This is a genomic window from Streptomyces capitiformicae, assembly GCF_002214185.1.
GTDB lineage: Bacteria > Actinomycetota > Actinomycetes > Streptomycetales > Streptomycetaceae > Streptomyces > Streptomyces capitiformicae.
The window spans coordinates 3,057,846-3,115,047 of record NZ_CP022161.1 but is presented as its reverse complement, the minus strand read 5'-3'; the positions used below and the strand labels follow the sequence as shown (position 1 = coordinate 3,115,047).

Sequence of the window (57,202 nt, the reverse complement as noted above, 5' to 3'; positions counted from 1 at the left end):
CGGCTTGTGCCGATCGAGGCGGCGAGGGTTTCTTGCGTCCACTTCCGTCCACTTCATTGACACGAGTCACCGTCGGCCCTAGTTTCCCGCCCGGCACACGCACACGCGGTCCACACAGACGCCTGCACGAAGGAGTGACGGCTTCATGTCAGACACCGTGTCCCGGCGGAGTTCCGCAACCGCCCGCTTACGGCGGCTCGGCGCGGCGGCCGCCGCCATCGCCGCGGCCCTCACCGCAGCCCTCCTGACCCCCGCGCCCGCACAGGCCGCCGGATCCGCACAAGCCGCCGGACCCGGGCAGCCGACCCTCGTCCGCACCGACGCGGGCTGGGTGCGCGGCGAAACCACCACCGAGGGGCGGCAGTTCCTCGGTATCCCCTACGCCCAGCCGCCCGTCGGAGACCTCCGCTGGACCGACCCCCGGCCGACGCGGCCCTGGCACGGGGTGCGCGAAGCGCGGGAGTTCGGGAACCGATGTGTGCAGACGGCGAGTTGGGATCCCGGCTATGAGCAGCCGAGCCACACCGAGGACTGCCTCGACCTCAATGTGTACGTGCCGGAAGGCCGTGGTGGCCGGGTCGCCCGCCCGGTCATGGTCTGGCTGCACGGCGGCGGGCTCACCGCGGGCGCCGGCGAGGACATCGTGCCGGACACCTTCGCACGGCGGACCGGCGCCGTCGTCGTAACCGTCAACTACCGCCTGGGCGCGATGGGTTTCCTCGCCACGACCGACCTCGATGCCGAGTCGCGCGACGGGGTCTCCGGCAACTTCGGCATGCTCGACCAACAGGCCGCGCTGCGCTGGGTGCGCGCCAACATCGGTCGTTTCGGCGGCGATAAGGGCCGGGTCACCATCGCGGGCGAGTCCGCGGGCGGCCACTCGGTCTGCAACCAGATGGCCTCACCGACGTCGAAGGGCCTGTTCCACGCCGGGATCGTGCAGAGCGGGGCGTACGGCGACTGCGCGGCCCGTACGCGGGAGACGGCGGTGGCGCAGGGCAGGGCCTTCATGGCGAAGCTGGACTGCGCGGACACGGCCTGCCTGCGCGCCAAGCCCGCCGCCGAGATCCTCGCCGCCCAGGCCGGTCTGAACTGGGGACCCGTGATCGGCGGCGACTTCCTGCCCGAGCAGCCCGCCGCGCTGTACGCGAAGGGGGCGGCGGCCCGCGTGCCCGTCCTCAACGGCGCCAACCAGGACGAGGGGCGGCTGTTTTCCTTCGCCCGGTTCGACGCGGCCGGCACCCCGCTCACGGCCGAGCAGTACCCGGGCGTCATGCGTACCGACTTCGGCGACCGCGTGCTGGACCGCTACCCGCTGTCGGCCTCCCCCTCACCCAGCATCGCGTACGGCACGGCTCAGGGCGACCAGCTCTTCGCCTGCTCCGCGCTGCGGCTGACCGGGCTCCTCGCGGATCGCGGACCGGTGTACGCGTACGAGTTCGCCGACCGCACCTCGCCGCCCTTCGCCTCGCTGCGCAACCTGGGCACGGACTTCGACTTCGGCGCGACCCATGTCAACGAGGTGCAGTACCTCTTCAAGCACTTCGGGCTGGAGACACCGCTGAACGCCGAGCAGCGGGCGCTGTCCCGGCAGATGATCGACTACTGGGGTTCCTTCATCCGCAACGGCGTCCCACGGGCCGCCGGCCAGCCCGCCGCACCGGCCGACGGCGGGAAGGTGCTCACCCTCCGGACCGCCGCACAGGGCGGTAACGGACTGAGCGCGACTGTGCACAGTGAGCACCGATGCGACCTGTGGGACAACCTGTAGAACTCCGCCGACGTCCGACTGAGCGGGTAGGCTGCCCCGGCGTGCGCTCGGTGAGCGCGCGCCGGGGGCCCGGGATCCGCGACATGGGAGGAATCGGCTTTGCACGTCCAGGAGTGGCTCGAAACAGTGCCCCCTCTCAGCATCTATCTGCTGGTGGGCGTGGTCATCGGCCTGGAGAGCCTGGGCATCCCGCTGCCGGGCGAGATCATCCTGGTCTCCTCCGCGCTGCTCGCCTCCCAGCACGGCGACATCGACCCGTTCGTCCTCGGGGCCTGCGCGACGGCCGGCGCGATCATCGGTGACTCCATCGGTTACGCCATCGGCCGCAAGGGCGGGCGTCCGCTCCTCGCCAAGCTCGGGCGCAGGTTCCCCAAACACTTCAGCGAGAGCAATATCGCGGTCGCCGAGCGGTCCTTCGACCGCTGGGGCATGTGGGCCGTCTTCTTCGGCCGCTTCATCGCCCTGCTGCGCATCTTCGCCGGCCCGCTCGCGGGCGTCCTCCAGATGCCCTACTGGCGCTTCCTCACCGCCAACGTCCTCGGCGGCATCCTCTGGGCCGGCGGCACCACCGCCGTCATCTACTACGTCGGTGTGGTCGCCGAGGCCTGGCTCAAACGGTTCTCCTGGCTGGGCCTGGTCCTGGCGGTGCTGATCGGTGTCACGTCGATGCTGGTGATCAAGCGGAAGGCCAAGAAGGCGGCGGAGAAGGTGGAGAGCACCAAAGACGAACTGGTCCCCGCCGCCGAGTAGAGCGCCCCTTCAGACGCCGTACCCCTCCTGCGCCTCCCGGTGCCCCTTCGCCAGTTCCGTGTAGACCGCCCCGTTCAGCGAGATCCCCTCACGCTCCTCATCGGTGAGAGGCCGCTTCACCTTCGCCGGCACCCCCGCGACCAGTGAACCGGGCGGCACCCGCATCCCCTGGGGCACCAGCGCCTGAGCGGCCACCAGGGACCCCGCACCGATCACCGCGCCGTTCAGCACGGTCACGCCCATGCCGATCAGACAGTCGTCCTCCACCGTCGCCCCGTGCACCACCGCGTTGTGCCCGATCGAGACGCGCTCGCCGATGGAGATGGGGAACCCGGGATCGACATGCAGCGTGCAGTTGTCCTGGATGTTGGCGTCGGCGCCGATGACGATCGGCTCGTACTCCGCGCGCAACACCGCCCCGTACCAGACGCTCGACCCGGCGTGCAGCGTCACGTCTCCGATCACCGCCGACGTGGGGGAGACGAACGCGGCCTCCTCCACGTCCGGCCTCTTGCCGCCGAATGCCGTGATCAGCGCCCGCTGCCGAGTCATTGCCGCCTCCTCGTCGTGGATCAGTCCCACGCGAACCGTAAGCCATGGGCGGGACCCTGTGTGGGGTGAAGATCACAGCCGTACGACACCGCGCGCGTGCCGCCCGGTGAGTACGGTGAGCGGGTGCCGAAGAGTGAGAACACGTTCTCGTCCTGGCGGCGTCGCCTCGTACAGCGCGCCGTCCATGCGGGCTGGGCGTGGTTGCAGCGCACGGGGTCGGTGACGGCCGAGCGGCCCGGACGCTTCCGCTTCGGCGCGATGGGAACAGGTACCAGGCTGGCCTTTCCGCTCGGCACGGTCTTCGGCGAGCCGTGGATCCATCTGGGCGCCCACTGCATCATCGGCGAACAGGTCACCCTGACCGCCGGGCTCATGCCCGACCTCGACCTCGGCGCGGAACCGATCCTGCGCATCGGTGACGGTGTCGTCCTCGGGCGCGGCAGCCATGTCATCGCCGATACGACCGTCACGATCGGCAGCGACTGCTACTTCGGGCCGTATGTGTATGTGACGTCCACGAACCACTCGTACGACGATCCCGACGAACCCATCGGCAAGCAGTGGCCGCGGATGGATCCGGTGTCGATCGGGCCCGGGTGCTGGATCGGCACGGGGGCGGTGATTCTGCCGGGGGCGCGGATCGGGCGGAATGTGGTGGTGGCCGCCGGGGCCGTGGTGCGTGGCGTGGTGCCGGATCGCTGTGTGGTGGCCGGGGCGCCGGCGAAGGTCGTACGGCGGTGGGATCCGGTGGAGGGGTGGCAGCCGCCTCTTCGGACGCCTGCGCCGGTGCCGATCCCTGACGGGGTGACGCCGGAGCAGTTGTTGGCGTTGGCCGAGTGGGAGGCGGAGGGGATGGGGGAGACCGCCTGAGAGAGCGGTGGGGATTTGCACCGACAACAGCCCCGCGCCCCTGAGGGCGCGGGGTGTGGTCCGGCCGGGAGACGCGGTCACCGTGCTCGCGGCGTCGCTGTCTCGCGGGCCGGTCTGCCTTACGCCTCGCAGAATCTCTTGGTGTCGCTGGTGTCAGCGGTGCAGGTGTCGGTCTGGTCACCCCCGTCGAGGCTGTCGTTGCCCCGGATGTTGTCCACGCCGTTGAGGGTGTCGTTCCCGGGTCCGCCGATGAGGGTGTCGCTGCCGACGAGGCCGCTGTTCGACGGCACCAGGTCCCCGGTGAGATTGTCGTTGCCCGCCCCGCCGACCAGTCGGTCGCTGCCCCCGAAGCCAAGCATGCTGTCGTTCGACGCGCTCCCGGTGATCGTGTCGTTGAACTCGCTGCCGTAGACGATTTCCACGTCGGTGCGGACGTCGTCGCCCTCGCCGCCGATGCCGTCGTCGGCGGTGTTGTCGATGTCGACGACCACGCCCGCGCCGCTTTCGAAGTAGCTGGCGATATCGTTGGTGCCGCCCCCGCCACTCAGCCTGTCGGGGCCGGCGCCGCCGATGAGGAGATCGAAGGTGGGGCCGCCGTTCAGGGTGTCCCTGTCCGCCCCGCCGTTGAGGATGTTGCTACCCGGGCTGGGGCCGCCGTTGATGGTGTCGTTGCCCGTTTGCCCCCGCAGGTCGCCCCGGACATTGCCGATCTTTGTGATGGTGTCGCCGAGGTCCCCGGCGTTGACCACGACTGTGGCGTCATTGGGGCTGATTCCGCAGGCCACCGAGCCGTTGGTCTGAAGAGCGCAGCCGGTGCCCGCTGTCAGGACGGCGCGGGTGTCCTGGATGATGATGCTGTTCCCCGACACGTTGATGGTGATGTTGTTCGCGACGCCCGCCCCGGCGTTCACGATCACATTACTCCCGCTCAGGAACACGCCTGTGGCCGCGTTCGCCGGCCCCGCGGTCAGGGTCACCGCTGAACCCACCGTCGCGACGACCACCATGACCCTGAGTAACGCTTTTCTGCCCATCGGCCCTCTCTCGGTGCTGTTGACTCTCACGACGGCTCTGTTGCTCCGTCGGCCTTCTGCTCACCGAGTCTGGTTCGGACACAGGATGCGTAGCATCCGGCAAACGCTCTATACGGATCGCCGAGGTGGGTGTGCCCGGTTCAGTTGTCGTCCGGCGCGGGCGGCAGCCGTCCAGCCAAGGCCGCTCGCCGGGACACCCCGAGCTTGGCGAAGACCCGACTCAGGTGGACGTTGACGGTCCTGGGGCTGATGTAGAGGGCCCTGCCGATCTCGCGGTTGGTCAGCCCCCGGGCGGCCAGCTCGGCCACTTGGCGTTCGCGTGGCGTGAGTTCGGTGTCGGTGGGGGTGCCGCCGTCCGCCGGTTCCCGCCGACTGCCGCTGCGGCGCGGCTGCCGGGCGTTCATCCGGCGCTGCTCACGCAGCGCGGTCTCCTTGTGCCGCTGCGCCCCGCACGCCTGGAGGAGCGCGGTCGATTCGGCGAACTGCTCACGGGCCGCGTCCGGCCTGGAGTCGGCCGCCAGTGCGACGGCGGCGACGGCATGGGCACGTGCGGCCATGAGCCGGTCCCCCGCGGCGAGCAGCAGTTCAGCCGAGCGCAGCGCCTCGGCGGCGGCCCGCGCCGGATCCCCGGGCAGCAGCGCATGGGCGCGGGCCAGATGCGCCACCCCGGTCCGGCGCGGCAGACCGGCGGCGTGCGCGAACGCGCGGTCCGCCCACGCGGTGGCCTTGTCGAGGTGACCCAGGGCGGCCTCGGCGGCGGCCAGAGCCTCGTGCCAGGCGGTGCGTTCGAGCGGGTCCACGGCCCGTAGCTCAGGGTCACCGCCCGCGGCGGTCATCATCAGGTCGACGCAGGTCGCCGGGTCGTCGGCGAACAGGTGGGCGATGCCGAGGAGTCCGGTGGCCAGCCGAACGTCCGGGGACCCCCCTCCCTCCGCACAGGCCAGAGCCTCCTTGGCCAGCCGTAACGCGTTCTCGGTGTCCCCGGCCGAGATGGCCAGCCAGCACTGGTTGCGCAGGGCGGGGCCGTGGAGTGCCTCACTGCCGGTGAGGAGCACCGCGTCCAACTCGTCGTCGAGGTGGCCGGCGGCCCGCTCCAGATCTCCCCGCAGGATGTGCACGATCCCCAGGTTGCCGTGGAGGAAGTTCACGAGGTGGCTCTGTCCGGCGGCGCGGGCTATGTCCAGCCCCCTGAGCATGTGGCGGACACCGTCGTCCAGCCGTTCCTGGCACACCTCGGCCCAGCCGAGCCAGACAAGTGTCTCGACGAGCCGGGCGAGTTCGCCGTCCGGCAGTGTGTCGGCGAGTGCGGCGGCCTCGTCCAGCAGGGCCACGGTCTCCTCGTCCACCAGGCCACGCGTATGCCTGGCCACCACAGCTATGGCGAGGGTGCAGGCCAGGGCCGCACGGTCGGCCAGCCGCCGGGCGGTGGTCAGTGCCTCGGCCGGCCAGTCGCGGTCGAGCACCGGGTCGAGCCGTCTGGCCACCCCGGTCGCCAGGCCGATCTTGAGCGCCAGTCCTGCGGGGCTCTCCTCGTCCGGCAGGGCGGCGAGCCCGGCCAGCAGTTGGGCACGTGCCTCGGCATGACGGCCCAGGCGATGTTCGACCATGGCGCAGAAGGCGATGATCCGGGCCTGCTGCTCGGTCAGTTCGGCGGGCAGCAGCCGGCGCAGTTCGTGCAGTGCGCCGCGGCTGTCCCGGAACTGGCCGATGAGCCCGTACGCCTGGGCCTGCAGGCCGAGCAGGTCCAGGCGGGCCGGCAGCCAGTCCGGGCCGTCCGGCACGAGGCGCAGGGCGGCCCGCAGCCAGTGGACCGCGGTGGCCGGGGACTGATGGAGGGTGGCCGCGGCGGCTTCCCGGAGCACCTCGACCCCTCTCGCGTCCCCCCGTTCGGCCGACCGCTCCACGTGGTGCGCCAGTTCGGCAGCGGGCGCGCCGGTTTCGTGCAGCGCGGCGGCGGCCCGTGTGTGGGCGGCGACTCGCCAGCCGGCGCCGGCCGTGTCGTAGGCGACCCGCCGGACCAGCGGGTGGCGGAACTCGAAACGTCCTCCGGTGGCGGCCGGCCGGACGACGTCGTGCCGGACCAGTTCGTCGAGCAGACCCACTACGGCGTCGACGTCCAGGCCGGCGGTACGCGCGACCAGGCCGACGCCGACCTGGTCACCGGCCACCGCGCAGGCCTGGGCGACCAGCAGAGTCCGTGGCGCGAGCGCGTCCAGTTCCGCGACCAGCGCCGCCCGTACCGGCTCCGGGACATGGCCCCGGGCGTCCACCGGCCGCGGGCCGGGGTCCTGCTCGTCCCCGCCGGCGGACGGCGCCGCCAACGCCTGGAGATAGAGGGGGTTTCCGCCGCTGGCCTCGTACAGCCGTCTCCGGCGGGTCGGGTCCGCGTCGGCCGGCAGCAGCTCATCCACGTCGGCCGGGGTCAACGGACCCAGCTCCATCCGTTCGACCATGCCGCTGTGCACGGCGCGTGCCAACGCATGGCGTAATCGGGCCGAGGTCTGCCGACGCCGGTGCGCCACGGCGAGCAGCAGCCGCCCGCGCGGCGGATGCCGCAGCAGGTACTCCACCAGCTCCGTCGAGGCGATGTCGGCCCAGTGCAGATCATCCAGGACCAGCAGCAGTCCGCTCTGCCTGGAGAGCACCTCCAGCAGTGTGCGCACCGCGCGGTGCAGTCGGTACCGCTCGGCTGTCACGGCCTGCACCGGCGCCTCGTCCGGCGGTGCGGGCAGCACCGGGAAGACCGACCGCAGCAGCCGCAGGTCGGACACGTCCAGTTCGGCGAGCCCGGTCGGGCCGTTCCCGCCGGTCAGTCCGGGATGGTCCTCCAGCGCCGCACCAAACACGCCGAACGGGACCTGCTGCTCGAACTCGGCGGCCCGCCCGGACAGCACCAGCCATCCGGAACGCGCCGCAAGGTCCGCCCACTCGGTCAGCAGTCGGGTCTTGCCGATGCCCGGGTCGCCCACGATCTCCACGACACCGGGTGCCTCCGGGCCGGCCGCACTGATCAGGTCGTGCAGTACGGCGAGCTCCGTGCGTCGGCCCACGAGGGGCCCCGGCCCTCCTGCCCGTCCCCTCGGGACCCGCTCGACCTCGTCGGATGCGCACTGCCCCGTCGGTGTCCCCGCCGCCGGACCCGTTCCCCCGGACAAGAGCTTCCTCCCGGCTCACGGCCTTCCGGCCCCCACCCCTGGTCGATGGAGCCGGGAGTCCGTGTAGAACATCTGTCGGATGCTACACAGGTTCCCCACAGTCACCGGACTCGGGCCGGGGAGGGAATCCCGCGGGGTGCAAGGGCGGTGAACCTCGGGGAGTGGAGCTGGGACGGCGGCGGCTGTGACGGGGCCGTGTCGGGTGGCCGGAGGTGCGGTCGGTGGGCGGCGACGAGACCTTCGGTGCGAACCGGTGGCCGGGGCGAGGAGTGCGGGCGTCGATCAGCCTCGCAGTACAGTGCGGTGAACGCGTGAAGCACCACGCCGTAGTGCTCTGTGTTGAACTCTGTCATCCGGAATATGGACGGAATGTGTCGGACCTCGATCTGCTGACCCAGTCCCTGGCGCGGAACGTCAAGCACTGGCGGGCGGTGCGTGGCTTCACCTTGGATGTGCTCGCCGCTCGTGCGGGAGTCAGCCGTGGCATGCTCATCCAGATCGAGCAGGCCCGCACCAACCCCAGCCTGGGTACGGTCGTCAAGATCGGGGACGCGCTCGGGGTCAGTATCACCACGCTGCTGGACTACGAGCAGGGGCCGAAGGTCCGGGTCGTTCCGGCCGAGCAGGTGGTGCGGTTGTGGCACACCGAGGCCGGCAGTTACAGCCGGTTGCTCGCTGGGACGGAGGCGCCCGGTCCGCTGGAGATGTGGAACTGGCGGCTGATGCCCGGCGAGGGCAGCCGCTCGGAGCCGCACCCCGTCGGCACGGTCGAGATCGCCCATGTCACCGAGGGCGAGCTGACGCTGACCGTCCAGGGCACTGAGTACCGCGTCCCGGCCGGCGCGAGCGTCACCTTCGAGGCCAACGCCCCTCACGAGTACGCCAATCGGGGCGACGTCCCGGCGGAGCTGATGCTCACGGTGTCCGTGCCGCCGGTGTCCTGACGCTCCGACTCGCCCGCCCGTACGCCCTGTTACCGTGCGCCCATGCGCGCACCCATCGGAGACTTCGACCACGCCACCCCCGCCCCCGACTGCCTCGACGAACTCGTCGGCCCGGTCGCCGATGCCGTGCGCCACTGGCGGGGCAGCGTGCCCGCCGACCAGATCCTGTACGTCGAGACGGACCCGGAGTGGGCCGACACCTCGGTGTTCGTCCAGCACTACGGGCAAGGGCTGCTCGAACAGTCCGCGAACTGTGTGGTCGTCGCGGGCAGGCGGGGCGGTGAGTCGAGCCTGGCCGCGTGTGTCGTGCTGTCCACCACCCGCGTCGACGTGAACGGCGTCGTGCGCCGCCAACTGGGCGCCCGGAAGGCCTCGTTCGCCCCGATGGACACCGCCACGGGGGAGACCGGGATGGAGTACGGCGGCATCACACCCGTCGGGCTGCCTCAGGCGTGGCCGGTCCTGGTGGACGCCGCGGTGGTCGACCTGCCGTACGTCCTGGTCGGCAGCGGACGGCGGCGGGGCAAGCTGCTGGTGCCGGGCAAGGCGTTCGCGGAGCTGCCGAACGCGGTGGTGCTGGAAGGGCTGGGGGTCGCCTGATCCACTTGGTCGAGGCGGGTCGATCGGCTCCCGCCGAAACGTCGGCGCCGGGCCCCGGGTGTGTGATCCGGAACCCGGCGCCGTACGGCACGGGCCCGACTCAGGCGGCCGCGGTGCCCGCCTGGGCGGTGAGCTGCGAGAGGACCTGGGTGAGGCCAGTGACGACCTCGGCGTCGTCGGCCGGGTGGGTCTCGGCGAAGCGGACCACGGAGCCCGGGATGGAGAGCTTGGCCTCCTCCAGGACCGTACCGCCGGCGATGCCCACGGCCTTGCGGGTCTCGTCCTGCGCCCACACGCCGCCGAACTGGCCGAACGCGGTGCCGACCACGGCGACCGGCTTGCCGGTGAACGCGCCGACGCCGTACGGACGGGACAGCCAGTCGATGGCGTTCTTCAGCACGGCGGGGATGGTGCCGTTGTACTCGGGGGAGAAGAGCAGGAAGCCGTCGGCCTGACCCGCGGCTTCACGCAGCTGCGCCGCGGTGGCCGGGAGGGCGGCCTCGGTGTCGATGTCCTCGTTGTAGAACGGGACGTCGGCCAGGCCCTCGAACAGCTCGATGTCGACGCCCTCGGGGGCGTGCTTCACGGCGGCCTCGGCGAGCTGGCGGTTGTGGGAACCGGCGCGAAGGCTGCCGACGAGCGCGAGGATGCGTACGGACATGAGCTGACTCCTAGCAGGGTGCCAAAGGGTGGTAGCAAGCGAAACGAGGTCTAAACGGACCGAGGTCCGTTGAAATTTGTAGCACCTATTCGGACCGGGGTCCACTTCTGGTGACGAGGCGTTACTCTCCTTTCATGAACGAGCCGCTGCCACCCTTCCCCGAGCCCCGGGACCCGTACCCGCTCGACGGACTCATCGACCTCACGCTCACCCCCGCCGACCAGCCCCGACTGCGGGCGGACGCGGCACGCAACCGCACCCGACTGCTGGAGGTGGCCGCCCGGCTCGCGGCGGAATGCGGAGCGGCCAACCTGACCATGGAGGCCGTGGCGAACGCCGCCCAGGTGGGCAAGGGAACCGTCTTCCGGCGGTTCGGCGATCGGTTCGGGCTCATGGTGGCGCTCCTCGACCACCATGAGCGGGAGCTCCAGGCCGCGTTCCTGACCGGCCCGCCGCCCCTCGGTCCCGACGCCCCGCCCGTGGAGCGACTCCGTGCCTTCGGCGCCGCCGTGATACGGCACGAACATGCTCACCGTGACCTGTACCTGGCCGCGCGTGCCGAGGTCTCCCGCCTCCACACCAACCCGGCGAGCCTGCTCCGGCTCAGCCATCTCTGCATGCTGCTGCGCCGCGCCGACGCCACGGGCGACATCGAACTCATAGCGCAGACCCTGCTGGGCTACCTGGACATCAACCTCGTCGACCACCTGATCGGCCGCCGGGGCATGTCGCTCGAACGGCTGGAGCGGGGATGGGGGGACCTGGTGGGGCGGCTCGTCGGCACGGCGTGAATACGGAGACAGCCAAAGCGACCGCTTGGTAACTTGGACTCGGGTGCCAGTGGGGGCACATCGCGCTCGGCATGAGGGGGAGTGGGCACATGGCCGACGAGAACGGCCGGGATGAGAACGGCCGACCCGAGGCCGCGGGAACAGGGTTCTTCGCCTCCGTGGACGACGTCTCCGCCCGGCTCGCCGAAGCGGGATACCTGGCCTCGACGGCCGTCGCGACGACCGTGTTCCTGGCCGACCGGCTCGGCAAGCCCCTGCTGGTGGAGGGCCCCGCGGGCGTCGGCAAGACCGAGCTGGCCAAGGCCGTCGCCCGGGTCGGCGCGGCCCGGCTCGTCCGGCTCCAGTGCTACGAGGGCATCGACGAGTCCCGCGCGTTGTACGAGTGGAACCACGCCAAGCAGCTGCTGCGCATCACCGCCGGGCGCGACGAGGCCTGGGACGAGACGCGTACCGACATCTTCAGCGACGAGTTCCTGCTCCCCCGGCCCCTGTTGACCGCCATCCGCGGCGACGAGCCCACCGTGCTCCTCATCGACGAGACGGACAAGGCGGACGTGGAGGTCGAGGGCCTGCTCCTTGAGGTGCTGAGCGACTTCCAGGTCACCGTCCCCGAGTTGGGCACGATCACCGCCACCCGGCGTCCGTTCACCGTGCTCACGTCCAACGCCACCCGCGAACTCTCCGAGGCTCTGCGCCGCCGCTGTCTCTTCCTCCATCTCGACTTCCCCGACGCCGAGTTGGAGCAGCGGATCGTGCGGCTGAAGGTCCCGGGCCTGGACGCCACGCTCGCCGACTCCCTGGTCCGGGTGGTCGGCGCGCTGCGTGAGATGGAGCTGCGCAAGGCGCCCTCGGTCGCCGAGACCATCGACTGGGCCCGCACCCTGTTGGCCCTCGGCGCCGACACCCTGGACGAGACCGTCGTACGGGACAGCCTCGGCGTGATCCTCAAGCACCAGGACGACATCGCGAAGGCCGCGCGGAAGCTGACGTTGGTATGAGCGCCCCGGCCGCCGCCGCGAGTTCTCCCCTGGCCGAGCGGCTCACCGGGTTCGTACGGGCGTTGCGTGGCCACGGGATACGGATCGGTCCCGGGGAGACCGTGGACGCGGCGGCCGTCCTGGAGGTGCTGGGCCTCACCGACCGGGAGCGGATCCGCGAGGGGCTGGCGGCGGCGCTGCTGCGCGCCGACCGTCAGCGAGCCGTGTTCGACGCGGCCTTCGAGCTGTACTTCCCGCTCGGCGTGGGCGAGTTGACGGGCACGTCGGGCGCGCCGGCCGCGGACCGGGACGAGTTGCGCGACCGGCTCGCCGAGGCGCTGGCCGCCGGCGACACGGCCGCCCTCAACCGACTCGCCGGTGAGGCAGTGGATCTGCTCGGCCGGTACAGGACGTCGCCCGGCTCGGACGGCTGGTCCGCCCACCAGACGCTGGACCGGCTCCGCCCGCAGACGCTGCTGGCCCGGATCCTGGCGGACCAGCGGGCAGGCGGGAGGGGCGGAGGAGGCGGGGCGGGGTCCGGCTTCGGCTCGGGTTCGGGCGTCGGCTCGGGCGTCGGGTCGGGTGTGGGTTCGGGTGTGGGCTCCTTCGGATCCGGCTTCGGATCGGGCTTCGGTGGTGGAATCGGTTCGGGCGGCTTCACCGAACGGCTGGACGCCGACGAAATCCGGCGCCGTATCGAGGACTTCCGGAACCGGGTCCGGACCGAGGCGCGGCGGCGGGTCGCCGAACGCCGTGGCGCGGAGTTCATCGCCGAACGGGGTATCGCGCCGAGCGCCGACCAGGTCGACTTCCTCATCGCGAACCGCGAGCAACTCGTCGAACTCCGCCGTACCGTCCAGCCGTTGGCTCGCAAACTCGCGACCCGGCTGGCCGCCCGGCGGCGCAGGGCCGCGCGGGGCCAGATCGACATCCGGCGTACATTGCGCCGCTCGCTGTCCACCGGAGGGGTGCCGCTGCGCCCGGCGTACCGGCGGCACCGGCCGGCCCGTCCGGAGATCGTGCTCCTCTGCGATGTGTCCGGGTCGGTCGCCGGTTTCGCCAACTTCACGATGCTCCTGGTGCAGGCGATGCGGGACCAGTTCAGCAAGGTGCGGGTCTACGCCTTCGTCAACCGCGTCGACGAGGTCACCCATCTCGTCACCACCGGCGAGGCCGACCCCGCCGAGCTCGGCCGCCGGATCGCCGCCGAGGCCACGATCAGCGGCTGGCACGGCAGCAGCGACTACGGGGCCGCGCTCGGTGAGTTCGCCGAGCGCCACCTCGACGCGGTGGGCCCGCGTACGTCGGTGATCGTCCTCGGTGACGCCCGTACCAACGGGTTCGATCCCAACGTGGCCGCCCTGCGACGTGTCGCGGCCCGCGCCCGCCGCGTCGACTGGCTGAACCCTGAGTCCCCCTCGCAGTGGGGCACGGGCGACTCCGCCGCCCCCGCATACGCCGAGGTCGTCGCCATGCACACCTGCCGCAACGCCCGGCGTCTCGGTGAACTGGTGACGCGATTGCTGCCGGTGTGAGTGGCTGAGCGCGTTCGGCCTGGCAGGCCTGACCGCGCCGATTCGGGTGACCCGGGGAGGGAGGACTAAACCTGGAGACACCGCCCGACCCGAGGAGGTGCGTCCCATGCCCCGCACCGTCGTCGTGGGCCTCGACGGCTCCCCCGAGAGCATGGCCGCCACCGAGTGGGCGGCCACGGAGGCGCGGCTGCGCGCACTGCCCTTGCGGCTGGTCAACGTCTGGGAACTGTTCCCCGAGCCGATGGGCGCGCCGATCCTGGACACCGAGACACGGCAGAAATGGACCGAGCCCGGTCCGACGGGGACCGGCCCCGGCCGGATCCTGCGCGAGAGGTCCGACGGCATCCGGCTGCGGCACCCCGGCGTGGAGGTCACCACCGAGCAGCTGACGGGCCGGGCGACCGAGGAACTGGTCAACGCGGCCGAGGACGCCGACGCCGAACTCGTCGTGCTCGGCTCCCGAGGCGTGAGCGGGATCGCCGGGTTCCTCCTTGGCTCCGTCGGACTGCATGTCGTCGCGCACACCGAGCGGCCGGTCGTCCTCGTCCGGGCCGGTGAGTGGGCCGCGGACGAACACGCGCCGGACCCCTCCGGCGCCCCGTCGGCCGCGGCACCGTTCCGGCCCGTCGTCCTCGGCCTGGACACGACGCACCCCAACGACCCACTGATCAGGTTCGCCTTCGAGGCCGCCGCCCTGCGGGAGACGGCCCTGCGGGTCGTCCACGACTGGAGTCCACCACGCCACTTCGCGCACGGCCTGCGTGAAGAACCCGAACCGGACGCCGGCCTGGGCCGCGAAGACGCCACGGCACTGGCCGAAGTGCTGAGCCCCTGGAGGCGCGAGTTCCCCGCCGTCGAGGTCGTCGCGGAGTCCCGCCTGGGCAAGGCGGCCGACCACCTGGTCGACGCCTCCCACGCATCCTCCCTGGTCGTCGTCGGCCGGCGTATCCGCCACTCTCCACTCGGCACCCACATCGGCCCCGTCACCCACGCCGTACTCCACCACGCGACCGCGCCGGTCGCGGTCGTCGCACACGACTGAGCCCTCCCTCGGCCGGGTTACCCCGCGGACGCCGCGATCAGGATGTCGTGCAGGTCTCGCAGGGCGGTTTCCCTTTCGTCCTGGGAAAGTTCGGCGAGTACGATCCGCTGCACGAGGCGGTGGACGCGCAGGGAGTTACTCGATGGATCGGCCTCGGCCAGGCACAGCCGGGTCAGCTCCGTGACGAGAGCGTCGAGTCCGGGTGCCTCGTCGAGCGAGGTGTCGTAGGGGCGGAGCGCGGCGAGGGTGGCGTCACCCCGTATCGCGGTCAGCGGCACCGACAGGGGAGCGGAGCAGCAGCACAGCTGCAGCAGGCGGTGCGCGGCCGGGGATCTCTTTCGCAAGGCGCCTTCCGCGAGCCGTGCGGGCCCCTCTGGTGAACCCGCTGGGGAGCCGCCGGGGCCCGCGCCGTTGCCGCCGTGCCCCAGCTGCGCCAAGTACTCCTCGACCGGGTCCGCCGCTCCCGTCTCGGCGAGCCAGGCTCCGGCCTGCTCCAGCGCGAGCGGGGGTACGTCCCCGAGCGCCGTCGCCAGGCTGTCCGCCAGAACCGGCCCCAGCGACGGCACCCAGCCCAGCAGTAGTTCCACACTTTCCCTTGGGAGCAAGTGTTCGAGTATCAGTTGGTGGCCCGGCTTCTCCCACTGTGTGTCACGCACGGTGAGCAGTATGCGGCCCGGGCCCGAGGGCAGGAACTCCGTGAGTGCGTCCGGGGTCGTGGCGTCGTCGTACACCAGCAGCCAACGGCCATACGACTTACCCGCCTCCAGCGCGGAGAGCGCGCGCCGGGCCGCCGCGTCGATGCCACCCGCCGTGGGGAGTTCGAGATGGCGGGCGAGGCGGGCCAGCGCCGTGGCGGCGAGGCTTCGTGTGGTGGCCGGGACCCACCACACGAGGTCGTAGTCCGCGCGGAACCGGTGGACGTACTCGACTGCCAGTTGCCGGCGGCCCATGCCCAGCCCAGCCGCACGCACCGTTACCTGCCGGTGGGCCGCCAACGCGTCGTGCAACTCGTCGAGTTGGCGGTCCCGGCCGACGAAGCGGGGATTACGGGGCGGGGCCTGCCAGACGGCCGGGCGGCTGTTCGGGAAGCCGGGCCCCGGGCCGGTCCGATGTTCCCGGCTGCGGCTTCCCACCGCCTCCAGGATCGCCGCCCGCGCCGACTCGGCGTCCAGGGCGGTCAGGTCCAGGGGAGTGTGGCGCGAGTACGGCTCCGGGAGGACAACCCGGTCGTCGATCCGCAGCAGCACCGGCGCCTGCCCGGTGTCGCCGGTCGGCCAGTCGGCCCGTGCCCGGGACGACTTCAGATACGCCGCCGACACCAGCATGACCGTACGAACCGCGGCTCCGCCCTGCCGGTCCGTGCCGAAGGACGACGGAACGACCTGGAAACCGGCGCGCGTCAGCACCCAGCGCACCCAGTCTGCCCACATCCGGTCGCGCGGCACAGAGGACAGGATCAGTGGTGTTACCTCCGGTGTCAGGGGCCGCACGAACGACCCGAGGTGGTACTGCCGCAGAGTCTCGTCGAGCGCGGGCAACCGTGTGACCCGGCCTCCGGTGATCGCCGAGGTCAGCCGCTCGTACGAGGCCAGCAGGCTGTCCGGATCACCCGGCGCGTCCTTGAAGGTGGCCAGTACCTCCTCGTGTTCGTAGCCCGTGCGGTGCGGGATGCGGTTCTCCGCCCAGTAGCGGCGCAGCGAGTCCGGGGACAGTCCGTGCGGCACGTCAGCGAACCGCGATCTGGCGAGTTCCCGCCCGGCGGTGAAGGCGTCCGCCTGCTGTTCGTTGACCCGCATCGGCAGCGGGAGGATGCGCACGCCGTGGGCCGGGGCGCTGCGGGCGACATGGAGGGCGGTGAGCGCCGCGCCGTCGATGCTCTGGTCGTTCAGGGTGAAGCAGCTGACCAGGATGTCGGGCAGTTCGCGTATACAAATGTCGACCGCGCTGCCCATGCCCGAGCGGCTGTCGATCAGCACGTAGTCGTACTCGCTCCGCCAGCGTTCCCTGAGGGCGCCCAGGAACCGCGCGTCGAGCTCCTCCCATCGGAACGAGGCGAGGGTGGCGTGGTAGTCACGGTCCTGCCGCCCGGCGGAGAGGCAGTTGAGCCGCCCCGACCCCGGGAACGTCCACTCCACGGACATGGCGTGCTCGACGCCGGCATGCCGCAGATAGAACTCCTCGTCCGGGTGTCCCCGGCGGCGCAGTGCGTCGGTGAAGTCCGTGAAGTGGTCGATCAGGCCCGTGGATCCCAGGGCGTCCCGGGGGAGGAAGGGTCTGTAGTACCGCGGCAGCCCACCCGGCGTCTCCAGGTCCCAGTCCGAAGCGAGCACACGGTGTCCGTTGGCGGCGAGGATCCAGGCGACGTTGGCCAGGGCCATGGTGCGGCCCACGCCGCCCTTGTAGGAGTAGAAGGTGATGATGCGCCCCTCGCGGTGACTGGTCATCGGCGGCCTACCGCAGAGAGTCCGGGTCGACGAGGCGAGGAGGCGGGAAAGAGGTGGCCTCCGGGGGGTAGGTGCGCGCGTTGGCCCAATACTCCGTGGTGGCATGGCGCACCACCAGAGGCAAGATCTCCTGTAGCGCCTCCAGCGTTCCGACTCCGCTGACCGATGTACGGGAGGCGGATCGGCCGAGCCTGAGGAGGCGTGGCATGACGGCCTCCAACTCGGCCGGTCCCGGCCCTCCGTCGGTGTGGCTCCCGGGGTCCTGCCGGTTCCACGGCACCACCACGGTCACTGCGGAAGGCGCCACCTGGTCCATCTTCGCCAGCAACTCACGATGTCTCGGATTGCGCAGTACCCAAGGGTCGACGAACAGAATTCCCGGTGCCCTTGGTGGCCCCGGCTCGAGCATGCGGGCGCTGTCGTCGAGCACCTCGAGGTTCACCCTGTAGTCCATGGTGCGCACGAGGTCGGCCGCGTAGTCGCCGAGCGGCAGGGCCGACTCCGGGTGGTACGGGTTCCAGTCGTGCGGACGGTCCCCGTAGTAGTCCGGCCGGCGGCCCGGCGGCAGTTCCGAACGGGTGCAGGCGAGCACCGATATGTCGAACTCCGGCGGATGCTCCTTGGAGCCGAACGCGGCGGGCTGCGACTCGTAGTCCTTGGAGATCTGGCCCTCGTCCAGATCGGTCTCCCTGGCCACCCGCACGATCTGTTTGGCCAGCCGGTACACGGCCCGCTCGTACTCGTCCTGGAGGTAGCGCAGTTTGGTCAGCCCGTAGAAGCCCTCGTCCGCGTAGTCCTGCCCGAAAGTGGCGTGGTTGAACTGCAGATCCCTCGCCACCTGCGGCATTTGAGCCGGTTCCACGGGAATCCACAGTGCCGGGATGATCGCGTTCTCCCGCGGGGCGCCGCCGCGCGCCCGCTGGTTGACCTGGCGCTGGGAGAAGGCCCACCACTCGCGGCCGCACTGCTCACTGACGAAGTACCGCGGCGAGTACAGCGGCACGAACACCTTGCAGCGCGCCAGATTGGCCGACAATTCGTCGGTCCACCCCATGCCCTGGCTCATGAAGCCCGCCCGTGCTCCCCACGGAAGGTCGGTCAGCTGCATGATGTGATCGCACAGACCCTCGTACAGCTTCCGCACCCAGGCGTTGGGGTCGGCGCCCCGCGCGTCGCGATTCGGCGTGTGGGCGTAGCTCAGGAAGAAGTACGGACTCGAAGGATTCGACCGTGTGTCATGCATCCGCTTCCGCTCCTTCCTTCACAACGACCGTAGAAAGACACCGAGTTCGAGCATGTCAATACGGTAGTGGTCCTGCGGGTGCACCACGATGGTCAGTGATCCGCACACGCCCCGCGCCCTCGAATGGGCCACGAACGACAACAGGACGAGCTTCAGCAGGCTCGAGTGGTCCATGTTGTTGATGCGGGCGAGGTCGGAGCCGGTGATCGGCATGGCGACCTTCTCGCGGTGACCGTGGCGCCGGACGGCGTCCCAGAGCTGGGCGAGGCTGCTCCAGAGCTGTTCCGTGCCGCAGCTGACGATCAGGTCGTTGTTCATGCGCCCGTAGGCCGTGCAGAAGATGTTCCGGCCGGAGCCCTTGACCACGGCTACCGTGCCCACCGGGTACCGCTCCAGTTTCCCGATCCGTTTCGAGGTACGGGACTCCGTGCGCACCGGGGTCATGTCCGCGAGGGCTTCGGCGAGGTGGGCGTCGAGGGCGGCGACGTCACCGTCGTACAGCCGGTGCAGGAGTTGCCCCTGGACGCTGCGGCGCGAGACGAGGGACTCGTCGGCGGTGTCGGTGTCGAACGTGTCGGTGAAGCCGACGACGAGATGGCACGCGTGGTCGAACAGGTCGCCGACCTCGACCGTGACCGTGACGTCGGGATGGGTGAAGTCGCGGCTGATGCGGTCCCGGGGGAGCGAGATCAGCGTCGCGATCAGCACGGCCAGGCATGCGATGCCGAGGAACGTGGGCCAGCGGGGCAGGTCGGCGTCCGGCCACAACGTGAAGAAGAGCTGGGCCCCACCGGCCAGCAGACCGAACTGCACCGCGCAGTTCCGCCCGAGCTGGGCGAGACCGTGCCTCGTGCCGACCAGCGTGCGCACACGCCGAACGGGACCGGCCACCGAAGCTAGTCCCTCTCGTCCGGTTGTCCGTCGGGATCCCGACGACCGACGTCGGGGAACATCCCGTCGAAGAGAATCCGGCTCTTGCGCAGGTCGCGCGCCCGTTCCGCGCTGGCCTCAGCCACGACCTGCTCGAAGGTGTTGATGCGGTCGATCTGCGCCACTACCTGTTCCAGGGCGCTGATGCGGTCGACCTGCTGTCGCAAGAGGGACAGCATCTCGTCCTGGACGTCCCCGGCGGACGGCCTGGGGACGATGGCCTCGTCGGCCTCCGCCGTCTCGGCGTCAGGGGCGATCCGCGCCAGCCCCTCCTCCAGCTTGGGCCAGTACATCTCGAAGAGGTCGTCGATGAGTTTCTCCTGCTGCGGTACCTCGCACAGACCGTTGATGGTCTTGATCAGATGCAGCACTTCCTTCGGCGCGTCCGCGGACGTGGCCTGGAACTGGATCAGCGGTGTGCCCACCAGGTCCGTCACCGTCGTGCCGAGCAGCAGGAACGGGGCGAGCCGCGGGCCGTCCAGCTCTCGGGAAAGCGCGCCCGCCTCGAAGTTGATCCACGGCGTGCGGCGGTTGTCGGGAGTGACGCAGACGATGCCGAACTGTGAACCGGCGAGCCGCGCCGCGATCGCGTCGTATCCCCGGTTGCCCTTGGTGATGTCCTCGGACGACACCCAGGGTTCGATGAGCGGGTTGAACAGGGGCAGTGCGTTGCGCAGCAGGATCGCGCACTGCATGGACGGCTTGCCGGACCAGCTCACGAAAACCTTGAGTTTCGACACCGCGTTCCCCCACAGCCGCCAACGTGCCTGTTCCCGCCCACGATCGTAGCCACTCCCCGGCCCGGCGGCTGGTGATCGGGAAGGTCCGGATCTCAGCCCAGGCGCGGTATTTCGATCGCCGGGCAGCGGTTCATGACCATGTCCGGACCGGCGGCGCGGGTGCGGTCGTACGCCTCCTCGTCGATCACGCCCAGCTGGAACCAGACGGCCTTGGCTCCGATGCGCACTGCCTCGTCGGCGACGGGGCCCGCGAGGTCGCTGTTGACGAAGACGTCGACGACGTCCACGGGGAAGGGGATGTCGGAGAGGGAGGCGTAGCCGGGCTCGCCGTGGACGGTTTCCGCCTTGGGGTGCACCGGGACGACGCGTTTGCCGTAGCGCTGGAGGACCTCGGCGACGCCGTAGGCCGCGCGGCTCCGACTGGTGGACAGGCCGACGACGGCCCAGGTGTCGCCGAGTTCCGTCAGGATCTTGCGGATCGTCGCGGGGTCGCCGTACATGCCGTCTCCTCTGTCGGTGCTCTCACGCTGCCTGTGGCAACAGCGCGGGGTGGCCGGCGATTCCCGGTGCCCGCTCGCGGCACTCGGTGCGGGGATCGGCCGTGATGGCGGCCGGTTGCCCGACATGTCGTCCTCCGTGCTGCGTTCCGTCGCCCCCGCGCCTACGCTCACTGCGTGCTGCGTATCACCGATGCCCGGACCGGCGAGCCCGTCGAGGTTCGCAGGGTGCTCACCCGCGTTCACGCCCATGTGCCGCGGGGTGACACCTCCGCGCTACGGGTACTGCTGGTCGCCGACGTCCTGGCGCGCGCCCTGGAGTTGGGCGGCGTCCCCGTTCTCCTCGTCAGCGACCCGTGTGCCGAACTGCGGGAGCGCGCCGACCGCCTCGGCATCCGGCCGACCGAGGCGCCTGCGACGGATGGAGGGCGCCAGGTGCTGCACGTGGGCGCCTCCGGAGAACTCATGGGCGGCGTCGAGGCCGTGGTCGAGGTCGCGCGGGTGACCGGGACGGACGAGTGTGACGCCTTGGACGGTGCCCTGCGGCTCGCCCTCCTCGCCCATCCCCGCCGGACCCCGGTGCATCTCGACGCCACCGCCCTCGCCGAGGCGGAGGCGTTGCTCGACCACTGGCGCAAGGCGGTGGCCGACTGGGCGACACGGCCGTCGAAGCCGATTCCAGAGCACGTACGACAGGCCCTGCGCGCCGCCTGGGAGGACGACCTCGACGTACCCGGCCTGCTCGACGTCCTGCGGGACGTGGAGGGGGCGGACGACATGCCGGGCGGCGCGCGGTTCGAGGCGTACGCCTATGCGGACCGGCTGCTCGGTCTTGAGCTCACCCGCGAGATCGGAGCATCGGCATGAGTGGGCGATCCGGCGGAGCCGGCCCGCTGCGCAGACTCGTCGTGCTGCGGCACGCCAAGTCCGCCTGGCCGGTGGGCGTGCCCGACCACGAGCGGCCCCTGGCGCCGCGCGGCCGCCGCGACGCCCCCGCCGCCGGCCGGGCCCTCGCCGAGGCGGACTGTCTGCCCGACCTCGCCCTGTGTTCCACGGCCGTACGGGCGCGGCAGACCTGGGAGCTGGCCTCCGCACAGTGGGGCACGCCGCCACCCGTACGGCACGATCCACGGGTGTACGCGGCGGATGTGCCGGAGTTGCTCGACGTGGTGCGCGAGGCGCCCGACCAGGTACGCACCCTGCTGCTCGTCGGGCACAACCCCGGCCTGGAGGAGCTGGTACTGGACCTCGCCGGGGACGCCCTCGACGACGCGCTCGACGACGTACGGACGAAGTTCCCCACCTCGGCGATCGCGATCCTCGCCTGGCACGGCGACTCCTGGGCCTCGCTCGCCCCGGGCACGGCGCTGCTGACGGACATGATCGTGGCCCGGGGGAAGAAGGGGAAGAAGGGGAAGAAGGAGACCTGACCGGACACCGGACCGCCCCGGACGACGCCCGGCGCGGAGGCGCCCCGGACTGCGCATAGGGTGGCCGGATGCAGGACGAGTACCGCACCGTCGCCCGCGCCGGCGTGCACGAGACCGAGGTCAACCGATCCCGGTTCCTGTGCGCGCTCGCCCCGGCCGCCACCGAGCAGGAGGCCCAGGACTTCATCGCCGCCGTCCGCAAGGAGCACGCCGACGCCACGCACAACTGCTACGCGTACGTCATCGGCGCCGACGCCGCCGTCCAGAAGGTGAGCGACGACGGCGAGCCCGGCGGCACCGCGGGCGTCCCCATGCTGCAGATGCTGATGCGCCGGGACATGCGGTACGTCGTCGCCGTCGTCACCCGCTACTACGGCGGCGTCAAGCTGGGCGCGGGCGGCCTCATCAGGGCGTACGGCGGTGCCGTGGGCGAGGCGCTGGACGCGCTCGGCAGCATCACGCGCCGCCGCTTCCGGCTGGCCACGGTGACCGTCGACCACCAGCGCGCCGGCAAGGTGCAGAACGACCTGCGCGCCACCGGCCGCGAGGTCCGCGACGTCCGCTACGGCGAGGCCGTCACCATCGAGATCGGGCTCCTCGACGCCGACGTGGACGCCTTCCGCGCCTGGCTCGCCGACGCCACCGTGGGCACGGCGGGGTTCGAACTCGGAGGAGAGGCGTACGGGGACGCGTGACCGGGGACAGCGCCGAGCTCGCGGGCAGTGACGAGTTCGCGCGCGGCAGTGGCGATTTCGCGGGGCACGCGCGCGTGGAGGGCCGTCCCGTGCGGTGCGCTCGGGCCGGTTCGGCGGTAGCCGCCCGTGATGTCCGACCCGCCTGTTAGTTTCGGGGATCATGAGGCTTCTGCACACTTCCGACTGGCATCTCGGCCGGGCGTTCCACCGGGTGAACATGCTCGGTGCCCAGGCCGAGTTCATCGGTCACCTCGTCACGACCGTGCGCGAGCGCGAGGTGGACGCGGTGGTCGTGTCGGGGGACGTGTACGACCGCGCGGTGCCCCCACTGGCGGCGGTCGCGCTCTACGACGACGCCCTGCACCGCCTGGCCGAGCTGGGCGTGCCCACAGTGATGATCTCCGGGAACCACGACTCGGCGCGCCGCCTCGGCGTCGGCGCGGGCCTCATCGGACGGGCCGGGATCCATCTGCGGACCGCGCCCTCGGCGGCCGGCACCCCCGTGATGCTCACCGACGCCCACGGAGACATCGCCTTCTACGGGCTGCCCTACCTCGAACCCGCCCTGGTGAAGGACGAGTTCGGGGTGGACAAGGGAGGGCACGAGGCGGTGCTCGCCGCCGCGATGGACCGGGTCCGCGCCGACCTCGCCACCCGTGCGGACGGCACCCGTTCCGTCGTCCTGGCCCATGCCTTCGTCACCGGCGGTGCCCCCAGCGACAGCGAGCGGGACATCTCCGTCGGCGGCGTCTCGGCCGTCCCCGCCGGTGTCTTCGACGGTGTCGACTATGTGGCACTGGGCCATCTGCACGGCAGCCAGACCATCACCGAGCGCGTGCGCTACTCGGGCTCCCCTCTGCCGTACTCCTTCTCGGAGGCCGACCACCGCAAGAGCATGTGGCTGGTCGACCTCGGCGCCGACGGCTCGATCGAGGCCGAGCGCGTCGACTGCCCCGTCCCGCGCCGACTCGCCCGCATCCGGGGGCGGTTGGCGGACCTGCTCGCCGACCCCGGGTCGGCGCGCCATGAGGACGCCTGGGTCGAGGCGACACTCACCGACCCGGTGCGCCCCGCGGAGCCCATGGCCCGGCTGTGCGAGCGCTTCCCGCACACGCTCAGCCTCGTCTTCGACCCGGAACGTATCCCCGGCGACCCGGACGTCTCCTACGCCAGGCGCCTGGCCGGCCGCGACGACCAGCAGATCGCCGAGGACTTCGTGGCCCATGTGCGCGGCACCGGACCCGACGAGCACGAACAGAGGGTGCTCCGGGACGCCTTCGACGCCGTACGCGCCGACGAGACCGTCCGGGAGACCGCGCGATGAGACTGCACCGGCTCGACATCACCGCCTTCGGGCCCTTCGGCGGTGCCCAGTCCGTCGACTTCGACGACCTCTCGGCCGCCGGACTCTTCCTGCTGCACGGTCCGACCGGCGCCGGCAAGACCTCGGTCCTGGACGCCGTCTGCTTCGCGCTGTACGGCTCGGTGCCGGGCGCCCGCCAGGGCGGCCAGGGCATGACCTTGCGCAGCGACCACGCGGCGGCCGAGACACGCACCGAGGTCCGCCTCGAACTCACCGTCGCCGGACGCCGGTTGGAGATCACCCGGCAGCCGCCCTGGGAGCGCCCCAAGAAGCGCGGCGCGGGCACCACGGTCGACAAGGCACAGACCTGGCTGCGCGAGTACGACACGGCCACGGGAGCGTGGAAGGACCTCAGCCGCTCCCACCAGGAGATCGGCGAGGAGATCACCCAGGTCCTGGGGATGAGCCGGGAGCAGTTCTGCCAGGTGGTGCTCCTGCCGCAGGGCGATTTCGCCCGCTTCCTGCGCGCCGACGCCGAGGCGCGTGGCCGACTGCTGGGCCGTCTCTTCGACACGCACCGCTTCGCCGCGGTCGAGAAGCGCCTCGTCGAGCGGCGCCGGGAGACCGAGGCGCGGGTGCGGGAGGGCGACACCGAACTGCTCGCCGACGCCCACCGCATGCAGCAGGCGGCCGGGGACGCCGCGGAACTGCCCGACCTGGCGCCGGGCGATCCAGGGCTGGCCGAAGCCGTTCTGGGCTGGGCCGCCGTCGCCCGCAGCACCGCCCGCGAGCGGTTGACGATCGCCCATTGCGCCCGTGCGGCCGCCGAGTCGGCGCAGGCAGCCGCCGAGCGCGTACTGGACGACGTACGCGAAGTGGCGCGGCTCCAGCGGCGGTTCGCCGAGGCGCGGGAGCGGGCCGCCGCGCTGGAGGAGGGCTCCGACGCCCACGAGGAGGACCGGGCACGTATGGAGCGCGCCCGCAAGGCGGCGGCCGTGGCTCCGGCGCTGGAGCTGCGGGACGAGGCCGAGACCGAGCACCGGCGCGCGAGCACGGCCGAGACCCGCGCGCGTGCCGAACTGCCGCGAACCCACGCCGACGCCGATGCCGCCGGGCTCGCGACCGCCGCCCGCAGGGCCGCGGAGGAGCTGGGCGGCCTGGACTCGGCGCGGCGCGCGGAGCGTCGGCTCACCGAACTCGTCGCCGAGCGGGCCGAGTTGGACGCCGAGGAGCGGGCCGACGAGGACGTCCTGAGGGACGCCGAGGACTGGCTCGCCGGGTGGGAGACGACACGCGCCGCGCTGCAGACCCGTATCGAGGCGGCCCAGGAGGCCGCCACCCACGCCGAGCAGCTCGCCGTACAGCGCGAGCCCGCCGAGAAGCGGCTCGCTGCAGCGCGCCAGCGCGACCAGCTCGGCCGCGACACCGACGACGCCCAGGCGCGTGTGCTCCGCCTGACCGAGCGCGCGTTGGCGGCGCGCACCCACTGGCTCGACCTCAAGGAACAGCGCCTGCGGGGCATCGCCGCCGAACTCGCCGCCGAGCTCGTCGCCGGCGAACCCTGCGCGGTCTGCGGCGGCACGGAACACCCCGAACCGGCCCGGAAGATCGCCGGGCACGTCGACCGCGAGACGGAGGAACGGGCGCTCGCCGCGTTCCAGCGCGCCGACGAGGAGCGCGGCGAGGCCGAGCGGCGACTCGGGCTCGTACAGCGGGCGTTGGCGGCAGCGAGCGCCGAAGCCGGAGACACCACGACCGAGCAACTCACCTCTCTGGTCGAGGAGTTGGAGCGGCGGTACGCGCAGGCGCGGAAGAGTGCCTCCGGGCTGCACCCCGCGCAGGAAGCCCTGCTGCACGCCGAGCGGGAGCGTGACCGGCGGACCGCCGCGCGACAGGAGGCGGCGGTCAGGGCGGCGACCCGCGACACCCGGCGTGACGCGCTGGAGCGCGAACGGGCAATGCTGGAAGGGGAGTTGGCGCAGGCGCGGGGCGATGCCGAAAGCGTGGCCGCCCGTGCCGCGCAGCTGGAGCGGCAGGCCGCGCTGCTCACCGACGCGGCCGATGCCGTACGTGCCGCCGCCGACACCGCGCAGCGCCTCAAGGAGGCCGACGCCCGGCTCGCCGACGCGGCCTTCCGCGCCGGGTTCGACACCCCGCGGGCGGCGGCGGCCGCGCTCCTCGACGACGCCGCCCACCGGGACCTCCAACGGCGGCTCGACGCCCGGCAGACGGAGGAGGCGGCGGTGCGCGCCGTGCTCGCCGAGGCCGACACGGCGGCCGCCGCCCAGCAGCCTCCCGCCGACCTCACGACCGCCGAGCGGGACGCCGAGGCCACCGCTCGGCGGTTCCGGCACGCCGTGTCCGCGTGGGACGCGGCTGAGCGGTGCTGCAGCGAACTCGACCGGCTGTCCGCGCGGGCGACCGCATCCGTACGACGACTCGCGCCGCTGCGCGAGGAGTACGACCGCGTCGCCCGCATGGCAGGACTCGCGGCCGGCACCTCCGCCGACAACGAGCGCAGGATGCGCCTGGAGGCCTACGTCCTCGCCGCCCGCCTGGAACAGGTCGCCGCCGCCGCGACCGTACGGCTCCAGCGCATGTCCTCCGGCCGCTACACCCTCGTCCACTCCGACGACCGGGCCGGACGCGGCCGTAGCGGGCTCGGGCTGCACGTCGTCGACGCCTGGACCGGCCGGGAGCGGGACACGGCCACGCTCTCCGGCGGCGAGACGTTCTTCGCGTCCCTCGCGCTCGCCCTGGGCCTCGCCGACGTCGTCACCGACGAGGCGGGCGGTGTCCGTCTCGACACCCTCTTCATCGACGAGGGGTTCGGCAGCCTCGACGACCAGACCCTCGACGAGGTCCTCGACGTCCTCGACGCGCTCCGCGAGCGCGACCGCAGCGTCGGCATAGTCAGCCATGTCGCGGACCTGCGGCGGCGTATCCACGCGCAGTTGGAGGTCGTGAAGGACAGAACGGGGTCGGTGCTGCGGCAGCGTGGTCAGTGACCCAGCGGACGCCGGGGGAGCGGTGAGGAGTACACGACGCTGGTGGTGACGGACCCCAGCGCGCCGATCTTGCCCGAGACCTCCTCCAGATGGCGCATCGAACGTGCGGCGACCTTGATCACGAAGCAGTCGTCGCCCGTGACATGGTGCGCCTCCAGGATCTCCGGGGTGACGGCCACCAGGTCGTGGAACGGCTTGTAGTTGCCGTGGGGATAGCGCAGGCGGACGAACGCGAGGATCGACAGGCCCAGGCGCTCGGGGTCGACGACCGCCGTGTACCCCTGGATGACGCCGGCCTCCTCCAGCCGCCGCACCCGCTCGGTGACGGCGCTCGCGGACATCGACACGGCACGCGCGAGCTCGGCGAAGCTGGCCCGGCCCTCGCGCTGGAGGACCTCCAGGAGGCGCCAGTCGGTCGCGTCGGGCAGGTACGGGGAATTCGCGGTCATGTCCGATGGATAGCAGGGGAATCGCCGGTCGTTCAAGGTCGGGACCGTGGAATGCCCCTTCAGGAAGTTTGGTCACCGACCGTAGATTTCTGGTCAGGGAAACAAGGAGTTCCGCGAGGGAAGGCCAGCTCATGAGCGTCACCACCACGCCCGCCGTCAACCCCGTCCTGCGCGTCGCCCCCGCCGCGCCGGCCGAGGCCGCCGCGTACTTCCGGGCCGGCCTCGTCTTCCACACCGACGTGTCCGATGTGGCCGCCGCCCTCGCCGCCGACGGTGCCCCCGGTTTCGTCGTCCTCGACTCCCGCTCCACGGAGTCCTGGGACCAGGGCCACATCCCGGGCGCGATCCACCTGCCCACCGCCCTCATCCCCGAGCGGGCCGAGCAACTGCTCGACAAGTCGGTTCCGGTCGTCACCTACTGCTGGGGCCCCGCCTGCAACGGGGCGACCCGTGCCGCCCTCGCCCTCGCCGAACTCGGCTTCCAGGTCAAGGAGATGCTCGGCGGCTTCGAGTACTGGGCCCGGGAGGGCTTCGCGTACGAGACCTGGCAGGGCGGCGAGAAGCGCGACTCCGACCCGCTGACGGCGCCGGTCCACGCCGATGACTGCGGTTGCTGACAGCCTGTCAAGAAGTGCTCGGGGGCGCCGAGTTCGTGTGTCAGGCTGCCGTGTAGCTTCTGGGCATGGCTCGATACGCGGAGACGGCGGTACCAGGTGCGGTGCGGTGGGTGGAGTCGAGCGGCGGTCCGCTCATAGCGGTACCGGAGGCGGTACTGCCGTTCTGGGCGGGCGCCGACGGCGACGAGACGTCCTCCGACCACGACCGCGCCTGTGACATCGACGGCTACGTCGGCCTCCTGCCGGTCGGCGACACCCGCGCCCTGGTCCTGGGCGACGAACCCGCCGCCACCGCGTACCTGCCGGAGCACGGCACCTTCGTACGCCGGCACGCGGCCGACGCCGAGGCCGGAAGCCTCGCCGACGTACCGGCCGCGCTGGAGGCCGCCGTGTGGGGGCCCGAGATGGAGTGGCGGGTGCCTGGGCCGGTCGTTCTGTTCGACGCCGCCCGGCCCGGCAGCGCCTCCCGGCAGGCGGACCATATCCGGGTGGACCTGACCCCCGGCCACTACCGGGTTCGCGCCGCGTATGTCTCGACGGGACCGGAGACGTGGCTCGGCCTCGTCCGGGTGAGACCACTCACGAGCTGAACAGTGACGGCGGCCTGGCCCAGCCGCAGGCGTGGCGTGGGCCAGGCCGGCAGCGTCACAGCTGCGACAGCTCGTCCACCAGGTCGTCCAGCCCCAGCGAGCCCTGCGACAGGGCCGCCATGTGCCAGGCCTTGGTGTCGAAGGCGTCGCCGCGACGCTGCCTGGCCTTCTCGCGGCCGAGGAGCCAGGCACGCTCGCCCAGCTTGTAGCCGATGGCCTGCCCGGGGATGGTCAGGTAGCGCGTCAGCTCGCTCGCGACGAAGTCCGACGGGCGGCTGCTGTGGGCGTCGAAGAACTCCTCGGCCAGCTCCGGCGTCCAGCGCTCGCCCGGGTGGAAGGGCGAGTCCGCCGGGATCTCCAGCTCCAGATGCATGCCGATGTCCACGATGACGCGGGCCGCGCGCATCATCTGCGCGTCGAGATAGCCGAGGCGCTCCTCCGCGTCCTTGAGGAAGCCCAGCTCGTCCATGAGCCGTTCCGCGTACAGGGCCCAGCCCTCCGCGTTGGCGCTGACGCCACCGATCGTGGCCTGGTAGCGGGACAGGTCGTCCTTGACGTACACCCACTGCGCGAGCTGGAGGTGATGGCCGGGAACGCCCTCGTGATACCAGGTCGAGACCAGGTCGTACACCGGGAAGCGGGTCTGGCCCATCGTCGGCAGCCAGGTGCGGCCCGGGCGGGAGAAGTCCTCCGTCGGGGCCGAGTAGTAGGGGGCAGCGGCGCCGCCGGGCGGGGCGATGCACGACTCGACCTTCTTCACCGGCTCGGCGAGGTCGAAGTGCGTGCCGTCGAGCGCCTCGATCGCCTCGTCCATCAGGGACTGCAGCCAGTCGCGGACCTCGTCGACGCCCTCGATGTGCCGACCGTGCTCGTCCAGGTGCGCCAGCGCCACCCACGGCGTCTCGGCGCCGGGCAGGATCTTCTCCGCCTCCTGCTTCATCTCGCCGAGCAGCCGATGGAACTCGGCCCAGCCGTACGCGTACGCCTCGTCGAGGTCCAGGTCCGCACCGGTGAAGTAGCGGGCCAGTCGGGCATAGCGCTCCCGGCCGACCGTGTTCGGCTCGCCCTCGATCGCCGGGGCGTACACCTCACGCATCCAGTCGCGCAGCTCCGCGACCGCCCGCGTCGCGGCCCGGGCCGCCTCGTCGAGCTCGGCGCGCAGGGACTCGGGGCCCGCCGACGCGAAGTCCTCGAACCAGCCGCGCCCCGACCCGTCCGTGTCCGCCCACTCGGTGAGCTGTTCGATGAACGTGGCGGTCGGACGCGGACCCGCGTAGAGCTTGCGGTCCAGACCGAGCGCGAGCGACTCACGGTAACCGGCGTACGCCGCCGGCACCGCGCGCAGCCGCTCCGCGATCGCCCTCCAGTCCTCCTCCGTCTCGGCCGGGGTGATGGTGAAGACCTCACGCACGTCGTGCGGCGGAGTGGCCAGGTTGCCGACTGTGCGCAGGCCCTCGTCGGCCTCGTGAACCGCCAGCTGCGCCGTCAGCCGCTCACGCAGCAGCCGCGCGCAACGCCGCTCGATGTCACTGTCCGCCCCCGGCCGCCGCTCCGCTTCGTCGAGCCGGGCGAGCGTCGACCGAATCAGCGCCGCGACGGCCTCCAGGCCCGCCGGCGACAGGTCCGGCAGCTTGCTCGAACTCTCCTTCACACCGAGATACGTGCCGGTCAGCGGGTCGAGGGCGATGAGGTCGTCGACAAACGCGTCGGCGACCTGCCGGGGCAGAAGACTCTTGGTGTCAGCCATGCGGACAATCTTGATACGCCGACACCCTCAACGTCAGCTGCTTAACGGGCGCATGAGCCTTACGCGGACGGATTCAGCTGAGGGCGTGATGGGGAGGCCCTGAAGGGGCGCGGGGAACTGCGCGACAAGCCCTCACGCACCCGCAGCCATGATCCGATCCGCACGCCTATGGCGCCTCGACCCGGCGCTCTCCAAGCCGCTTCGCCGCCGACCTCTCCAACTGCGCCGTGATGACGAGCGTGCCCTCCTCGATCTGATAATCAAGCGGCAACCCCAGCCCCCGCATCGCCGCCACCATCCCGGTGTTGGACGACTGCGTCACCGCGTACACGTGCTCGCAGCCGGTCTCGACCGCCATGGCCACCAGCCTGCGCAGCAACTCGCTGCCGACGCCGCGCCGCTGCCAGTCGTCCTCGATGAGCAGGGCGATCTCCGTCTCGTCGCCGTCCCAGAGGAGATGACCGAGGCCGACAAGACGCCCGGAAGCCGTCTGCGCGGCGAGGGTCCGGCCGAAACGAGGGCTGAGCAGGTGCTTGAGGTACCGGTCGGCGTCGCCCACGGGGCCGTGGTACCGCATGCTCAGCGTGCGCGGCGAGCACCGCTCGTGCATCGCCGTCGCCGCCGAGAGGTCGTTCTCGTCGGCCCGGCGCACCGTGATGTCGTTACCCTCGGGCAGCGTCAGGACGTCCTGGCTGCGCGGGATCCGGGGACCCAGACGCGCGTCCAGCTCCACCAGGGCCCGCGCCCGCGCGAACTCCGTCGGCGTGAACGGCAGATACGGCCGCTCCACCGTGATCACCCCGCCCTCCGGCGCCCGCAGCCGCATCACCGTGTCCTCCAGCGCCCCTTCGACCGGGGCGCTCTCCGCAGCCCGATCGGACGCGGACGGGCGCCCGCCCGGCTCCGGCGAGGTCGAGAACACGGGGGAGGGCAGGGAACGGATGGTGCAGCGGCCGAGCAACTGCCGTAGCGCCAGCGGGAGTTCCGCCGCGTCCAGTGCCGTACGCGTGGCCAGGCCGAGTACCCGGGTCGGCGCGTCCACCAGGTCATGGGCGTCGCCGCGCTCGATCCAGGTCCCGGTACCGCCCGCGTCCGCCACCGCCCGGGTGATCTCGGATGCCGCCAGAGCCTCGGGCGCGCGCAACAGGAACTCGTCCACCGTGCCCTCCGCCAGCGGATGTGTCTGCAAGCTCAGAATGTCGACCCTGAGGCCCGCCAACGCCGTGCACAGCGCGGCCAGCGAACCCGGTTCGTCCTTCACCGTCGTCCGCATCCGCCACAGCGCGGTCGCCCCGGCGATCACCTCGCCGTCCGCCCCGGCCCGCTGCTCCTCGGGGAGCGGCGGCCGGGCGTCGGTATCGCTCGTCGGCGGCGCGTGACCGTGGCGGCGTGCCCACCAGATGTGGAAGCCGGCGGTTGCCAGCAGCACGGCCGCCGACATCACCAGCAGAGCCGGACCGTCGGGTCCGTGACCGATCAGGTTCGCCACCGCGTCGGCCACCGCCACCGCCGTGAACAGCGCGGCGAGTTCGACCACGTCCCGCCGCCAGTGGTGTACCGGGCGACCGTTCCTCGCCCGCGTCACATCAGACATGTCTGGAGTCATGCGGCCACTGTGAAGGAAGCGTGTTGCGTGATCACGAACGCCCTGTGACTGATCGGTAAAAGCATCGTTCCACACCTTTTATTGCGGTTTATGCGACTGGTTGGTTGCCCGCCGCCAGCGCCGTACGCAACCGCCTGGCCTCGGTCACCAGCCGCGACATGCCCCGTCGGTCCGCCGCCAGATCGAGGTGGGGCAGCTCCCCGTGTACCCCGGACCGCTCCACGCACTCGGAGGCGACGGCCAGGAGGTCTCCGAGCCCACGGATCGGTGTCTTCACCTTCCGCTCGCCGTCGAGTTCGGCGAGCAGCCGCGGCAGCATCGCCCGCAGCACCGCCCAGGCCGTGCCGTACGCCCCGGTCGCCGCCGCCGTACGTATCGCCTCGGCGACCCGCAACGGCTTCACGCTCCCGAAGTCGGCAAGCGCCCCCAGGTCGGCGCCCAGTCCCTCCGCGTCCAGCTGCCCACGGGCCGCCAGCACCAGCAGGGCGTCCACGGCGGCGAGCCGATCCTCCGGACGCTGCGCGCCGAGCCCGTATGCCACGCAGAGCCGTACGGCCTCACCCGTTTCCCCCTCCGCCTCGGCGAGCGACGGAAGGCACGAGAACTCCGCCCCGGTGTCCTCGATGACTGCCTGCGACAGGTCGCGCAGGAGGCGTCCCGCCACGAGCTCAGGCCGCCCCGGCACCATGGCCAGCCAGTGCCTCCACTCCTCATCGCCCCAGTGACGGCAGTACCAGTGGTCCTCGTACGGCGTCAGCGGGCGCCCCAGCCGCTGGAACGCCGCGGGGAACAACTCGCTCCGCAGCTCCGGGAGTTCACCGAACCCGACCAGAATCCTGGGCTCGTCCGTGCGGGTACACCGGTGGGGCAGGGACGGTACGTCGGTCATCAGCCACTCGGCCAGCCGGTGGCCCTCCGCCGTGCCCAGCTCCCGCGCGGCCACCGCGGCGGCCGCGAGCGCGGCCCCGTCGTCACGACGCACCCGCAGCAGCGCCTGCGCGAAGTCCGCCGCACCCGGCTGGACATTCAGCCGCCGGTACTCGTCGAGCCGTGCCACCAGCTCCGCCGCCTCCAGCGACCCCGTGCTCCAGGTGGGCGTGGCCAGCAGGAACGGCAGCGGCTCGGTCCGGATCCGGTACGCGACCTCCCGCATACGGGCGTCGAACGCCCAGGCCAGACCGCTGTGCACACAACCGGCCGACTGTCCGGCCTTGTTGCGGGCCGGACGCAGGGTGGAGGTCTCCACCCGCTCCAGCAGCGCCGCGACGACGATCTCCAGGCCGTAGGGCGACTCGCGGAAGTACCGGTTGGTGTGACGCGCGTCGAGATCCGCCCACCATCGGCGCGCCGCCACCGGACCGAGCGCCTCCACCAGCGCCTCCCTGTCCCGGTGTGCGTGCCGGACGAGCCCGTCCAGCGCCCGCTCGAACGCGCCGACCTCTTCGTCCGAGGCCAGCACGGCACCGACCTCCTCGGCAAGCTCGGCCACCGTCGTCGGCGCGGGGGCGAGCCGCGTCGGCAGCGGGACGGGTGGGAGCAGCTCCTCGTACACCTCGTCGACGTGCTCGGGCGCGGCGACGCCGAAGAGTGCCTGTGCGCGTGCCCGCAGACCAGGGCTCAACCGGATTGCGGCATCGGCGAGTTCAGCCCGCGTCGCATTCCCGTCGGCCACGTCGCCGAGATGACGCTCGACCAGCTTCAGCGCGCGCTCCCGTACCTCCGTGTCCTCGTGTCCGAAGGCCTGGGCCACCACGGGCAGCAGTTCGGCGGCGCCGGACGGATCCCGCTTGAGGACCTTGCCCAGCAGCACGAGCTGCGACCGGACGAGCTTCCGTTCGGTGCGGAAGAACACCGCACCGGACATCTCGGCGAGCCGGTGTGTCCCCAACTCCCCGTCCAGCGCGAAGCCCGCCAGGACGGACTGGGCGTGCGACGCCACGGTGGGCAGCGCGTCGGAGCACAGGGCCAGCCAGTCCGTCACCCGCTCACGCCGCTCGTCGGGGGTGAGGTCGAGCGCGGTCAACAGGCCCAGGAACACCTTGTTGTCCGCCGTGGAGCCGCCGCGCAGCAGCCGGGCCACGCAGGCGTCCACCATGGCCTTGCGATCGAGGAGGCCTTCCTCGGTGAGCTGGGTGAGAGCGTCCGTCCAGTTGTTCCGCTCCTCCCCGTACCGCCAGTCGCTGCGCGCCCCGATCTCCTCGATCTCGAACAACGCGGCGACGAGCTCCCTGAGCTGCGGCTCCGCGCGCAGGTTCCCGATGATCGTGCCCGGGCGCCACCCCGCCCGGCCAATGTGCTGCATCCAGCCCCACACATAGGCCTCGGTCGTGGGCACCGCGCAGCCTGCGAGCCTGACGAGGCCGGCCATCAGCTCGTACGGCACGTCCGAGCTGAGCGGGCGCTCCGCGAGGCGGTGGACCACGTCGGCGAGCCAGTCGGGGGCGCGGTCGCCGAGCACATCGATCAGCACCGATGACGGTGCCTGCCGCCAGCGCATGTCGGAGCCGGTCAGCCAGGTCGCCACGGCGGCGGCTCCGGTCTGGCAGGCCGCGCCGGCCGCGTGCAGCGCCGGGTAGGCCCGCTGGGCCTGAGGGCTCCACGGGTCCGGCCGCAGCGTCTTGCGCAGCTCCTTCAACTCGGGCATGCACGCGCGCCGCTCGGCGTCGGTCATGCCGTCCACCAGGATGACGACGTCACCCGTGCTCCCCGCGCGTACCGCCTTGATCAGCGACTCCGAAGTCATCGCGCACCCCCGTCCACCTGTGTCCCGCCCAGTTCCCCCGCCCGCGCGCCCCGGCGTGCCATCCGTACCGCCAGGGCGTGTTTGCACGGGCCCCGTCCGCCCCGGTACTTCGCCCACCACAGGCAGGAGCAGCTCAGCGTGCCCGCCCGGTCCCGCACCCGGTGCACATGGCCGTCCTCGGCGGTCACCGTGCCCTGGTCGCCGTCCAGGGTCACGGCCCCCGCAGTCACCAGGGCGCGGGCCGAGCGCAGGCGCGGATTGTGGCGCTCGACGCGGTCGGCGTCGTAGGGGAGTTCGCGGTGGAAATAGGCGGCCTCCGCCGTGTCGTAGCCCACGCGCCCCGAGGTCCCCAGTCGAGTCAGCGCCGCACGTACCCGCTCGGCCGGCAGGCCCGACGCGGTGGCCAGGTCACCGACGTCGACGCGCGGCTCCCAGGCGAGCAGTACGGCGATCAGCTCCGCGTCCTCGGCGGCCTCGTCGGTGGCCAAGGCGTCCAGCACACCGCCCTCCCCGGAGAAGCCCCGCCCGGCCTCCGGCGACAGTGTCAGGGTGAGCCGCATGCCGGGCAGGACCACCTCCCAGGCGCCGGCCAGGGCTGACTCCCCACCGGTCGGCGGACCGTACACGCGCAGGGCCGTCGCGTGTCTCAGGACTCGCTGAAGAGCGACCAGCCGCTCCGGACCCGGCAGACACACCGCGCCCGGTACCGGCCGGGTCGTCGGCCGCAGACCGCGTCCGGCGGGCACGACCCACTGGGCGCCCCGCGAAGCCCCACGCCCGCCCCCGCGGGGCAGCGACCGCAGGAAACGCACGGCCTCGGCCGCGGGGAGCTCGGCCCGCAGGTCGAAACCGGCGGCGATCACCTGCGCCTCGGCGAAACCGCGCAGCCAGCGGTCCGGCAGCGGAACCTTCTTCTCCACCACCGGACCGTCCAGCGTGGTCACCGCCAACTCCTCCGGGCCGACCCGCAGATGCAGCGGATCGTCGGAGCCGATCCGGGACAGTGCCTCCCGCAGCGGGTTGTTGACGTCCACATTGGTCGTGCCGTGCCCCACCTCGCCGCCGTCGAGGCCCGGCTCCAGCACGTCCAGGCGGGCGTAGACCCCGCCGCAGCCGGAGAACGACTCGAAGCGCAGCCGGTCCCCGTTGCCCGTCACCACGGGGTCGAGCGAGGCCCGCAGCTGCCGCTGGTAGTACCGCGCCGCCGCCACGTCGGCCACCGCCAGCAGCCCCGCCGCCGCCACCTGAGGTGACGTCAGGAAGCCCGTGAAGAACCGGGGATGGTCCTCCCTGCCCTTCGGAGTCGTACCCCGAGAGGTCTCCAGTCCCAGCCGGTGTCCGCCCGCCACGGACTCCAGCACGGAGGGTCGCGTGTAGGCCACAGCCTGCAAAGATCGCGTCATGGGAAAACCGTAGAAGCGACCACTGACAATCGGCTCTGACCTGCGAAAACGCTGTCGACGGCGACGGCGACGGCGACGGCGACGGCGACGGCGACGGCGACAGTGACAGTGACAGTGACTGCGGGCGGCTACACCGCGCCCGTCACTGCCCGACGAGCCCCGGCTGGAGCACCTTCGTGTACAGCACGGTGCCGTCCTGCTCGCGCAGTCGTACCGTCAACTCCCCGCTGTCGCCGTCGATGTCGACCTCGCCGAAGAACTGGTAGCCGCCCGCGGGTGACACGTTCGCGGTGGTCGGCGCCTTCACGAACACGCGCTCGGGGCCGAAGGTGTTGTCAAGGGCGTTCGCCGGGAACGCGCCGGCGTTTAGCGGGCCGGAGACGAACTCCCAGAAGGGCTCGAAGTCGGTGAAGGCGGCCCGGGACGGCTGGTAGTGCTGGGCGGAGGTGTAGTGCACGTCGGCCGTCAGCCACACCGTGCCGGTGATCTTCCGGTGCTTGACGAACCGCAGCAGTTCGGCGATCTGGAGCTCACGCCCGAGCGGCGTGCCCGGGTCGCCCTGCGCCACGGCCTCGATGTTCGGCTTGCCGTCACCGTTGTCCGGTACGAGCAGTCCGAGCGGCATGTCGGCGGCGATGACCTTCCACACCGCCCGCGACCGGGACAGCTCCCGCTTGAGCCACTCCAACTGCTCGGCGCCGAGGATGCCCTGGGGGTCGGTGGTCTGTGTGCCGGGCGAGTTGGCGTTGCGGTAGGTCCGCATGTCCAGCACGAACACGTCGAGCAGCGGGCCGTGGCGCAACACCCGGTGCACACGGCCTTCCCGGGCGCCCGGCCGCAGCGTGGAGATGGGGAAGTACTCGCTGAACGCCCGCCGTGCCCGCGCCGCCAGCACGTCGACACTCTTCTCGGTGTACCGGGCGTCGGTGAGGGTCTCACCCGGGTACCAGTTGTTGGTGACCTCGTGGTCGTCCCACTGCACGATCGACGGGACCTGGGCGTTGAACCGTTTGAGGTTCTCGTCCAGCAGGTTGTAGCGGAAGTTGCCCCGGAACTCGGCGAGCGTCTCCGCGACCTTCGCCTTCTCCTCGGTGGTGACGTTTCGCCAGGTGCCGCCGTCGGGGAGCGCCGCGGTCGCCGAGATCGGCCCGTCGGCGTACACGGTGTCACCGCTGAACAGGAAGAAGTCCGGGTCCAGCTTGCCCATCGCATCGAAGATGCGGTAGCCGCCGAAGTCGGGGTTGATGCCCCAGCCCTGTCCTGCCAGATCGCCCGACCAGACGAACCGCACCCCGTCGCGCCGCTTCACCGGAGTCGTACGGAACGTGCCGGTGACGGGTTCACCGGTGCGCCGCGGGTCGTCGGGGTCGGCGAGCAGCACCCGGTAGTGGATCTGCTCGCCCGCCGGCAGGCCCCGCAGCCGCGTCGTACCCGTGAAGTCCGTGTCGGCGCCGAGCAGCGGGCCGTGGAATCTGCGCGCCTTGCGGAACGACTCCGTGGCGGAGGTCTCGACGATCATCCGCGCCCGGCGGTCCGCACGCACCCATACCAGCCCGGAGTGCGCGCTCACGTCGCCGGTCTGCACACCCCAGCCGGCCTTCGGCCGACCCGACAGGGCGAAGGCCGGTGCCGAACCGAGCGCGGCGGAGGCGGGCAGCGCCAGCGCCGCCGACGCGGCGAGCGAGCCGCGCAGCACGCTGCGGCGGCCGGGCAGGAAACCCGAGGGACGGTGTGACATGAATGCGCCTCCAGCGACGGATTCGGCCAATGTGCACTGTCACAACTACTGGTGCGCCGCAGCGCACACGGAAACCACAAGTGAACAACTGACCGCACCGCCAAGGGACCCGATGACGAACGCAGGGTGCTGCGCCGGGTGACGGGCTGGGGCAGGGCGCGGGCGGCGACCAGGCCCAGGGCGACGACCAGCGCGTGTCGCCCCTGTCGGAGGGCAGCGCCCGCAGCCGTCAGCGACTGCCGTCGAGGATCACCCGGGCGACGAGAGCGGGGTCGTCGTTCATCGGGCAGTGGCCGCAGCCGGGCAGCCGGATCAGGCGGGCGCCGGGGATGACGTGCTTGGCGCGTACGCCCTGACGGGGGAGGAGCAGTCGGTCCCTGGTGCCCCAGGCCACGGTGACCGGGAGCCCGGGGATGTCGTCCGTGAACTGGACGGTGGCCCCGGCCCGGAGGGTCTCGTCGAACCCGGTGGCCCGCGCCAGCGCGAGCGTCTCGGCGACCACCGCCTCGGGCGAACGGCGGCCCGGGCGGGCGTAGATGGTGCTCGTCAGGGCCGTACGGCCGACCGCCGAACGGGACAACTGCTCGACCAGCGGCAGCGGCAGCCGCCGGGAGATGCGCCGCATGCCGAGCAGGATGCCGAAGGCGTAGCGCCGCTCCGTCTCGTTCCAGAACCCGGCCGGGGAGAGGGCGGTGACGGACCGTACGAGCTTCTCGCGGCCCAGCTCCAGGGCGAGCAGACCGCCGAGGGAGTTGCCCGCCACATGAGGGCGTTCGATTTCCAGCGCCTCGCAGAACGCGGCGAACACGGCGGTCGTCGTCGTCAGGTCGTACGGGAGGCCGGCGGGCAACCCCGGGGAGGCGCCGAAACCGGGCAGGTCCACGGTGATGATCTCGCGCTCGGCCGCCAGGATGTGGGTGACCGGGTCCCAGGCCTGCCGGTGGTGGCCGATGCCATGGAGCAGGAGCAGCGGTTCGCCGGCGCCCTCGCGCGCGTAGGAGACCGTCACGGGCCGCGGGCCGAGCGGGGAGGGAACGTTGAAGCAGACCATGGCGGACATGGTGCGACTCCTCGTCTGTGAGGGTGGGGCGCGCTGACGTACGGCATTCGTAGACAGCTTGTCAGCAACTGCTACCGGCGGGTAGTCCCCGACGGTAACAAGCCCACTGGACACCGCCGTACGCCTCGGGATGGGATGGAACGGTGACCACAGAAACCGTGATCGACGTCTTCGAAGAGCACCGCCCCGTCCTCATGGGAGTCGCCTACCGCATGCTCGGGCGGGTCGCCGACGCCGAGGACGTGGTCCAGGAGGCATGGCTGCGCTGGTCCGCCGCCGACCGGACCGACGTGCGCGAACCCCGCGGCTATCTGGTCCGCGTCACCACCCGGCTCGCCATCGACAGGCTGCGCCAGGTGCAGTCCCGTAAGGAGGCCTACCCCGGTCCGTGGCTGCCCGAGCCGTACGTCACCGACTACATGAACGTCGTCCCGGACACCGCCGAACGGGCCGTGCTCGCCGACACCGTCTCGCTCGCCGTCCTCGTCGTCCTGGAGTCCCTCTCGCCCCTGGAGCGCGCGGTGTTCGTGCTGCGGGAGGCCTTCGGATACCCGTACGCCGAGATCGCCGCCATGCTCGACCGTGCCGAGCCCGCCGTCCGCCAGCTCGCCGGACGGGCCCGCAAGCACGTGGACGAGCGGCGGCCGCGCTACGACGTCGACCCGGCCGAACGCCGTGAGCTGACCGAGCGGTTCCTCGCGGCGGCGGCCGGCGGCGACCTCGACGGCCTCATGTCGCTGCTGGCCCCCGACGTCCGCCTGGTGGGCGACAGCGGCGGCCTGGCCAAGGCCCCCGCGCGGGTCATCGAATCCGCCGACAAGGTGGGACGGTTCGTGCACGGCGCGTCCCGCCAGGGCATCGCGGACGCCACGTTCCGCTACATGGAGATCAACGGCGGCATCGCCCTGGTCGTCCTGTCCGGCGGCAAGGTCGACAGCGTGTTCCAGCTTGAGGTCGCCGACGGCCGCATCCAGTGCATCTACATCGTGCGCAATCCCGAGAAGCTGCTCTCCCTGACGGTGGACGAGTAGACCGGCGGGGCGCGCCGGGGGTTGGCGGATTGGTCTTGACCAAGGGTGGGGGCCGCCCTATGGTCGCAAGAAAGTGCAACAACCTTTAATAAACAAGGGCGCTAAAAACGCCACCGGGCCACGGCGAAGCAGCGGAGGACAGGGTGGGGACCCAGCAGCTTGAATCGGTGCCGGAACCTAAGTACTGGCACCTGAAGACCGTGCTCAGTGAGGCATTGGACTCCGAGTTCTCGGTGGGCGAGATCCTGCCCAACGAACGTGACCTCGCGGCCCGCTTCGGCGTCGCCCGGGCCACACTCCGCCAGGCCCTGGAACAGCTCGAACTCGAGGGCAGGCTGCAGCGCCGGCGCGGCGTCGGCACCACCGTCGCCCCGCCGCGCGTGGGCGTCGCCGTCGGCGGCGAACAGCACGCCTGGCCGGGCGCCATCGGCGACGCCTGGCAGGCCGTGGACTGCACGGAGGCGGCACCGCCCGCCGCCGTGGCCGACATCCTCGAGACCCTGCACGGCGAGCAGGTGCACGTCGTTCGCCGTTCCCGTATGTCCCACGGCCAGCCCGTCGCCGCCGAGCTGCTCTACATCCCGGCGGACTCGGTGCCCGCCCTCTCCGCCATAGACGCGCCCTCCGGTGCCGCACGCGCGCGTGCGGTGCTGCGCGAGCTGCAGCGCCTGGAACTGGAGGGCCAGGACCGCTCGGTGGAGCTGGGCTCCGCCCGCGCGGACGACGCCAAGGAACTCGACCGGCTGCCCGGCGCGCCCGTCCTGGTCGTCACGACCCGCTTCTTCGCCGAGGGACGCACCGCCGCCGTCTCCATGGCCACCTACCGCGCCGACACCTGCCGCCTGACCTTCGGCGACTCGGGCGGCGTCGAGATCCACCACGGCCCGGAGCGCCGCGCGTCCTGACGCCGTCGGCCCCCGCCGCAAGCCGCAAGCCGCAAGCCGCAAGCCGCAAGCCGCAAGCCGCAAGCCGCATCCGCCGCGCCTCGGTCCTCCGGGGCGCGGCGTTGTGCGTGAGCGTTGCGCGTGAGCAGGGGGAAGTCGGTGGTCCGACGTCGGATCAGCGCCGCGCCGTCACCGTGCTCTCCACCGCGAACAGCTGTTCCTCGACATGGTCCAGGGCCAGCCGTAGCGCGCCGATGGCGACGGCCGTCTCACCCAGCTGGGACAGGGCCACCCGGGGCGGGCGCAGACAGTAGCGGGCCAGCTCGTGCCGCAACGGATCGAGGACGTCGTCGATGCCGGTCGCCCAGCCGCCGACGACCACCAGTTCGGGGTCGAGGGCCAGGACGAGCGCCGCGACGTCGTGGACGAGCCGCCGTATGAAGCGGTCGACGGCAGCGCGGGCCCGCTCGTCGCCCTCGCGCGCGTGCTTGAAGACCTCGGCGACCGCCTGCTCGTCGAGCGGATGCAGCGGCTCGCCCGTGGTCGACAACAACGCCTCCGGAGTGGCCTCCCGGCCCAGCAGATGCAGTGCCCCGATCTCCCCGGCCGCACCGCCGTAGCCCCGGTGCAGCCGACCGCCGATCAGCGAACCCGCGCCCGGGCTCAGCCCCGCCAGCACGAAGACCACGTCGTCGGAGTCGACCGCCGCGCCCTTCCAGTGCTCGGCGACCGCCGCCGCGTTGGCGTCGTTCTCCACCAGAACCGGGCACTTGAAGGAACGGCTCAGCAGCTCGCCCAGATTCAGCCCCGTCCACTCCGGCAGGGCCGTGCACAGGCGTACGGTGCCGTCGGCCTCCACGATGCCGGGACTGCCCACGCCGACCGCGCGCAGCGAACCACGGGAGACCCCCGACCTGCGGAGCAGCTCCGCCACCGTCGAGCGCAGGCGCTCCAGCCGCTCGTCCGCCGTCGCCGTCTCGGAGACGTCCTTGGAGAGCGAGCCCAGCATGCGCCCGTCGAGGTCCGAGAGCAGCGCGGTCACCCGGTGGGAGCCCAGGTCCACCCCCAGCAGATGACCCGCCTCCGCCCGGAACCGGTACCGCCGCGCCGGCCGCCCCTGCCGTCGCGCGGCACCTTCCTCGGCGGCCTGCTCGACCACGAGCCCGGCCTCGACCAGGCCCTCGACGACACCTTCGACCGTGGGCCGGGACAGCCCGGTGACCCGTGTGATCTCGGTGAGCGTCGCCCGGTCCGTGGCCCGCAGCGCGTGCAGCACCACCGCCGAGTTGATTCTTCGGAGCAGAGAGGGATCCCCGCCGGTCAGTCGCCCCAACGTCCGTCCTCCCAGCTCGCGCGCATATTGGCCCGGATCGTACTCGTCGGGGCGAGCCGCGGCGAGTGCCCGGTGCACCCGACCTGCGACGGTTTCGCCCCGCCGCCCGTCACCCCCGACCGGCGAGGCCCCACACCATGCCCGTGCCCGCCCGCCTCAGCCGGGCGCCACGAACCCCGACTCGTACGCCGCGATCACGGCCTGCGTACGATCCCGCGCCCCGAGCTTCGCCAGTACGGCGCTGACGTGCGACTTCACCGTCTCGGTGCCGACGATCAGCCGGGCGGCGATCTCCGCGTTCGACAGCCCCCGGGCCATCAGCCGCAGCACCTCCGCCTCCCGCTCGGTCAGCGCGGCCCGTTCCATCTCCCGCTCGCTCAGCGCGGCCCGTTCCATGGCCGCCCGCGCCACCCGGTTGCCGCCCTCGTCGCCGTACTAGGCCGCCAACTGCCGTACCGACGCCGGGACCTGCAGAACGGCACGCGGACCGGCGCGTACGAGGGGTTCGTCGTCGACGAGCGGAAGGACGATCGGCGGCCGCGCGCCGGCGGCGGGGCGTGGAGCGTACGGCGCCGGGACGCGTGACGCTCCGCCAATTGTCAGTGGTGCCCGCTTTACTGGATCCCATGAGCATCGCGCAGCACCTCGCCGTCATCGACCGGCTGTGCTCCGAGGACTTCCCCGCGGAGTCCGGCCGGTCGGACGTCGGCACGGCCGGACCCGGCTATCACCTCGCCGAGTTACAGACGAGCGGCGACTTCTGGGAGGACGACGGCACGGGGCGGGAGGAGACCGAGGACCAGTACGAGGCGGACCGGGACGCCCTGTCGCAGAGGCTGGCCGATCGTTGGGGAGCGCCGGACGTCTTCAGCCTGTGGAGCGTCCTCGAACGGTCCATGGAAGGCGAGGACATACCCGAGCCCTGGGGGGTGCTCAGCTGTCACGTCCCGAACGTGCACCTCTGGCAGGTCGACGGCCGCTGGGTCGCCCTCGGTGTCTCGCAGTGGGACAAGGAGCTGCCGTTCCAACTGGTCGCCCTGATAACGGAGACAGACCCGCCGTGACGGGCTGACCTCCCGCGGCCCCTCGGCGGTCACCCTCTCGCGGCGACCCCTCGGCGCTCAGCCCTCCGCCGCCCCCCGCAACTGCCCGAACTCCTCGGCCATCGTCGCCGCCGTCCAATGCGCGTTGAGCCCACTGGGATTGGGCAGCACCCACACCCGTGAGTCCCCGATCGTCCGCTCCTGCGGCCCGATCGCGGCCTTGCGGTCGCCGAAGGCGGCCCGGTACGCGGTCACTCCCACCACCGCCAGCCAGCGCGGCCGCAACCGCTCGACCTTGGCGGTGAGCAGCCGCCCGCCCTCCACGTACTCCGCCGCCGTCAGCTCATCTGCGCGTGCCGTCGCCCGGGCGACCACGTTCGTGATGCCGAGCCCGTACGACGGCAACTCGTGCTGCTCGGACGGCTTCAGCAGGCGGGGCGTGAAGCCGGACAGATGGAGGACGGGCCAGAAGCGGTTGCCCGGGCGGGCGAAGTGGTGACCGGTGGCCGCCGTCATCAGCCCCGGGTTGATGCCGCAGAAAAGGACCCGGAGGCCGTCCGCGACGACATCCGGCACCAGCCGGTTGCGGGCGGCCTCCAGTTCGGCCTGGGTGAAGCGCGTCAGAGGATCGCTCCCGGCGTGTAACCGGCGGCCTCCGGGCGCTGCTTCACGATCTCCTCGATCCGGCCGAGGACGACGCCGACCTGGTCGGCCGCGGCGCCCGTGAACGAGAGCTTGTCGGCCATGAGAGCGTCGAGCTGAGCACGGTCCAGCGGGATGCGGTCGTCGGCGGCGAGCTTGTCGAGCAGTTCGTTGCGCTCGGCACCCTGCTCGCGCATCGCCAGCGCCGATGCCACCGCGTTCTCCTTGATCGCTTCGTGCGCGACCTCACGGCCGACGCCCGCGCGCACGGCGCCCATCAGCACCTTGGTCGTGGCGAGGAACGGCAGATAGCGGTCCAGCTCACGCGCGACGACGGCGGGGAAGGCACCGAACTCGTCGAGGACGGTCAGGAAGGTCTCCAGCAGACCGTCGAGCGCGAAGAACGCGTCGGGGAGCGCCACCCGGCGCACCACCGAGCAGGACACGTCGCCCTCGTTCCACTGGTCGCCGGCCAGCTCGCCGGTCATCGACGCGTAGCCGCGCAGAATGACCATCAGGCCGTTGACGCGCTCGCACGACCGCGTGTTCATCTTGTGCGGCATCGCGGAGGAACCGACCTGGCCGGGCTTGAAGCCCTCGGTGACCAGCTCGTGCCCGGCCATCAGCCGGATCGTCTTGGCCAGCGACGAAGGAGCCGCCGCCAGCTGCACCAGCGCGGTCACGACCTCGTAGTCCAGCGAGCGCGGGTAGACCTGGCCGACGGAGGTGAACGCCTGCGAGAAGCCCAGGTGCCCGGCGATCCGCTGCTCCAGCTCGGCCAGCTTCGGCGCGTCCCCGCCCAGCAGGTCGAGCATGTCCTGCGCCGTGCCCACCGGGCCCTTGATGCCGCGCAGCGGGTACCGGCCGAGCAGTTCCTCGACCCGGCCGTACGCCACCAGCAGCTCGTCGGCGCCGGTCGCGAAACGCTTGCCGAGGGTGGTGGCCTGCGCGGCCACGTTGTGCGAGCGGCCGGCCATGACCAGCTCGCCGTACTCACCGGCGAGCTTGCCCAGGCGGGCCAGCACGGCCACCGTGCGGTCGCGCATCAGCTCCAGCGAGAGCCGGATCTGCAGCTGCTCGACGTTCTCGGTGAGGTCGCGGGACGTCATGCCCTTGTGCACGTGCTCGTGCCCGGCGAGGTCGTTGAACTCCTCGATCCGCGCCTTCACGTCGTGCCGCGTGACCTTCTCGCGCTCGGCGATGGAGGCCAGGTCGACGGTGTCGAGGACCCGCTCGTAGTCGGCGAGTGCTTCGTCCGGAACCTCGATGCCGAGGTCCTTCTGAGCCCGCAGCACGGCCAGCCAGAGCTGCCGCTCCAGCCTCACCTTCTGCTCGGGCGACCAGAGCGTGGCGAGCTCGGCGGAGGCGTAGCGTCCGGCGAGGACGTTGGGGATGCGGGGCTTGGCTGGCGCAGAAGTCACGTAGACGGATTCTACTGGCGATTCGTGCAGGTGAGCGCAGCGGGCCTCTTCGGAGGAACCTACGAAGCCCGCTCCGGGGCGTCGGCGATCTCCGCCAGGATGTCCGCGTGGCACAGCTCCGGCGCGCACCAGCAGGCCAGCGTCTTGCCGCGCAGCTCCGGTACCAGGGCCAGCAGGTCGGGGTCGGCCAGCAGGTACTCCCGGTACTTGGCCATGACCTCGGCCCGCGTCCCGTCACGCTTCTTCTTGGCGGTGTCGTACTGGAACGGGTTGTAGAGCGGGTGCTGCGGCAGGTCCCAGTGGCCCATCGTCCAGCGGCGGCCGACGTACACCACGTCGTCGGGGGCGTTCTCCAGCCGGGGCCCGAAGTCCCGGATCCGGCCCTTCAGATTGATCACGGTGGTGGACACGCGCGCCTCCCGGTACGACGGGCCTCCCGGTACGGCGGGCCTCCCGCTACGACGGCTCCTTACGCTACTGGCCCCTCGTACGGCAGCAACTCGGGCCGCTTGGCCGGCAGACCGTCGCCCGACGAGCGGCCGGTGAGACGGCGGCCGATCCACGGCAGCAGGTACTGCCTGGCGAACCGCGCGTGGGCCACCTGACGTGCGGTCCATCCGGGCGGCGGCGTCGCGGGCATCGGTGTACGCCACTCGGCGTCCTCCGCCTCGTATCCGAGGGTCTGCCACACCGCCTCGGCGACCCGGCGGTGCCCCTCGGCGGTGAGGTGCAGCCGGTCCACGTCCCACATGCGGGGGTCTCCCAGGGAGGGCGCGCCGTACAGGTCGACGACGAGGGCGCCGTGCCGGACGGCCAGCTCGTCGACGCAGGCGAACAGCTCCTCCATGCGCGGCCGGAAACGCTCCAGGACCGGGCCCCGGCGGCCGGGGCTGCGCATCAGGACGAGCTGCTTGCAGGCGGGGGCGAGGCGTTCCACGGACTCTTCCAGCAGGCCGCGTACCCGGCCCATGTCGCACTTGGGGCGCAGGGCGTCGTTGAGGCCGCCGACCAGTGTGATCACGTCCGCTTCCATCGCGGCCGCCACATCCACCTGCTCGGCGACGATCTGACCGATCAGCTTTCCGCGCACCGCGAGGTTGGCGTACCGGAAGCCGGGCGTCCGCGCGGCCATCCGGCCCGCGAGGAGATCCGCCCAGCCCCGGTACGAACCGTCGGGCAACCGATCGGACATGCCTTCGGTGAAGGAGTCGCCGACCGTGACAAGGCTGGAGTGCACGGGAGGGGTGGCGTTCGTCTGCATGGCGACAGAGATGCTATCCCGTGCACATACCCGGCGGTCGGTCGGCTCCTTCCACCGCTCCCAGGCCGTGTCGTCACATCACCGCCGACACGGCCTAGACGGCGGGCTGTCCGAACAGCTCCCGCAGCACGTCCTCCATGGTCACGATCCCGGCGAGCCGCCCGTCCGCGCCCTGCACGGCCGCCAGATGCGTACGACTGCGCCGCATCGCGGTGAGCACGTCGTCCAGGGGTGTGGTCTCCCGGACCCGGGCGATGGACCGCATGTCCCGGACGGGGAACGGCACATCACGAGGGGCCGCGTCCAGCGCGTCCTTCACATGCAGATAGCCCACGATCCGGCGCCCCTCGTCCACCACGGGGAAGCGCGAGAACCCGGACTCGGCCGACAGCCGCTCCAGCTCCTCCGGAGTGACGCCCACGCGTGCGTACACGACGCGTTCCAGCGGCAGCACGACATCGCGCACGGGCCTGCGGCCCAGTTCCAGCGCGTCGTGCAGCCGCTCCTGGGCGCGGTCGTCGATGAGCCCGGCCTCGCTGGAGTCCCGGACGAGGTGGGCCAGTTCGGTGTCCGAGAAGGTCGCCGTGACCTCGTCCCTGGTCTCGATCCGCAGGAGCTTCAGCAGGGCGTTCGCGAAGGCGTTGATCGTGAAGATCACCGGCCGCAGTGCCCGCGACAGGGTCACCAGCGGCGGGCCGAGCAGCAGGGCGCTGCGCACCGGCTCCGCGAGCGCGATGTTCTTGGGCACCATCTCGCCGAGCAGCATGTGCAGATAGGTGGCGAGCGTCAGCGCGATCACGAAGGACACCGCGTGCCCCGCGCCCTCCGGCACGCCGGCGGCGTGGAACACCGGCTCCAGGAGATGCTCGATCGCGGGCTCCGCGACCACACCGAGGACCAGGGTGCACAGCGTGATGCCGAGCTGCGCGGCCGCCATCAGCGCCGACACATGTTCCAGGCCCCACAGCACGCTGCGGGCCCGCCGGTCGCCCTGGTCGGCGTACGGTTCGATCTGGCTGCGGCGCACCGAGATCAGCGCGAACTCGGCGCCCACGAAGAAGGCGTTGACGACCAGGGTCGCGAAACCGATCAGCAGCTGGACGGCGGTCATCGCTGCCCCTCCTCGTCAGCGGAAAACGCCGGCGCGTGCAGCAGCACCCGTGCGGCCCGGTGGCCCGAGGCGTCCACCACGTCCAGCCGCCACCCGGCGACCTCGACGGTGTCGCCGACGGCCGGTATCCGGCCCAGCTCGGTGGCGACGAGACCCGCGAGCGTCTCGTACGGCCCCTCCGGTACCCGCAGTCCCACGCGCGCGAGCTGGTCGGTGCGGGCCGAGCCGTCGGCCGAGTACAGCGCGCGGCCGTCGTCGTCCGTGCCGGCGTGGGCCAGGTCGGGCGTCTCGTGCGGGTCGTGCTCGTCCCGCACCTCGCCGACGACCTCCTCGACGATGTCCTCCAGCGTCACGACGCCGGCGGTCCCGCCGTACTCGTCGATGACGACGGCCATCGTGCGCTTGCCGGAGAGCCGGTCCAGGACCCGGTCGACGGTCAGTGACTCGGGGACGAGCAGCGGCTCGCGCAGCAGCTCCGCCACGGAGGTGTGCAGCCGGCGTTCGGCGGGTACGGCGAGGACGTCCTTGATGTGCGCGGTGCCGATCACCGAGTCGAGGCTGCCGCGGTAGACGGGGAAGCGGGACAGACCGGTGGCCCGGGTCGCGTTCGCCACGTCCTCGCAGGTCGCCTGGGCCTCCAGGGCGATGACCTGGACCCGCGGCGTCATCACGTTCTCCGCGGTCAGATCGGCCAGGTTCAGGGTGCGCACGAACAGCTCGGCGGTGTCCGCCTCCAGCGCGCCCTCCTTCGCCGAGTGCCGGGCGAGGGCCGCCAGCTCCTGGGGGCCGCGCGCGGAGGCCAACTCCTCGGCGGGCTCGACACCGAAGAGGCGTACCAGACGGTTGGCGGTGTTGTTGAGGTGGGCGATGAAGGGCCGGAACGCCGCGCTGAACCAGCGCTGTGGGGTCGCGACCTGCTTCGCCACGGGCAGCGGCGCGGAGATGGCCCAGTTCTTCGGCACCAGCTCACCGACGACCATCAGGACGACGGTCGACAGGCCCGTACCGATCACCAGTGCGATCGAGCCGGCCGCGGAACGCGGCACGCCGACCGCTTCCAGCGGGCCCGCGATCAGCTTGGCGATGGACGGCTCGGCCAGCATGCCGACGACCAGGTTGGTGACGGTGATGCCGAGCTGGGCGCCGGAGAGCTGGAACGTCAGATTCCGTACGGCCTTGAGGGCGCCGGCGGCACCCCGCTCGCCGCGCTCCACGGCCCGCTCCAGTCGGCCGCGATCCACCGTGGTCAGCGAGAACTCGGCGGCGACGAAGGCGCCACAGACCACCGACAGCAGCAGCGCCACGAGCAGGAGGAGCACTTCGGTCATCGGGTCACCTCCGTCCCATGGTCCGGCAGGGGCGGGAGGGACGCGCGATGTCGGTTACCGGCACCGGTACGTGTGCCGGGTCGGGTACTGGGAGGCTCGCCCATGGGCGGACGCTCACAACCTTTCCGCAGAGGTCGACTGGTCCACCCATGGTAAAGGATCGGCAAAGTGGAACGTTCCTCAGTCGGCGAGCGGCTTCACCCACCGCCGCCACTTCTCCTCGGGCGCGTACCCGGCCGCGCGCCACGCATGATGGGCGGTCTCGTTCCGTACGAGCACCATCGCGTCGCCGCGCCGCCCCCCGAGCCGTACGAACCGCTCCTCGGCGGCGGTCAGCAGCGCCGAGCCGATGCCCCGGCGCCGTCGTTGCGGGTGCACGGCGAGCCGGTACAGATGGCACCGCCAGCCGTCGAAGCCGGCGATCACCGTGCCCACCAGCTCGCCGTCCACCTCGGCGAGGATCAGCGACTCGGGGTCCCGGGCCACCAGGCGCTCCACGCCGTCGCGGTCGTCACTGATGCTCGTGCCCTCGGCGGACAGCTTCCAGAAGGCGAGCACGGCGTCGAGGTCGTCGGGCGTCGCGGCCCGTATGCGCAGGTCGGTCATGGCGTGATCCGATCACGCGGACCGGACGGCGACCTGGAATTCCAGGATCCGGACGTCATCGGCCGCTCAGGGCCTCCACCACCCGAGCGAACACCGCCATGTTGGGCTCCAGGACCGTCAGATACGAGAAGCCGTACCGCTCCCGCTGTGCCAGCACCTGGTTGACGATCTCGGCGGAGCGGTCGTCGGTGATCTCGACGACCTGGATCAGCAGGTTGACCTCGGCCGGTTCCTTGCGGCCGGAAGCGCACTCCTGATAGCGGGCGACCCGTTCGTCGAGCTCCTCCGCGGTGAGCGCTTCGAGCCGACTGTCCCCCACCGGGCGGGCGCCCGTGAACGCCGCGATGTCCGCGTGCTCGGCGGTGATCCGCGGCATCCGGCCGCCGTGGGCGCCGATCAGCAGTGGCACCCGGAGACGTTGTGCGGGCCCCGGCATGGGGATCCCCCGCTCGAGCCCAGCCGAGAGTGGGGGAGTTCGTCGGAGCCGAGGAGACGGTCCAACTCCTCGACCGTGCGCACGAGATGATCGACGCGCTCACCGGCCGTCCCCCTCACGGCAGCCCGGCCTTGTCGTGCTCGGCCCGGACGTACCCGGTGCCCAGCCCGAGCTCCAGGCGGCCGTCGGTCAGCGCGTCCGTGGTGGCGATCTCGCGCGCCAGCAACGTGGCGTTCCAGAAGCCCGTGTTGAGCACGAACGTGCCGAGCCGGGGCCGTTCGGTCGCCTCCGCCGCGGCGACCAGGGCCGGGAGGGGGGCCGACATGCCCAGATGGTCGGGGACGAGGATCACGTCGTAACCGAGCTGTTCGGCGCGGCGGCACCTCGCTCGCCACTCCTCGGCGGACGTGGGGTTGAGCAGGCTGACTCCGAAGCGGAACGGGCGCGGCATGAACTCTCCTCACCTGAAAGGGACTTGAGCACCGAGACACCGGCGAGTACTTCACTCGTGCGCGATGGCCGCCAGCACGTTCATGCGGGACGCACGCAACGCGGGCAGCAGCGCCGCCACGACGCCCACGACCGCCGAGCCCACCACGACCGCGATGACGGTGCCCCACGGGATGGCCAGCGCCTTCATGCCCTGCAACGCCAGCACCTGCTGGACGCACACGCCCCAGACCATCCCCAGCGCGAGCCCGAGGACCGCGCCGAACACGGCGATCACCACCGACTCCAGCCGGATCATCCGCCGCAACTGCCGCCGGGCGAGCCCGATCGCGCGCAGCAACCCGATCTCGCGGGTGCGCTCGACCACCGACAGGGCGAGGGTGTTGACCACACCGAGCACCGCGATGACGATCGCGAGGCCGAGCAACGCGTAGACCAGGTACAGCAGGACGGCGATCTGGCCGCGGATCAGCTCCTTGTAGTCGGCCTGGTCGCGGACCTGCACCTGCGGATACTCGTCCAGCGTCCGCTCCAGGTCCGCGCGCAGGTCGTCGGCACCGACCCCGGAGCCGGCGTTGACGTACAGCGCCGAGTCCTGGCCCTCGGGCACGTACTTCTCGATGGTCTCCATCCCGAAGTACAGCCCGCCCTGCGTCCCGAAGCCGTCGGCGGTGTCCTGGTCGGTGAGCGCGCCCACCTTCAGCTCGGTGTTCTTCCCGGCCGGGAACCGCACGGGGATCGTGCTGCCGACCGTCACGTCGTGCTCCCGCGCGAACTCCACGTCCATCGCGATGGCGCCGTCGGCCAGCGCGGCGGCGCTGTCGCCCTCGGCGTAGGTGACGTTCGCGACCTCGTCGAGCCGGGAGTCGTAGGCCGCGGCGGTCGTCTCGATCCGTTCGCCGTCCGGCAGCCGAACCTCGACCGGGGTGAACCGCTGCCGTACGACGAGACCGGCGTCGCCGGCCGTGTCGCCGACCCTGTCGGTGACCTCCTGCGGGAACGGCATGAAGTTCTGGTTCTGGACGACGAAGTCGGCGCCCAGCGTCTTGTCGATCTGGTCGTCGAACGACTTGGTCATCGACGCGCTCGCCACGGACATCCCGGCGACCAGCGCGATCCCCACCATCAGCGCGGCCGCGGTGGCCCCGGTACGGCGCGGATTGCGCAGGGCGTTGCGCTGGCTCATTCGGCCGATCGAGCCGAACAGCGCCGGGAACGCGCCGCCGAGGACCCGGATCACCGGCCGGACGAGGAGCGGTCCCGCGATGACGGTCGCGATGAGCGTGAGGACCATGCCGAGGCCGAGCAGCGAGGCCGCCGAACCCGTGTCCGTCGCCACCGCGCACCCCACGAGCGCGGCGGCGCCGGCCGCACCGACGATCCCGCCGATCACCGCGCGCACGTGCAGCGGTCGGCCCACCCCGGCGATCTCGGCGTCCGAGAGCGCCGCCATCGGCGACACCGTCGCCGCCCGCCGCGCCGGGAGATACGCCGCCACGAAGGTGACGCCGAGGCCGACGACGTACGCCGCGATCGGGGTCCCCACACCGATCACCATCTCGGCGGAGCTCAGGTTCATCCCGAGGACGCCCATGAGCTCGATCAGCCCGAAGGCCATCCCGATGCCCACGGCGAGGCCGAGCGTCGACCCGACCAGGCCGAGCAGCGTCGCCTCGGTGAGCACGGACCGGCGTACCTGCCGCCGGTCGGCGCCGAGGGCGCGCAACAGGCCCAGTTCGCGGGTGCGTTGGGCGATGAGCATCGAGAAGGTGTTGACGATGAGGAAGATCCCCACGAGGGTCGCGATGCCGGCGAAGCCCAGCATCACGTACTTGATGACGTCGAGGAATCCGCCGAGCGAGGCCGCCGCCGACTCGGCCTGCTCGTCGGCGGTCCGGTACTCGTACGCGCGCGGCCCGAGCTCGGCGGCGATCCGCTGCTTGAGCTGCTCGTCGCTCACGCCGGGTGCCGCGGTCACCGAGATGCTCGTGGCGGCCTCGGGGTCGCCCAGCAACTCGGTCTGTGCGGTCGGGGTGTCCAGGAAGACCAGTGCGGCACCGGGGTTGGTGGTGGTGAAGGTGGCGATGCCGACGACCTTCACCTCGAAGGAGCCGGGCTGGGCGAGCACGGTGAGCGTGTCGCCGATCTCCACGTCCTTGTTCTTCGCCGTATCAGCGTCGAGCAGCGCCTGGCCGGGGCCCTCCGGCGCGTGTCCGCTGGTCAGCTCGACCGGGCTGCGGTCGGTGACGTACCAGTTGGTGGCGATGGTGGGGGCGCCCGTCGTCGGCCCCACGGACTCGTTCTCGCTGTCGACGATCGTGATGTTCTCCAGCGCCGCGTCGACATGGGTGTCCTCGACGCCGTCGACGCCGGCGATACGTTCCGCGAGCGCGGCCGGCACGGTCTCGACCGCTCCCGTCGGCAGCTGCCCCTCCAACTCGTCGTCCTTCGGGCCCACGGTCACATCGGCGGAGGTGGAGGCGAAGAGCCGGTCGAAGGTGCGGCTGACGGTGTCCGAGAAGATCAGGCTGCCCGCCACGAACGCCACGGACAGGATGACGGCCAGCGCCGAGAGCACCAGCCGTCCCTTGTGCGCCAGGAAACTCCGAAGGGTCGCCTTGAGCACCGTCTCAGTCCTTGTCGAGGTGTACGGGATCGCCGCCGGACGTGCCGGAGGAGGTGAACAGACGCATGCGCTCCAGCACGGCCTCGGCCGTGGGGCGCTCCATCCGGTCCACGATCCGCCCGTCCGCGAGGAAGAGCACCAGGTCGGAGTGGGCGGCGGCGCCCGGGTCATGGGTGACCATGACGACCGTCTGGCCCAGCTGGTCGACCGCCTCGCGCAGGAAGCCCAGCACTTCGAGTCCGGCCCGGGAGTCGAGGTTGCCGGTCGGCTCGTCCGCGAAGATCAGCTCGGGCCGGGAGGCGAGCGCGCGGGCGCAGGCGACGCGCTGCTGCTGACCGCCGGAGAGCTGGGACGGCCGGTGCTTCAGCCGGTCCCGCAGCCCGAGTGTGTCGATCACCTGGTCCAGCCACTTCTCGTCGGGCTTCTTGCCCGCGATGTCCATCGGCAGGGTGATGTTCTCGGCCGCGTTCAGCGTGGGGATCAGATTGAAGGACTGGAACATGAAGCCGATCCGGTCCCGGCGCAGTCGCGTCAGGTCGCGCTCCCTGAGCCGGGTGATCTCGGTTTCCCCGAGCCACACCTGCCCGGCCGACACGGTGTCCAGCCCGGCCAGGCAGTGCATGAGCGTGGACTTTCCCGAACCCGAGGGCCCCATGACCGCGGTGAAGCGGCCGCGCGCGATGTCCACGTCGACCGCGTCGAGGGCGAGAACCGTCGTCTCGCCCGAGCCGTACGCCTTCGTGAGGCCCCGGGCGCGGGCGGCGACGCCGTCGGCTTCCGCGCGGCCGAGGGCGTGCTCAGCGGCAGCAGTGGACAAAACGGCCTCCTGGTTCGAACTGGTTCGAATTCCGGGCGTTCTCGGACGATCCTAATGTGATCCAGTCCACACCGTGAATCCCCCCGAAGGTCGAGGCCCCCTCCGCCCCAGGAAGGGTTTCCGTCATCGGTGTAAGGGGCATCCAGTTGCGCCCCTGCGGGCGGCGTGGCATCAAGGCGCCCTTGCCTCCGCTAGCACTCCGGCGCTAGCGTCATGTCATGGCCAAGACCCAGTTGAACGTCCGGGTGGACGAGGACACGGCCCGAGCCGCCCGGGAGCGAGCCCTGGAGCGCGGGATGAGTGTGAACCGGTACATAGAAGAGCTGGTCAGACAGGACACCGGGGAAGTGGGCCACACCTTCGTGGAGTCCGCCGCCGATTTCATGAAGCAGTACGAGGCGGTCTTCGTCGAGGAGTTCGGTGCCGAGCTCGAGGGCCGGCGCGAGGGACGTCACTGATCCCTTGAGCCAGCTCAGAATCGACCTCGCCTGGCTCCTGATGGTCGCCGAACGGAAGACGCCCGGAGACCCCCAGGTCACCGACTGGGGCGCCCTCGTCGCGGCCGTCGCCCGGCACGAGGCCGAGATATTCGACGTTCCCGTCTACGACACCCCGCACGCCCGAGCCGCCTCGCTCCTCCAACTCCTCATACACGTCCCGGCGCTGGAGCGCTCCAACGCGCTGTTCGCCTCCGCCGTCGCCTACGGCTATCTCGTCGCCAGCGGCGTCAAGGTCGTCACCTCCGCCGAGCAGGTGCGCGAACTGGCCAAACTGGTCAAGAGCGGCGAGGCCACGGTGCACGACATCACCCAGGAGCTGCGCCAATGGAGCCTGTGAACCGCAGCGGTCCCTGACAGGAACTACCCGCGCAAATCCCCGAGTTCGGGTCGCCGTGCCCGGCCCGTCACGTAGTACGAGCTGGGCAGCCGCGGCCCTTTCGTGGGCGTCACCAGCTCCTTGACCGTCTCGATGTCGAACCCGGCGGCACGGATCTCGCCCACCGGATCGCGGGCCACATGGCAGCCGCCGAACAACAGCGGCCACACCGTACGGTCCAGGGCCCGCTGGGCCGTGCGCATCGCGCGCCCGCCGCCCCTGCCGTGCTCGAAGAACCGCAGCTCACCGCCCGGACGCAGGACGCGCCGTACCTCGCTGAGTGAGCGACGTACGTCCCGCACGCTGCACAGCACCAGCGACAGCACGGCCGCGTCGAACGCCTCGCTCTTGACCGGCAGCGCCTCCGCCGCGCCCGGCACCACATCCACGGGCACCTCCGCGCGGAGAGCGGACTCCAGGGCCAACTGCCGCAGGGAGCGCTCCGGTTCGATCGCCACGACCTCCGAGACCGTGCGCGGGAAGTGGGAGAAGTTCATGCCGTTGCCCGCGCCGATCTCGATGACCCGCCCCGACAGCCCGGCGAGGAGTTCGTCGCGCAGCGGGCCGACTTTCGGCTCCGCCGACACGCTCAGTCTGGCGTAGAACCGGGCGAACAGCGGGTGGTGCACGGCGTCCTTGGTGGCGCGGACCATGACAGACCTCCCGAGGAGGACGGCAGTTACGGCGATTGTTTCCCCGGGAAACACCGGCTCACCCGTCGCGCGTCCTGAGGAGACCACGCGACGGGCGGGGGCGTACGACGTACTGCCGGGGGCGTCAGGCGATGAAGGCCCGCACCTGCCTGTAGATGCCCTCGTCGTTGTTCATGTCGTTGTGCGAGACACAGCCGACCTCGACGTTCGTGGCACCGCTCAGGATCGCGGTGGTGTCCGGGGTGAGCGCGTCGTCGCAGTTCGACCAGTAGCTGGCGTACGACACGCTGCCCGGGGTCTCGTCACCGGAGTTGAGCGAGGTCAGGAACGAACTTCCGGTGTACATCTCGTTGCAGGACGTGTACAGCCAACGGCACCAGCCGGCGACGGTCGTCCCGTGGTTCACACCGGCCGTGGACACGAAGTCGTCCACGTACGCCGTTCCGCCGAGGTTCTTGAGGTAGTGGCGGGAGCTGAGCGCGCCCATCGAGTGGACGACCACGTCGACCTTGGAGGCGCCGGTCGAGGCGAGCACGCTCTGGATCTTGGTCTGGAGCTGCCGTGCCGTCGTGACGTTGGACTGGCTCCAGTCGTAGGACCAGGCGTGCAGCTCGGAGGCCGTGTAGCCGTCCGCCTTGAAGTGCGCGACCCATTCGTCCCAGCTGCTGGACGAACTGCTCAAACCGTGTACGAAGACAACGGGGTTGTGGGTGGCGGCCTGAGCGGAGGTCGCGGAGAAGGAGAGTGACAGAAGGAGCGTGGTGGTCACGGTCGCGAGGGCCGTGGCGATGCGGCGCATGCGGCGATGCATGAAGCCTCCTGAAACGGGTGGGGTGGTCTGGAGTGTCAGGTGGGGTCTACGCGCGCCGCATCGGCGAAATCGCCGGTCTTTACTGGTTGATTAACTCGCAAGTAACGTGATGGGCGTGGTGACTCCGGTGAACCCCCCACAACTTCCGCATCGCTCGCCACTGCCCCCCATGAACGTGTGGCCGAGCCCGGATGCCGAGCCGGCCGTACGGGCCGAGCTCGCCGAAGGCGTGCGCGTACGCCTGCTGCACGCCGCGCACGGCGACCCGCGAGCCGCCGCGGAACTGGCCGCCGCCCTGACCGAACGTCAGGCCGCGGGCCTCGACCCACTCCCCGCCGAACCGCTCGCGCTCACCCCCACCCTCCTGCGCGTCCACCGGCGGGACGTACGGGCCCTGCCCGACGACACCCGCTTCCTGCTGCTCCTCGCCGCCGCCGACCAGTACCCGATCCCCACGCACGCCTATGCGCGGGCCGTCACGGCGGCACGGCTCGACACCCGCCCCCTCGACCTGGCCGAAGCGGCGGGCCTCGCCCACGCCACCGCCCAGGGCATCGTCTTCCGGGACGCCTGGACACGGATCGCCGTGTACGAGTCCGCGTCCGTGGACGACCGACGCGAGGCCCACCGGCTGCTCGCCGGTGTCCTGAGCGGCGAGGGCGAAAGACCCAGACGCTCCTGGCACCGGGCCGCCGCCGCCCTCGGGCCCAGCCGCCGCCTCGCCGCCGAACTCCGGTTGGCGGCACGGGTGGCACGTGCCATCGGCGAACCCGCCCTGGCCTCCGCCCTCGCCGAACGCGCCGCCACGCTCACCCCCGAGCCCGCCGAACGCATGCCCCTGCTCGCCCAGGCGGCGGCCGAGGCCTGGCAGTCGGGCGACGGCGACCGGGCCCGCCGCCTCGTCGCGGCCACCGACGACGACGCCCTCGGCGGTCTCCTCGCCCTGCG

The 57,202-nt window shown here is 71.6% G+C and carries 50 protein-coding genes and 2 pseudogenes (1 of these 52 running past the window's edge); 22 read left to right on the top strand and 30 right to left on the bottom strand.

Annotated elements, in window-relative coordinates:
- The first annotated feature begins 145 nt into the window (after positions 1–145).
- Complete coding sequence (locus CES90_RS13820) at positions 146–1,771, top strand: carboxylesterase/lipase family protein (protein WP_189785061.1); 1,626 nt, start codon at positions 146–148, stop codon at positions 1,769–1,771.
- Positions 1,772–1,870: 99 nt separating this feature from the next.
- A complete protein-coding gene (locus CES90_RS13815) occupies positions 1,871–2,521 on the top strand; it encodes a DedA family protein (protein WP_189785060.1) in 651 nt (216 codons plus the stop codon).
- Positions 2,522–2,530: 9 nt separating this feature from the next.
- On the opposite strand, the gene CES90_RS13810 is transcribed toward CES90_RS13815, so the two are convergent.
- Positions 2,531–3,073 carry a gamma carbonic anhydrase family protein gene (locus CES90_RS13810; protein ID WP_189785059.1) on the bottom strand — a complete coding sequence of 181 codons (543 nt, stop codon included), beginning with the start codon at positions 3,071–3,073 and terminating at the stop codon, positions 2,531–2,533.
- Between the two features lie 123 nt (positions 3,074–3,196).
- On the opposite strand from CES90_RS13810, the gene CES90_RS13805 reads away from it, so the two are divergent.
- Positions 3,197–3,943 carry an acyltransferase gene (locus CES90_RS13805; protein WP_189785058.1) on the top strand — a complete coding sequence of 249 codons (747 nt, stop codon included), beginning with the start codon at positions 3,197–3,199 and terminating at the stop codon, positions 3,941–3,943.
- A gap of 119 nt (positions 3,944–4,062) precedes the next feature.
- On the opposite strand, the gene CES90_RS13800 is transcribed toward CES90_RS13805, so the two are convergent.
- Together CES90_RS13800 and CES90_RS13795 are read right to left on the bottom strand one after the other, a co-directional pair.
- Positions 4,063–4,950, bottom strand: a complete 888-nt coding sequence (locus CES90_RS13800; RefSeq protein WP_229914058.1) for a calcium-binding protein — start codon at positions 4,948–4,950, stop codon at positions 4,063–4,065.
- 167 nt (positions 4,951–5,117) lie between these two features.
- Positions 5,118–8,027: a helix-turn-helix transcriptional regulator gene (locus CES90_RS13795; RefSeq protein WP_189785056.1), complete on the bottom strand. Its 2,910-nt coding sequence runs from the start codon at positions 8,025–8,027 to the stop codon at positions 5,118–5,120.
- 476 nt (positions 8,028–8,503) lie between these two features.
- Here CES90_RS13795 and CES90_RS13790 point away from each other — a divergent pair, with 476 nt between their 5' ends.
- Both CES90_RS13790 and CES90_RS13785 read left to right on the top strand, forming a co-directional pair.
- Positions 8,504–9,076, top strand: coding sequence for a helix-turn-helix domain-containing protein (locus CES90_RS13790; protein WP_189785055.1), 573 nt, complete (start codon positions 8,504–8,506; stop codon positions 9,074–9,076).
- A gap of 42 nt (positions 9,077–9,118) precedes the next feature.
- The gene (locus CES90_RS13785; protein ID WP_189785054.1) at positions 9,119–9,676 is read left to right on the top strand and encodes a YbaK/EbsC family protein; all 558 of its coding nucleotides are present in this window, start codon (positions 9,119–9,121) and stop codon (positions 9,674–9,676) included.
- 100 nt (positions 9,677–9,776) lie between these two features.
- Here the strand turns inward: CES90_RS13785 and CES90_RS13780 are convergent, their stop codons facing one another.
- Positions 9,777–10,337: an NAD(P)H-dependent oxidoreductase gene (locus CES90_RS13780; RefSeq protein ID WP_189785053.1), complete on the bottom strand. Its 561-nt coding sequence runs from the start codon at positions 10,335–10,337 to the stop codon at positions 9,777–9,779.
- Positions 10,338–10,471: 134 nt separating this feature from the next.
- On the opposite strand from CES90_RS13780, the gene CES90_RS13775 reads away from it, so the two are divergent.
- From CES90_RS13775 to CES90_RS13760, 4 genes are all read left to right on the top strand, one after another.
- Positions 10,472–11,128, top strand: a complete 657-nt coding sequence (locus tag CES90_RS13775) for a TetR/AcrR family transcriptional regulator (RefSeq protein ID WP_189785052.1) — start codon at positions 10,472–10,474, stop codon at positions 11,126–11,128.
- 89 nt (positions 11,129–11,217) lie between these two features.
- Positions 11,218–12,126 (top strand): AAA family ATPase, encoded by a 909-nt coding sequence (locus tag CES90_RS13770; protein WP_229914057.1) that lies wholly within the window; start codon positions 11,218–11,220, stop codon positions 12,124–12,126.
- Entirely contained in the window at positions 12,123–13,640 is a 1,518-nt protein-coding gene (locus tag CES90_RS13765; protein ID WP_189785051.1) for a VWA domain-containing protein, read from the top strand. Before CES90_RS13770 ends, CES90_RS13765 begins: the two co-directional genes overlap by 4 nt.
- A 106-nt stretch (positions 13,641–13,746) precedes the next feature.
- On the top strand, positions 13,747–14,682 hold the full coding sequence (locus CES90_RS13760; RefSeq protein ID WP_189785050.1) for a universal stress protein: 936 nt from the start codon (positions 13,747–13,749) through the stop codon (positions 14,680–14,682).
- 17 nt (positions 14,683–14,699) lie between these two features.
- On the opposite strand, the gene fxsT is transcribed toward CES90_RS13760, so the two are convergent.
- The 5 genes from fxsT to CES90_RS13735 all read right to left on the bottom strand — a co-directional run bounded on the left by fxsT (position 14,700) and on the right by CES90_RS13735 (position 20,539).
- On the bottom strand, positions 14,700–17,126 hold the full coding sequence (gene fxsT, locus CES90_RS13755) for an FxSxx-COOH system tetratricopeptide repeat protein (RefSeq protein ID WP_189785049.1): 2,427 nt from the start codon (positions 17,124–17,126) through the stop codon (positions 14,700–14,702).
- Positions 17,127–17,133: 7 nt separating this feature from the next.
- Entirely contained in the window at positions 17,134–18,369 is a 1,236-nt protein-coding gene (locus CES90_RS13750) for a TIR-like protein FxsC (RefSeq protein WP_189785048.1), read from the bottom strand.
- Between the two features lie 18 nt (positions 18,370–18,387).
- Positions 18,388–19,239, bottom strand: a complete 852-nt coding sequence (locus CES90_RS13745; RefSeq protein WP_189785047.1) for a macro domain-containing protein — start codon at positions 19,237–19,239, stop codon at positions 18,388–18,390.
- A gap of 26 nt (positions 19,240–19,265) precedes the next feature.
- Positions 19,266–20,039, bottom strand: coding sequence for a TIR domain-containing protein (locus CES90_RS13740; RefSeq protein ID WP_189785046.1), 774 nt, complete (start codon positions 20,037–20,039; stop codon positions 19,266–19,268).
- A 92-nt stretch (positions 20,040–20,131) separates the two neighbouring features.
- The gene (locus CES90_RS13735; RefSeq protein WP_189785045.1) at positions 20,132–20,539 is read right to left on the bottom strand and encodes a CoA-binding protein; all 408 of its coding nucleotides are present in this window, start codon (positions 20,537–20,539) and stop codon (positions 20,132–20,134) included.
- A gap of 174 nt (positions 20,540–20,713) precedes the next feature.
- On the opposite strand from CES90_RS13735, the gene CES90_RS13730 reads away from it, so the two are divergent.
- From CES90_RS13730 to CES90_RS13710, 5 genes are all read left to right on the top strand, one after another.
- Positions 20,714–21,403 (top strand): hypothetical protein, encoded by a 690-nt coding sequence (locus CES90_RS13730; RefSeq protein ID WP_189785044.1) that lies wholly within the window; start codon positions 20,714–20,716, stop codon positions 21,401–21,403.
- Entirely contained in the window at positions 21,400–21,966 is a 567-nt protein-coding gene (locus CES90_RS13725; RefSeq protein ID WP_189785043.1) for a SixA phosphatase family protein, read from the top strand. The genes CES90_RS13730 and CES90_RS13725 overlap by 4 nt, the downstream gene beginning before the upstream one ends.
- Positions 21,967–22,034: 68 nt before the next feature.
- Entirely contained in the window at positions 22,035–22,661 is a 627-nt protein-coding gene (locus CES90_RS13720; protein WP_189785042.1) for a YigZ family protein, read from the top strand.
- A 160-nt stretch (positions 22,662–22,821) separates the two neighbouring features.
- Complete coding sequence (locus CES90_RS13715; protein ID WP_189785041.1) at positions 22,822–23,985, top strand: exonuclease SbcCD subunit D; 1,164 nt, start codon at positions 22,822–22,824, stop codon at positions 23,983–23,985.
- The gene (locus CES90_RS13710; protein ID WP_189785040.1) at positions 23,982–26,972 is read left to right on the top strand and encodes an AAA family ATPase; all 2,991 of its coding nucleotides are present in this window, start codon (positions 23,982–23,984) and stop codon (positions 26,970–26,972) included. The genes CES90_RS13715 and CES90_RS13710 overlap by 4 nt, the downstream gene beginning before the upstream one ends.
- Here CES90_RS13710 and CES90_RS13705 read toward each other — a convergent pair.
- Entirely contained in the window at positions 26,966–27,421 is a 456-nt protein-coding gene (locus CES90_RS13705; RefSeq protein WP_189785039.1) for an Lrp/AsnC family transcriptional regulator, read from the bottom strand. The genes CES90_RS13710 and CES90_RS13705 overlap by 7 nt on opposite strands.
- A gap of 131 nt (positions 27,422–27,552) precedes the next feature.
- Between CES90_RS13705 and CES90_RS13700 the strand changes: the two genes are divergently transcribed.
- Together CES90_RS13700 and CES90_RS13695 are read left to right on the top strand one after the other, a co-directional pair.
- Positions 27,553–28,038 carry a rhodanese-like domain-containing protein gene (locus tag CES90_RS13700; RefSeq protein ID WP_189785038.1) on the top strand — a complete coding sequence of 162 codons (486 nt, stop codon included), beginning with the start codon at positions 27,553–27,555 and terminating at the stop codon, positions 28,036–28,038.
- Between the two features lie 65 nt (positions 28,039–28,103).
- The gene (locus tag CES90_RS13695) at positions 28,104–28,628 is read left to right on the top strand and encodes an immunity 21 family protein (RefSeq protein ID WP_189785037.1); all 525 of its coding nucleotides are present in this window, start codon (positions 28,104–28,106) and stop codon (positions 28,626–28,628) included.
- Between the two features lie 55 nt (positions 28,629–28,683).
- On the opposite strand, the gene CES90_RS13690 is transcribed toward CES90_RS13695, so the two are convergent.
- The 6 genes from CES90_RS13690 to CES90_RS13665 all read right to left on the bottom strand — a co-directional run bounded on the left by CES90_RS13690 (position 28,684) and on the right by CES90_RS13665 (position 38,925).
- Positions 28,684–30,375 (bottom strand): DUF885 domain-containing protein, encoded by a 1,692-nt coding sequence (locus tag CES90_RS13690; protein ID WP_189785036.1) that lies wholly within the window; start codon positions 30,373–30,375, stop codon positions 28,684–28,686.
- A gap of 166 nt (positions 30,376–30,541) precedes the next feature.
- Positions 30,542–31,981 carry a GNAT family N-acetyltransferase gene (locus CES90_RS13685; RefSeq protein ID WP_189785035.1) on the bottom strand — a complete coding sequence of 480 codons (1,440 nt, stop codon included), beginning with the start codon at positions 31,979–31,981 and terminating at the stop codon, positions 30,542–30,544.
- 88 nt (positions 31,982–32,069) lie between these two features.
- Positions 32,070–34,724: a DUF7824 domain-containing protein gene (locus CES90_RS13680; protein WP_189785034.1), complete on the bottom strand. Its 2,655-nt coding sequence runs from the start codon at positions 34,722–34,724 to the stop codon at positions 32,070–32,072.
- Positions 34,721–36,127, bottom strand: a complete 1,407-nt coding sequence (locus CES90_RS13675) for an SWIM zinc finger family protein (protein WP_189785033.1) — start codon at positions 36,125–36,127, stop codon at positions 34,721–34,723. Before CES90_RS13675 ends, CES90_RS13680 begins: the two co-directional genes overlap by 4 nt.
- Positions 36,128–36,269: 142 nt before the next feature.
- A complete protein-coding gene (locus CES90_RS13670; protein WP_189785032.1) occupies positions 36,270–37,865 on the bottom strand; it encodes an alkaline phosphatase D family protein in 1,596 nt (531 codons plus the stop codon).
- A 229-nt stretch (positions 37,866–38,094) separates the two neighbouring features.
- Positions 38,095–38,925: an alpha/beta fold hydrolase gene (locus tag CES90_RS13665; RefSeq protein ID WP_189785031.1), complete on the bottom strand. Its 831-nt coding sequence runs from the start codon at positions 38,923–38,925 to the stop codon at positions 38,095–38,097.
- Positions 38,926–39,068: 143 nt separating this feature from the next.
- On the opposite strand from CES90_RS13665, the gene CES90_RS13660 reads away from it, so the two are divergent.
- Together CES90_RS13660 and CES90_RS13655 are read left to right on the top strand one after the other, a co-directional pair.
- The gene (locus CES90_RS13660; protein ID WP_189785030.1) at positions 39,069–39,956 is read left to right on the top strand and encodes an RNA polymerase sigma-70 factor; all 888 of its coding nucleotides are present in this window, start codon (positions 39,069–39,071) and stop codon (positions 39,954–39,956) included.
- Positions 39,957–40,099: 143 nt separating this feature from the next.
- A complete protein-coding gene (locus CES90_RS13655; RefSeq protein WP_189785029.1) occupies positions 40,100–40,861 on the top strand; it encodes a GntR family transcriptional regulator in 762 nt (253 codons plus the stop codon).
- Between the two features lie 154 nt (positions 40,862–41,015).
- Here the strand turns inward: CES90_RS13655 and CES90_RS13650 are convergent, their stop codons facing one another.
- Positions 41,016–42,173, bottom strand: coding sequence for an ROK family transcriptional regulator (locus tag CES90_RS13650; protein WP_189785028.1), 1,158 nt, complete (start codon positions 42,171–42,173; stop codon positions 41,016–41,018).
- Between the two features lie 156 nt (positions 42,174–42,329).
- Positions 42,330–42,647, bottom strand: a pseudogene (locus tag CES90_RS13645) (response regulator transcription factor); the annotation flags it as partial.
- Positions 42,648–42,799: 152 nt separating this feature from the next.
- Between CES90_RS13645 and CES90_RS13640 the strand changes: the two are divergent.
- Positions 42,800–43,237 carry a hypothetical protein gene (locus tag CES90_RS13640; RefSeq protein ID WP_189785027.1) on the top strand — a complete coding sequence of 146 codons (438 nt, stop codon included), beginning with the start codon at positions 42,800–42,802 and terminating at the stop codon, positions 43,235–43,237.
- Between the two features lie 57 nt (positions 43,238–43,294).
- On the opposite strand, the gene mug is transcribed toward CES90_RS13640, so the two are convergent.
- From mug to CES90_RS13590, 10 genes and pseudogenes are all read right to left on the bottom strand, one after another.
- Positions 43,295–43,792: a G/U mismatch-specific DNA glycosylase gene (gene mug / locus CES90_RS13635; protein ID WP_229914056.1), complete on the bottom strand. Its 498-nt coding sequence runs from the start codon at positions 43,790–43,792 to the stop codon at positions 43,295–43,297.
- A 44-nt stretch (positions 43,793–43,836) separates the two neighbouring features.
- Positions 43,837–45,279: an adenylosuccinate lyase gene (gene purB / locus CES90_RS13630; RefSeq protein ID WP_189785026.1), complete on the bottom strand. Its 1,443-nt coding sequence runs from the start codon at positions 45,277–45,279 to the stop codon at positions 43,837–43,839.
- Between the two features lie 59 nt (positions 45,280–45,338).
- The gene (locus CES90_RS13625) at positions 45,339–45,689 is read right to left on the bottom strand and encodes a DUF4326 domain-containing protein (RefSeq protein WP_189785025.1); all 351 of its coding nucleotides are present in this window, start codon (positions 45,687–45,689) and stop codon (positions 45,339–45,341) included.
- Between the two features lie 59 nt (positions 45,690–45,748).
- A complete protein-coding gene (locus tag CES90_RS13620) occupies positions 45,749–46,540 on the bottom strand; it encodes an SGNH/GDSL hydrolase family protein (RefSeq protein ID WP_189785024.1) in 792 nt (263 codons plus the stop codon).
- Between the two features lie 94 nt (positions 46,541–46,634).
- Positions 46,635–47,651 carry a hemolysin family protein gene (locus tag CES90_RS13615; protein ID WP_189785023.1) on the bottom strand — a complete coding sequence of 339 codons (1,017 nt, stop codon included), beginning with the start codon at positions 47,649–47,651 and terminating at the stop codon, positions 46,635–46,637.
- Positions 47,648–48,979: a hemolysin family protein gene (locus tag CES90_RS13610; protein WP_189785022.1), complete on the bottom strand. Its 1,332-nt coding sequence runs from the start codon at positions 48,977–48,979 to the stop codon at positions 47,648–47,650. Before CES90_RS13610 ends, CES90_RS13615 begins: the two co-directional genes overlap by 4 nt.
- A gap of 180 nt (positions 48,980–49,159) precedes the next feature.
- Positions 49,160–49,585, bottom strand: a complete 426-nt coding sequence (locus tag CES90_RS13605; RefSeq protein ID WP_189785021.1) for a GNAT family N-acetyltransferase — start codon at positions 49,583–49,585, stop codon at positions 49,160–49,162.
- A gap of 55 nt (positions 49,586–49,640) precedes the next feature.
- Positions 49,641–50,472: pseudogene (locus CES90_RS13600) on the bottom strand (TIGR03621 family F420-dependent LLM class oxidoreductase).
- Between the two features lie 51 nt (positions 50,473–50,523).
- The gene (locus CES90_RS13595) at positions 50,524–53,097 is read right to left on the bottom strand and encodes an ABC transporter permease (RefSeq protein ID WP_189785020.1); all 2,574 of its coding nucleotides are present in this window, start codon (positions 53,095–53,097) and stop codon (positions 50,524–50,526) included.
- Positions 53,098–53,101: 4 nt separating this feature from the next.
- A complete protein-coding gene (locus CES90_RS13590; protein WP_189785019.1) occupies positions 53,102–53,914 on the bottom strand; it encodes an ABC transporter ATP-binding protein in 813 nt (270 codons plus the stop codon).
- Between the two features lie 218 nt (positions 53,915–54,132).
- Between CES90_RS13590 and CES90_RS13585 the strand changes: the two genes are divergently transcribed.
- Both CES90_RS13585 and CES90_RS13580 read left to right on the top strand, forming a co-directional pair.
- Positions 54,133–54,372, top strand: coding sequence for a toxin-antitoxin system HicB family antitoxin (locus CES90_RS13585; protein ID WP_149824006.1), 240 nt, complete (start codon positions 54,133–54,135; stop codon positions 54,370–54,372).
- 4 nt (positions 54,373–54,376) lie between these two features.
- Positions 54,377–54,751, top strand: coding sequence for a fic family toxin-antitoxin system, toxin component (locus tag CES90_RS13580; RefSeq protein WP_189785018.1), 375 nt, complete (start codon positions 54,377–54,379; stop codon positions 54,749–54,751).
- Between the two features lie 23 nt (positions 54,752–54,774).
- Here the strand turns inward: CES90_RS13580 and CES90_RS13575 are convergent, their stop codons facing one another.
- Complete coding sequence (locus CES90_RS13575) at positions 54,775–55,443, bottom strand: class I SAM-dependent methyltransferase (RefSeq protein ID WP_189785017.1); 669 nt, start codon at positions 55,441–55,443, stop codon at positions 54,775–54,777.
- A gap of 124 nt (positions 55,444–55,567) precedes the next feature.
- The gene (locus tag CES90_RS13570) at positions 55,568–56,254 is read right to left on the bottom strand and encodes an esterase/lipase family protein (RefSeq protein WP_189785016.1); all 687 of its coding nucleotides are present in this window, start codon (positions 56,252–56,254) and stop codon (positions 55,568–55,570) included.
- Positions 56,255–56,423: 169 nt separating this feature from the next.
- On the opposite strand from CES90_RS13570, the gene CES90_RS13565 reads away from it, so the two are divergent.
- A protein-coding gene (locus CES90_RS13565; RefSeq protein ID WP_189785015.1) for a helix-turn-helix transcriptional regulator crosses the window boundary here: on the top strand, positions 56,424–57,202 show its beginning. Its footprint extends 1,375 nt past the window's final position; only the first 779 of its 2,154 coding nucleotides appear in the window; its start codon is at positions 56,424–56,426; its stop codon lies off the right edge, out of view.

Bases quoted from the DNA above. Each gene is read 5' to 3' on its own strand.
- CES90_RS13800 (WP_229914058.1), bottom strand. From the start codon at position 4,950: ATGGTGGTCGTCGCGACGGTGGGTTCAGCGGTGACCCTGACCGCGGGG.
- CES90_RS13700 (WP_189785038.1), top strand. From the start codon at position 27,553: ATGAGCGTCACCACCACGCCCGCCGTCAACCCCGTCCTGCGCGTCGCC.
- CES90_RS13640 (WP_189785027.1), top strand. From the start codon at position 42,800: ATGAGCATCGCGCAGCACCTCGCCGTCATCGACCGGCTGTGCTCCGAG.
- CES90_RS13750 (WP_189785048.1), bottom strand. From the start codon at position 18,369: ATGCATGACACACGGTCGAATCCTTCGAGTCCGTACTTCTTCCTGAGC.
- CES90_RS13820 (WP_189785061.1), top strand. From the start codon at position 146: ATGTCAGACACCGTGTCCCGGCGGAGTTCCGCAACCGCCCGCTTACGG.
- CES90_RS13685 (WP_189785035.1), bottom strand. From the start codon at position 31,981: ATGACTCCAGACATGTCTGATGTGACGCGGGCGAGGAACGGTCGCCCG.
- CES90_RS13785 (WP_189785054.1), top strand. From the start codon at position 9,119: ATGCGCGCACCCATCGGAGACTTCGACCACGCCACCCCCGCCCCCGAC.
- CES90_RS13680 (WP_189785034.1), bottom strand. From the start codon at position 34,724: ATGACTTCGGAGTCGCTGATCAAGGCGGTACGCGCGGGGAGCACGGGT.
- CES90_RS13675 (WP_189785033.1), bottom strand. From the start codon at position 36,127: ATGACGCGATCTTTGCAGGCTGTGGCCTACACGCGACCCTCCGTGCTG.
- CES90_RS13705 (WP_189785039.1), bottom strand. From the start codon at position 27,421: ATGACCGCGAATTCCCCGTACCTGCCCGACGCGACCGACTGGCGCCTC.
- CES90_RS13585 (WP_149824006.1), top strand. From the start codon at position 54,133: ATGGCCAAGACCCAGTTGAACGTCCGGGTGGACGAGGACACGGCCCGA.
- CES90_RS13690 (WP_189785036.1), bottom strand. From the start codon at position 30,375: ATGGCTGACACCAAGAGTCTTCTGCCCCGGCAGGTCGCCGACGCGTTT.
- fxsT (WP_189785049.1), bottom strand. From the start codon at position 17,126: ATGACCAGTCACCGCGAGGGGCGCATCATCACCTTCTACTCCTACAAG.
- CES90_RS13620 (WP_189785024.1), bottom strand. From the start codon at position 46,540: ATGCAGACGAACGCCACCCCTCCCGTGCACTCCAGCCTTGTCACGGTC.
- CES90_RS13715 (WP_189785041.1), top strand. From the start codon at position 22,822: ATGAGGCTTCTGCACACTTCCGACTGGCATCTCGGCCGGGCGTTCCAC.
- CES90_RS13810 (WP_189785059.1), bottom strand. From the start codon at position 3,073: ATGACTCGGCAGCGGGCGCTGATCACGGCATTCGGCGGCAAGAGGCCG.
- CES90_RS13665 (WP_189785031.1), bottom strand. From the start codon at position 38,925: ATGTCCGCCATGGTCTGCTTCAACGTTCCCTCCCCGCTCGGCCCGCGG.
- CES90_RS13575 (WP_189785017.1), bottom strand. From the start codon at position 55,443: ATGGTCCGCGCCACCAAGGACGCCGTGCACCACCCGCTGTTCGCCCGG.
- CES90_RS13615 (WP_189785023.1), bottom strand. From the start codon at position 47,651: ATGACCGCCGTCCAGCTGCTGATCGGTTTCGCGACCCTGGTCGTCAAC.
- CES90_RS13605 (WP_189785021.1), bottom strand. From the start codon at position 49,585: ATGACCGACCTGCGCATACGGGCCGCGACGCCCGACGACCTCGACGCC.
- CES90_RS13610 (WP_189785022.1), bottom strand. From the start codon at position 48,979: ATGACCGAAGTGCTCCTCCTGCTCGTGGCGCTGCTGCTGTCGGTGGTC.
- CES90_RS13570 (WP_189785016.1), bottom strand. From the start codon at position 56,254: ATGCATCGCCGCATGCGCCGCATCGCCACGGCCCTCGCGACCGTGACC.
- CES90_RS13765 (WP_189785051.1), top strand. From the start codon at position 12,123: ATGAGCGCCCCGGCCGCCGCCGCGAGTTCTCCCCTGGCCGAGCGGCTC.
- CES90_RS13670 (WP_189785032.1), bottom strand. From the start codon at position 37,865: ATGTCACACCGTCCCTCGGGTTTCCTGCCCGGCCGCCGCAGCGTGCTG.
- CES90_RS13710 (WP_189785040.1), top strand. From the start codon at position 23,982: ATGAGACTGCACCGGCTCGACATCACCGCCTTCGGGCCCTTCGGCGGT.
- CES90_RS13725 (WP_189785043.1), top strand. From the start codon at position 21,400: ATGAGTGGGCGATCCGGCGGAGCCGGCCCGCTGCGCAGACTCGTCGTG.
- CES90_RS13735 (WP_189785045.1), bottom strand. From the start codon at position 20,539: ATGTACGGCGACCCCGCGACGATCCGCAAGATCCTGACGGAACTCGGC.
- CES90_RS13780 (WP_189785053.1), bottom strand. From the start codon at position 10,337: ATGTCCGTACGCATCCTCGCGCTCGTCGGCAGCCTTCGCGCCGGTTCC.
- CES90_RS13775 (WP_189785052.1), top strand. From the start codon at position 10,472: ATGAACGAGCCGCTGCCACCCTTCCCCGAGCCCCGGGACCCGTACCCG.
- CES90_RS13720 (WP_189785042.1), top strand. From the start codon at position 22,035: ATGCAGGACGAGTACCGCACCGTCGCCCGCGCCGGCGTGCACGAGACC.
- CES90_RS13760 (WP_189785050.1), top strand. From the start codon at position 13,747: ATGCCCCGCACCGTCGTCGTGGGCCTCGACGGCTCCCCCGAGAGCATG.
- CES90_RS13695 (WP_189785037.1), top strand. From the start codon at position 28,104: ATGGCTCGATACGCGGAGACGGCGGTACCAGGTGCGGTGCGGTGGGTG.
- CES90_RS13770 (WP_229914057.1), top strand. From the start codon at position 11,218: ATGGCCGACGAGAACGGCCGGGATGAGAACGGCCGACCCGAGGCCGCG.